Raw genomic sequence first — 55,550 nt, forward strand, 5'->3', positions numbered from 1 at the left:
CGTGCTCTGGAACCCCATGCTGGAGAAGCGCATCACCCGCCAGCTGGTGGAGGACTCGGTCACCTACTTCTACCTCATGTCCCGCATCGTGGCCTACTCGGTGGTGAACCGGGAGCACAACCCCCACTGGAAGAAGCTGGTGGACCAGAAGCTGTCGAACCTCAACCACAGCTTCACGGAGAACGCCTTCAAGGTGCTCTTCGGACGCGCGCCGGAGCCGCACGAGCTGCTGGAGTTCCAGACGCTCCTCGGGCTCACCATCACCAACGGCCCTGGAACCCTCTCGGCCAAAGGGGCCAAGGAGAGCGTCAGCGCCCGGAACGACATCTCCATGGCCTTCGTGGGCTTCCTGGCGAACACGGGCCGGGCCCACGGCGGCAACGGCTACGAGGCCATCAACTTCCTGGTCGAGCAGTTCGAGGGCGCCCCCCTGGCCGATCCCGGCGACCCCAACCATGGTCTGGATCTCAAGGCCATGGCGACCCGGACGGCCAAGGCCTACGGGGCCACCAAGAAACAGGCCCAGGAGGTGGAGGAGGGCGCCGTGAAGCCCATCCCCTGCATCAACCACCCGGTCTTCCGCGGCAACAAGATCAACGTGGATCCCCGGGAGCAGTTCGTGGGGGGGATGCTGGCGGAGCAGGGCGTCTACAACGCCTTCTGGGAGTTCTACCGCCACCTGGTGAAGGAGCTCTACGCCGAGGGCGTGACCCGGAACGTGTTCTGCGTGAACGTGGACGCGGTGCTGGCCGTGATCACGCTCAAACTGGCCTGGAAGGATCTGAAGGCCGGCCGCCTCACGCTCCGCCAGGTCCAGGAGCTGGCCTTCACCCTGTTCCTCTTCGGCCGCACCGTGGGCACCTCGGCCGAGATCGCCGACCACCGGGACCGGGGCCTGGACATGGACTGCCGGACCTCCGAGCGGGACCTGACCTACATCCTTTAGGTCCCCTCAGACGCAGAAAAGGGCGGGCCATCCGGCCCGCCCTTTTCTGCGCATGGAAAAGCTACTTGATGCCGCCCTTGGCGGCCCAGTCCTCGAGCATGGCGGTGGTGACGGACTTCGGACGCTCGAGGGCGTAGCCCAGGGCGCGGTCCCAGGTGATGTTGGCCAGCACGCCGATGGCGCGGCCCACGCCGAAGAGCACGGTGTAGAAATCGTACTCGGTGAGGCCGTAGTACCACTGGATCACGCCGCTCTGCGCGTCCACGTTGGGCCAGGGGTTCTTGGTCTTGCCCTGCTCGGTGAGCACGCCCGGGGCCACGTGGTAGATCATGTTGACCAGCTTGAAGAGCGGGTCGTTGGGCAGGTGCTTCTGGCAGAACTCCATCTGCGCGGTGTAGCGGGGGTCGGTCTTGCGCAGCACGGCGTGGCCGTAGCCGGGGATGACGTGGCCGCTGTTCAGCGTGTCCCACAGGGCCGCTTTCACGTTCTCCTCGGTGGGTTCGGCGCCGTTCAGCTTCTTCTGGAATTCCATGATCCACTGCAGCACTTCCTGGTTGGCCAGGCCGTGGAGGGGGCCCGCCAGGCCGTTGAGGCCGGCGCTGAAGGCGTAGTAGGCGTCGGACAGCGCGGAGGCCACGAGGTGGGTGGTGTGGGCGCTGACGTTGCCGCTCTCGTGGTCGCTGTGCAGGATGAAATACATGCGGGCTACGTCGTCATAGGGCTTGGCGATGCCCATCATGTGGGCGAAGTTGGCCCCCATGTCGAGGCTGTAGTCGGGGGCGATGATGTCGCCGTTCTTGTACTTGTAGCGGTAGATGAAGGCAGCGATCTCGGGCAGCTTGGCCAGCAGATCGCAGGCGTCCTCGTAGGTGGTGTCCCAGTAGTCGTTCTTCTTCAGGCTGTGGTAGGCCTTGTTGAACTTGCTCTCCTTCTGCATCGCCAGGACGGCGGTGGAGAGCATCACCATGGGGTGGCTGTCCTTGGGCAGGGCTTTCAGCACGTCGAAGACGTAGGCCGGCACCTTGGCGCGGGACTTGAAGTCCTCCTTGATCTCCTCGGCCTCGGCGGCCGTGGGGATGTCGCCCGTGAGCAGGTAGTACCAGAAGGATTCCACCGTCGGATATTCGGCGCCGGGCAGCTTGGGCAGGGCGGCGAAGGTTTCGGGAATGAGCTTGCCGCGGAAGCGGATGCCTTCCTGAGAGTCGAGGTAGCTGATGTCGGTGACGAGGCACTTGATGTCCCGGGCGCCGCCGATGCACTGGTCGATGGTCACCTCATCGATGACGACCTTCCCGAACTCCTTCAGGAGCCTGGTGGTGCGAGGACGGTGCTCCTCGATCTTCTCAAGAAGGTGGGATTTCAGGCGTGACATGGCTGGCTCCATGAAATGAGGGAGGGTGGATGGGGTGGCTTTGGAAGGAGCAGGGGTCCGATCATCATACGGGCATCATCTATCGATGCCATGGCCTTTCGATCTTTTGATGACCTGATGGGAATTAATCGAGGTGACCGTGACCCATAACCAGAGTATGTATGGAGTTCAGAGGAGATGCCGTGACCTGCGTCAATCTGAAAGTATTGGTGTTCGCAATGGTGGCGGGGACCCTCACGGCCCAGGAGACGCCCCGGCCCAATCGGGTGGCCTGGTTCGAGGGTTTCCCCGAGCCCCTGCCGGAAGGCGTGAATGAGCTGGCGCTGGAGGCGACCAGCCAGATGCTGCGGCCAGACCTGGAGCATAGCGCCGATGGGCGGACCTGGGCGCGTCTGGATGGCGAGGAGTGGCAGCTGACCTGGGACTGGGCCGTGAAGGCGGGGTCCTCCCGGATCAATGTCCGCACCCGCGTCGCCTCGCGATCCGGCGGCATCGCGGATCAGGCCATCGCGAACTGGCACAAGCTCCTCAACCTGCCCCAGGGCGGGCGGGAGGACGCGCCGAAGAACCGCCTGGTCTACCACCTGGAGAGGGATGGCCGCGTGATCGGCGACCTGAGCCGGCCGGGCGTGGCCCTGATGGATCTGGATGTGGCGTGGGTGCGGCCCTTCGGCACCGCGGACGCGGGCGGGCGCATCGGCGCGTCGCTCCAGCTGCCCACGGGCAGGCAATCCGACTTCTCCGGCAGCGGCGGCACCGATGGTCTCGTGGGGGCGGCGGCCTGGAAGCGCCTGGGCCGCATCAAGCTCTTCGGCCAGGCGGAGCGCGTGATGCTGGGGCTTCCCCAGCACAGCCCGCTGCGGGAGGTCATGGACCACACCTCCTTCAACCGGGCCTGGGCCACGGTGGCCTGGCTGGGGCAGGGCCCGGGCCTCATCGACGGCCTCGGCCTCGAGGTCAGCGTGGGCTACGCCGGCAGTCCCTACCGCACGGGCCTGGCGCGGCTTGACCGGGCGGGGTGGCAGCAGCACTGGACCCTCCGCCACACACGGCTGCCCCGCTGGCGCTTCGGATTCAGCGAAGAGGCCGGCACCTTCACGGCTCCGGACATCTCCGCCTACGTGGCCTACCGCTTCGACGGGAGCTGACCTGCCTGTAAACTAGATGATTCGTGCCGGAGCTCCCATGCAGCCCAACCAGTACCGCGACATCCGCCTTGAGAAGCTCGACAAGCTCAAGGCCCTGGGACTGGACGTCTGGCCGCGGAAGGCGAAGCGCACCCACGGGATCTCGGACCTGACCGCGACTTACGCAGATGCCGAGGCCTGGCCCAACGAGAAGCTCGAGGGCCTGGGGATGACCGTGTCGGTCATGGGCCGGGTGCTCACCATCCGGGAGATGGGCAAGAGCGTGTTCGCGCACCTCACCGAGAACGGCGAGAAGCTCCAGGCCTTCTTCCGCAAGGACGACGTGGCCGAGCCCGGCTGGGACGTGCTCAAGCTCCTGGACATGGGCGACTTCGTCAGCGTCACGGGCCCCCTCATGCGCACCAAGACCGGCGAGCTGAGCGTGCGGGTGAAGGCGGTGCAGTTCCTCAGCAAGGCCCTGCTGCCCCTGCCTGAGAAGTGGCACGGCCTCCAGGACAAGGAGCAGCGCTACCGCCAGCGGTACCTGGACCTCATCTCCAACGGCGAAGTGCTGAAGACCTTCCAGACCCGGTCGCGCATCGTGAGCGGCATCCGGCGCTTCATGGAGGACCAGGGCTACCTCGAGGTCGAGACGCCCATGATGCAGCCCATCCCCGGCGGCGCCACGGCCCGGCCCTTCATCACGCACCACAACGCCCTGGACATGTCCCTCTACCTCCGCATCGCGCCGGAGCTGTACCTCAAGCGGCTCATCGTGGGCGGCTTCGAGAAGGTCTTCGAGATCAACCGCAACTTCCGGAACGAGGGGTTGAGCGTCCGCCACAACCCCGAGTTCACCATGATGGAGTTCTACGCCGCGGGCCAGGATCTCCGCGACATGATGGCCCTCACCGAGGATCTGATCTCAGGCCTGGCGCGGGACGTCATGGGTTCCGAGACGCTTCCCTGGGGCGAGCAGCCCATCTCCTACGCCAAGCCCTTCCGGCGCCTGACCCTCAAGGACGCCATCGCCGAGTACGGCCACGTCGACCGGCACCTGCTGGAGGACGGCGACAGCGTCCGCGCCCTGGCCAAGGCCGTCCATATCGAGGACGCCGGCGCCAAGACCGTGGGCACCCTCCTCGGGGACCTCTTCGAGCACCATGCGGAGAAGCAGCTCATCCAGCCCACCTTCATCACGGATTACCCCATCGAGCTGTCGCCCCTCACGAAGACGCTCGAAGGCGACGACCGCTTCGTGGACCGCTTCGAGCTGTTCGTCGGCGGCATGGAGCTGGCCAACGCCTATTCCGAGCTGAACGACCCCGTCGACCAGATGGGCCGCTTCCAGGCCCAGATGGCGGAGCGGGATGCCGGCAACGACGAGGCCATGCTCCTGGACATGGACTTCGTCACCAGTCTGGAGCACGGCTTCCCCCCCTGCGGCGGCGAAGGCATCGGCATCGACCGCCTGGTCATGCTCCTCACCAACAGCGCCAGCATCCGCGACGTCATCCTCTTCCCCCTCATGCGCCCGACGAAGCCCAGCGAGACTGAAGAAAAGGAATGACTTTTAACCACGAAGACGGGAGGACCACGGAAACCAAATAAAGGCTTTTCTTCGTGGTCTTCCCGTCTTCGTGGTGAATCCGTTTTTGCCTTGGTTCCCTGCGAGTCGATGTGACGGAATCTGGCTTCACCCGCTGCCATACTTGAAAACCCTGATTGGAGGCTCCCATGGCCGTCCCGATGCTTGAGCTTGCCCCGCAGAATGCCGCCGTGAAGGCCAAGGTGCTGGAGGGGCTCTCGGGCCTCATCGACCGCTCCTCGTTCATCCTGGGCGAGAACGTGAAGGGCCTGGAGGCCGAGATCTCCGCCTATGCCGGCGCCGCCCATGCCGTCGCCATGTCCAGCGGCACGGACGCCCTGCTGGCGGCCCTCATGGCCCTGGGCATCGGCCACGGGGACGAGGTGATCGTCCCCAGCTTCACCTTCTTCGCCTCGGCGGGCGTGGTCTCGCGCCTGGGCGCCAAGCCCGTCTTCATCGACCTGGATCCGGCCACCTTCAACGCCACGGGCGCCCTGGTGGAAGCCGCCATCACGCCCCGCACCAAGGCCATCATGCCCGTGCACCTCTTCGGCCAGCTGGCGGAGATGCCCGCCATCATGGCCGTGGCGAAGAAGCACGGCATCCCGGTGCTGGAGGACGCCTGCCAGAGCCTGGGCGCCAAGGGCTGGGGCAAGTCCGCGGGCCAGTTCGGCGACATGACCGCCTACAGCTTCTACCCCACCAAGAACCTCGGCGCCTTCGGCGACGCGGGCATGACCGCCATCCGCGACGACGCCACCCTGGGCGCCCGGGTGCGCCGTATCCGCGTCCACGGCATGGAGCCCGTCTACATGCACCACGAGGTGGGCATGAACGGGCGCATGGACGAGTTCCAGGCCCTGGTCCTCCGCGCCAAGCTGCCTATGCTGGACGGCTGGCACGAGGGGCGCCGGAAGCACGCCGCCTGGTACCTGGAGCGCATGAAGGGCCTGACCGCCGACGAGGCCGTGCTGCCCCGCGAGGTGGTCCCCGACGGCCGCCACATCTACAACCAGTTCACCATTCGCGTGAAGGGCGGCAAGCGCGACGCGCTGCAGGCCCACCTCAAGGAGCGCGGCATCGGCAGCGCGATCTACTATCCCATCTGCCTCCACGAGCAGCCCTGCTTCAAGGATCTCGGGTACAAGACCGGCCAGCTGCCCGAGTCCGAGCTCGCCGCCAAGGAAGTGCTCAGCCTCCCGGTCTACCCCGAGATGACGGCGGCCATGCTCGAAGAGACGGCGGCGGCGATCCTGGCCTTCTTCGGCAGGAAGTAGCCTTCCAGAGGTTCAGGCCCCCGCTCCCCCGGCGGTCGTGACCGTCTCCACCCAGGCGGCCAGCGCCTCGCGGGTGGCGGGGGGCATGTCCTGGAACTGCAGGCCCATCCCCACCTGCTCCTCCGTCTGGCCGCTGGCGGAATACCCCAGCATGTAGGCCACGGTCGCCGTGATGGGGTGCTTGGGGAGGTCGGGATGGCCGAGCACCAGGTCGTCGAGGGTCGTTCCCGGCAGGAAGAAGCGGGCGGTCCGCCCCAGGACGAGGGCGAAACAGCCGCCCGCGCTCAGGTTCATGATGCGGACTTCCCGGAAGTCGTAGCCATTCAGGCTGAACGAGATGGTGAATTCAGGGCCGGTGACGATGCGGGTCTCGCGGCGGTGATCCTGGCTGTTCATGGACGGAGCCCCCTCGATCCGGAAATCCCTGGTTGGGTATCGGACGATCCGTGGATAAACTGGACTTTCTGATCGGCCTGAACCCACCGGGGGACAGGGCGGATTCCTGGGAATCCGGCCCTGACGGCGCAGGACGCCGTCTCACCCAAGCGGGGACAACGCGGGCAAGCAGCGCTGGCCGGACCCTCCATCCACCCATTCTATTCCTGGAGTTCCCATGGAAATCCTCCTCATCGAGAACGTGCCCAGCCTCGGCGCCCGCGGCGACGTCGTGAACGTCAAGGACGGCTACGCCCGCAACTTCCTGCTGCCGCGCAAGATGGCCCTGCCCGTCACCGCCGGCAACAAGCGCCAGATCGAGCTCGAGAAGATCCGCGCCGAGAAGCTCCGCGCCAAGGAACTGGCCGACGCCAAGAGCCTGGCCGAGAAGCTCGAGGCCGTGAGCCTCGCCGTGGCCAAGAAGGCCGGCGAGAACGGCCACCTCTTCGGTTCCGTCACCAACGCCGATGTCGCCGAGCTCTTCAAGGGCAAGGGCTTCACCCTGGATCGCCGCGACATCACCGTGCCCCACATCAAGGATGCCGGCACCTACACCGTGGATGTCCGCCTCTACAGCGGCGTGCACGCCAAGGTCAGCCTCGAAGTCACCGCCACCGCGGCCGAGTAGGCCCGCCCAGAACCCATCCCCCCACCCGGCCGGCTCCTCGCGGAGGCGCTGGTCCTGCCGGGATTCCGCGTCGCCGGATCCCGCCACACCCCATCCCAAGGAGTCCATCCATGGCGAAGACCACTGCCAAGCCTGAAACCCTCGGCATCGCCGAACTCGCCGCCACCCTGGCGGAGGCCCAGGACCTCTCCAAGGCCCGCGCCAAGGCGATTCTCGACGGCGTCCGCGACCACATCGTGGAGACCCTGCTCTCCGGCCAGCGCGTCAACCTCTTCGGCCTCGGCACCTTCGAAGTGCGCGCCACCAAGGAGAAGATGGGCCGCAACCCCAAGACCGGCGAGAGCATCCAGATCCCCGCCGGCCGCAAGGTCGTCTTCAAGACGGCGAAGGGGCTCAAGGATCAGATGTAATCACCGTCGGAGCACGGTGCAGAAGGCCGCCGCAAGGCGGCCTTCGTCGTTGTTGGAGAGGCGACCTTCCGACCATGGAAGGTCGTCTTCGCCATCCGACAGCAGCGAAGCGGATGGAGGATGGGGCCGCATCGGCGCAGCCGATGGCGGGGGCGAAGCCCCGAGGGCTGGAGGCCCGAGCCAGGACCGCCAAGGGACTCAAGGATCAGATGTAAGAATTGGCAGAGAACGCCACAGAAGGCCGCCGCAAGGCGGCCTTCTTCATTGAATAGATCTTCCTCTGCTGCCAGTTGCGCTGGCAGCCCTGCGCCATACCGCATCGCGGTTTGGCACCCTCCGGGCGCATGATCAATTCATGACCTTGATCTACCTCCACGGTTTCTCCTCCGCCCCCGGCGGGAACAAGGGGCGCGTCGCGCGCGCCTGGGCGGAGGCTCGCGGCGTGCCTTTCCATGCGCCGGACCTGAACCTGCCGACCTTCGAGGCTCTCACGGTCACCGCCCAGGTGGAGGCCGTGGAGGCGCTGGTGCGGAGTCTGCCCGAGCCGCCGGTGCTGGTGGGCAGCTCCCTGGGCGGCTTCGTGGCCACGGCGACGGCGCACCGGGGAAGCCCGCTGGCCTCGATGATCCTGCTGGCTCCGGCCATCCACTTCGCCGCGCGCCGCATGGCCCACCCGGCCTGGGCCGCCTACCGTGAGCGGGGCGAGATGGAGGTCTTCCACCACGGCGAGGGTCGGCCGCTGCGCCTGGGGCCAGAGCTGCTCCGGGACCTGCCGCGCTGGGCGGACGACGGCGGCTGGCGGATCCCCGTGCCGACGGTGATCCTCCACGGTCGGGTCGACGAGGCCGTGCCCCTGGCGGAAAGTGAGGCCTACGCCGCCCGCAATCCCGAGGCGATCCTGCAGGTCCTGGAGGACGACCACGGGCTGCTGGCGCCCCATTCGCTGGCGGCCTTCAGGTCGGCCCTGGACCAGGCCTTCGGGGCACCTCGGTCATGACCCGAACTCCGCGGGGCTCAGCGACTGGAGGTACCGCGTGAGCAGCCGCTGCTTCTCCTGGCTGGCCTTCACCTTTTTCTGGTAGACGGAGAAGCGGTCTTCGGCCGGACGGATGGCGGGGAAGAGGGCCACGAGGTCGCCGCGCTCCAGCTCCTCCAACACCGCGTAGCGCGGCGCCAGCAGGGCCCCCATGCCCTCGGCGGCGGCGTGGATCATGGCGCGGACGTGGTCGATGGCGACGAAGCGCTCTAGCGCCGGCCGGTCCCGCGCGGGAACGGCCATGAGGAAGCGGTTCCACCAGGCGCCGGACTTGTCGAGGGAGAGCACGGGGCACCGCCCGAGGTCGGCCGGGATCCTGAGCCGGTGAGCCTTCCGGAAGGACGGGGCGCAGGCCACCACGAAGGTCTCCCGGAAGAGGGGGGTCTTCTTCAGGGCGGGGAGCAGGTGCTCCTGGCAGTCGATGACGAGGTCGAGGTCGTCGCGCAGGAGGGGCGCCAGCAGGTCGTGGTTGAGGGTGAAGTCGATCTCCAGGTCGGGGTTCGCCGCCAGGAAGGGCTGCATGTGGCGCATGAGGATGCTGCTGCCGAACTCCACGGTGGCACCCACCCGCAGACGGCCCTTCGACAGGCTCTGGTGGCGGCGCAGGTCCTCGGCCGCGGCGTCCAGGGTGGCGAAGACCTGCTCGCAGGCCTGGTACAGGCGTCGTCCTTCATCCGTGAGGCCGGGGGCGCGGCCCCGGCGCTCCAAGAGGGGGACGCCGACCAGGTCCTCCAGCTTGGCCATGGCGTGGCTGACGGCGGACTGGGTGCGGTTCAGCCGGCGGGCGCAGGCCGTGAAGCTGCCCGTCTGGGCCAGGGTGAAGAAGGTCCGGAGCTGGGGGAGGTCGAGCAGGGCGTCCATACATGAATGGTACTCATGAATAGGTTGAATCGAATGAATCACATCATTGAAATAAAAAGCGATATGAATGAATGCAGAGGTGGACCATGCAGCAGACCCTGGCATCCCTGGGCCTTTCGAACCTGAATCCCGGCGGCTTCGCGGGTGAGTGGGCGGGAAGCGGGAAGACCCAGCCCGTGGTGTCTCCCGTCGATGGGACGAAGCTGGCCGAGGTGGCCAACGTGACGCCTGCGGAATTCGAAGCCATTCTGGCCCGCTGCCATGCGGCCTCCGCCTCCTGGAAGCTGGTGCCCGCGCCCAAGCGGGGCGAGGTGGTGCGGGCCCTGGGCGACGAGTTGCGCAGGCACAAGGAGGCCCTGGGCATGCTCGTGAGCCTCGAGATGGGCAAGGCCCTGCGCGAGGGCCTGGGCGAGGTCCAGGAGATGATCGACATCTGCGACTTCGCCGTGGGCCTCTCCCGCCAGCTCTACGGGCTCACCATGCCCAGCGAGCGCCGCCAGCACCGCCTGCAGGAGCAGTGGCATCCCCTGGGCGTGGTGGGCGTCATCACGGCCTTCAACTTCCCCGTGGCCGTCTGGAGCTGGAACACAGCGCTGGCCCTGGTCTGCGGCGACACCGTGCTGTGGAAGCCCTCCTCCAAGACGCCCCTCACCGCCATCGCCTGCACCCGGATCGCCGAGAAGGTGCTGCGCGACTTCGGCTACGACCCGGCCATCTGCAGCCTGGTGATCGGCAAGGGCAGCGAGATCGGCGACCTCATCAACACCGATCCGCGCGTGGCTCTGGTGTCCTACACGGGCTCCGTTCCTGGCGGTCGCCACGTGGGCAAGCTGGTGCAGGAGCGCTTCGGGCGCCACATCCTGGAGCTGGGGGGTAACGGCGCCGTGATCGTCAGCGAGAAGGGCGACCTTGAGATCGCGCTGCGCTCCATCTACTTCGGCGCCATCGGCACCTCCGGCCAGCGCTGCACCTCCACCCGCCGCGTCATCGTCCACGAGTCCGTCTACCCGGCCTTCCGCGACCGCCTGCTGGACCTCTACCGCAAGACGCCCATCGGTGATCCCCGCAAGGACGAGAACCTCATGGGTCCCCTGGTGGACCAGGGCGCCGTGGAGACCATGCTCGCGGCCATCGAGACCGTGAAGGTCCAGGGCGGGAAGGTGCTCTTCGGTGGCGAGAAGCTGCCGCCCACCTCGGGGTTGGCCGGCGGCTGCTACATCACGCCCTGCCTCGTCGAGGTGTCCGGCAACCTGCCCATCGTGAAGGAGGAGACCTTCGCGCCGGTGCTCTACCTCATGACCTACCGGACCATCGAGGAGGCCATCGCCCTCCAGAACGGCGTGTCCCAGGGCCTCTCCAGCGCCATCATCACCAACGACCAGCGCGAGAGCGAGCTGTTCCTCTCCGCGGCCGGCAGCGATTGCGGCCTGGCCAACGTGAATACGGGCACCAGCGGCGCGGAGATCGGCGGGGCCTTCGGCGGCGAGAAGGAGACCGGCGGCGGTCGCGAGAGCGGCTCGGATGCCTGGAAGGCCTACATGCGCCGCCAGACCAGCGCCATCAACTTCAGCGGCCAGGTGGAGCTGGCCCAGGGCATCACCCTGGAACTCTGAACCCGCCGGCCGGGTTTCGGCAGGGCCATCCCAGGAGCACTCGGGTAGACTCTAGGCAGAATTAACCGTGAGGCTGACCAGTGCCCGGGCCAACCCCCCGTCTCCATCCGTCTGACCCAGCGGCGGCTCCCGTCTCCACCGGGGGCCGCGGCGGCTTGGCCCGGGCGGCCCGGGGCGCGCTGGTCGCGACCTGGTTCGGCGTGACGCTGGCGCACTTGGCCCTTCCGGCGGCCCAGCGCATCCATGCGTGGCCCCTGGGCTACTTGCTCCTGGAGATCCTGGCCTTCCTGAGCCTGAGCCACCGGGCCTGGCGTGCCCCCTCGGGCGAGCGGATGGCCTGGCTGCTGCTGGCCGTGTCCGCCTTCTTCGAGGTGCCCAGCCTGCTCCTCACCTTCAGCAGCCACGGGCAGGCCCTGCCGGAGATCACCTTCCTGGTCAGCCTCCTGAGCCTGGCCACGGGCATCCTGGCCTTGGCGGGCGTCCTGTGCTTTCCGAAGGAGCCGGGGCCGGGCAGCCTGTTCCGCAGGCGGGCCCTGGACAGCCTCATCTTCGCCACGTCCCTCCTCTTCCTGCTCCTCGCGATGGGCGTGCAGGGCTCCCTGCGCGCCTCGAGCCAAGGCATGGGACTCCGGGTCCTGGCGGCCTACCTCAACGCGGCCCTCCTCGGGGGGGGCTTGGTCTTCATGACCTCCTATCACCCCGGCCTCATCCGTGGCCCCCTCGGATGGCTGTCCGCCTCGGCCCTGGCTTGGCTCTCGGCCCTATCCTGCTGGGCCCTGGCCGGCCTGCCTGCCGTCACCTCGCCCCACGCCTGGATCGCCCTGGCCGGAGGAATCCCCTTCTTCCAGGGCCTGGCGGCCTGGTCCCCGCAACCCAAGGTGTCGCGGGCCTCGCGGGCGACGGACGGGAAGCGGCTGGTGCGGCTGTTCCCCTACCTGCCGGTTCTCGCCGCCATCCTCGTCCTGGCCGCCCTCCTGCCGCGGGGGCCGCTCCAGCAGATGCGCGGCGCCATCGGCATCTTCCTGGTGATGGTGGCCCTGCTGCTCCTCCGTCAGTTCCTGGCCATCCTGGACCTCCGGGCCGCCCGGCGGACCCTTGAGGAGCGGGTCCAGCACCGGACCGAGGCCCTCGAGCATGCCCAGGAGGCCCTGCTGAGGACGGAGCGCATGAACACGCTGGCCCTCATGGGCGCCGGGCTGGCCCACGACCTGAACAACCTCCTGAGCGTCCTGAAGAGCTCCGCGGAGCTGGCCCTCATGAACCTCGACGAAGGTCGGCCGGCGGGCTCGGAGGATCTCCAGAGAATGACCTCCGCAGCCAGCCGCGCCGCCACCCTGACCGGCCGCCTCATGCGCTTCGTGAGCCGCGAGTCCGAGGACCTGGCGCCCGTGGATCTGGGCCAGGAGCTGCGGGACATGGAGGCGACGCTGCGCCTCCTCATTCCCCGGACGGTGGAGCTGTGCATCGAGGTGGCCCCTTCCGACGCCCTGGTCGTTCAGAGCTCCAGGCTTCGGCTGGAGCAGATGCTGGTGAACCTGGTGGCCAACGCCCGGGATGCCATGGTCGAGGGCGGAAAGCTCGCCATCCGGGCGGGAACCGACGGGCCCGAGGCGGCCATGGCGCGGATCGATGTGGTCGATTCCGGGATCGGGATGCCCCCGGAGATCCTCGACCGCATCTTCGATCCCTTCTTCACCACCAAGGCCCCCGGCAAAGGCACCGGGCTGGGCCTGCCCTCCCTCAAGGCGCTGGTGGAGGAAGGCGAGGGCCGCATGGAGGTGGCCAGCGAACCGGGGAAGGGCTCCCGGTTCACCATCTTCCTCCCGCGGTTGAACGCCCTCTGAATCAGCCCCCGCTGATGAGGTGGATGACCTTCACCACGGCCCCGTCCGGGACCGCGGTGGTGTCGTAGTCCGCCTTCGGAATCAGCGCGTCGTTCACGTGGATGACCAGCATGGGAAAGCGGTAGTTCCGGGCGCGGAGGATGTCCCGGACCGTCATGCCCGCGTGCCAAGCCAGTGGCTCTTCATTCACCAGGATCATGCGCGATGTTGCCTTTCACGAAGAGAATCGGGGGCGGGAGCGGCGGCATGTATGCGAGGGGGTGGTTTTTCAAGAGAACCCCAACCCCGGAGGCGTCGAGGCCCAGCTCTTTCAGCCGCTCCAGGGTGGGCACGCCATTGGACGTCCAGCCGCGACGGGCATAGACGCTGTCCATGAGCTTGGAGAAGCGTTCCGTGCGCCATGTCCGGTGCAGGGCCATCTTCTCCTCCGTGGACTTCCCTGCGGGATCCAGGCCCATCTCGGTGACGATCTGCTGGTCGTAGCGCTCGGCGCGGGACTCGTACTCCTCCTTCGTGACGGGGCCGAGGGAGCGGTAGGGGGCCGCGTCGTGGAGCCTCAGGCCCTTGCCCATGCGGATGTTGAACACGCGCTGGAAGTTGTAGACCTTGGCGGACTGGACGATCAGCTCCTCCTTGTCGATCTTCACGCCGGTGGTGGCGCTGAAGAGGTCCACGTAGTTCTGCACGTGCTCGGGCACCTTGTGGGCCTCGGGCTGCTCGGAGTTGTTGGCGGGCACGACATCATTCCAGGGCAGCTTGCAGAAGCCGTTGAGGCCGAACCAGGTGCGGAACAGGGGGAAGTAGTAGAGCGCCTCGGCCTTGTCCTCGAAGGTGGGGATCTGCTTGTTCACCATGTCCATGAAGATCAGCCAGGCCTCGTCGTGCTGGGGGCCCTTGTTGGTGAGCGCGTAGCCGCCCTGCTGGGCCAGGGACTCCTTGGACATGTACTGGGAGTACTCGAGGCCCTTGTTCTCCATGCCGATGTCGTTGATGAGCTGCGGATCGCCCCAGCCCTGCTTGATGAAGTACTCCTTCATCTTCTTCACGCCCATGCCGGCGATCTTGCCGAAGCCCTCGCCCCGCGCCATCTGGTGCATCATCTCGAGGTCGGCCTCGGCGTTGCCCCAGGTCATCTCCAGGCCGCCCGTGCGTTCCTTGTTGAGGATGCCGCGCTGGTAGCACTCCATGACGAAGGCCGTGAGCGTGCCCCAGGTGATGGTGCAGATGCCGTAGGTGTCGCAGTAGAAGTTCAGCTCCAGCAGGTAGTCGGGGTCGAACACGCCGCAGTTGGAGCCGAGGCCCGCCGCGTTCTCGTACTCGGGACCGTCCACGGTGACCATGTCGCCCTTATACGGGCCGGTCTTCAGCACCAGACCATCGGCGCCCTTGGCGCAGGCCATGGAACAGCCGTACCAGCAGCCGTCCACGGTGGCCTGGGTGCAGCGCTGCTGCCAGTAGGCGGAGTCGATCTTGTGCACATCCGGGTGCGAGCCGTACTGGAAGTTGTGGACGGGCAGCAGGTCGTAGGCGTCCATGATCTCGACGATGTGGGCCGTGCCGTTGCGGCGCATCATGCACTGGCCGCCGTCGTTCTCGCGGATCTCCTTGTGGTACTTGATGCCGGTCTTGGCGATGGTCTCGGGATCCACAGGATGGTTGAGGTCGCCGGCGACCTTGGGGCCGCGCACCACCAGGGCGCGGATGCGCTTGTCCCGGAACACGGTGCCGATGCCGCCCCGGCCCGCCTGCTTGAAGCGCACGCACTTGCGGCGGCGGTCGTAGAAGGAGAAGTTCAGCATGCCGATGAGGCTGTGGGCCGCGGCGGCGCCGCTGGAGACCACGGAGACGTTCGGCAGATCCTTCTCGTTCTCCGCGTACATGTGCGTGAGCAGCTCGGCCAGCACGTGGCTGTCCTCGGGGCCGCCCTCGACTTCCTCGATGCGGATGATCCCCTTCACGCCGTCCACGAAGAGGATGACGTCCTTGCTGGCCTTGCCCTGCAGCTCCAGGGCGTCGAAGCCCGAGAACTTCAGCAGGGGGCCGTAGAAGCCGCCCACGTTGGAGTCGATGGGGATGTCCGTCTGGGGCGAGAGGCTCACCACCAGGGACTTGCCTGTGCCCGCGTACTGGGTCATGCCGGCCACGGGGCCGGGGCTGATGACGATCTCGTTCTCGGGATCGTTCCAGCGGGTGGTGGGCTTCACGGCGTTCCACAGGTGGTAGAGGCCGAAGCCGCGGCCGCCGATGAAGACGTCCTTCATCTGCTGGGTGACGGGCTTCTCCGTGACCTCGAGGCTGCCCACGTTCACGTAGAGGGTGCGGTTGGTGTAGCCCTTCTCCGGCAGGCTGGGTTGGAAGGGCACCTCCTTGAGGGTGCGCATCCCGGCGCGGAGGGCCTCGAGCTGGTCGAGGTACTCCGTGCGCTTCGTGTAGTCGATGTCCATCACCTTGGAGGGGTCAAACACAAGCTGGCTCATGGGTCGCTCCTAAGGCTCAGATGATCCGGACGGCCGGCTCGGGGACGTCCACGATGGACAGGGCGCCGTGGGGGCAGACCTTCACGCAGACGCCGCAGGACGTGCACTTGTGGGGGACGATCCAGTCCGGGTTCCGCATGAAGGCGTCCTTCTCGCAGAAGCCGATGCACATGTAGCAGCCCACGCAGAGCTGCTTGTCGATCATCACCACGCCCAGCTTGTTGCGCTTGAGGGCCTCGGAGGGGCAGACCACCACGCAGTCGCCGCACTGGTCGCAGAGGACGGCCTTGCCACCACCGTCCTCGTAGGCCTTGATCTGGAGGGCGGCCTGGGCAGGGTCGTCCACCTTGAAGACCTTGATGGCGCACTCCATCTCGCACTCGTGGTTGCAGTTGCGCCCTGCGTCGCACTTCTGGAAATCGATCACCAGCTGTTTCATGGCTCGGAGGCCTCCGGGTACGGACCTTTGACGACACGCCAATCCGGAGCGGTCGAAACCACCCCAGATGCGAGGCTAGTCCGGGCTCGGACCCCCGGCAATGGACGCGGTCACACTTCGGAGTCGAGCCCCTCCCGCCGGATGAGGTGGGCGGCGGTGGCCTTGAAGGAGGCCACGATGGTGCCGCCCGGTACAAGTCCCAGTTCTGCCAGGGATTGCGCGGTCACGTAGGCCGCCAGGAAGAAGCCGCAATCCAGCTCCACCTTGAAGAAGGGGCCCCGGGGAACGACCTTCGTGACGGTGCCCGGGAAGGCGTTCCGGGCGCTGCTGGATTTGTCGGTTTGTAAAGAGATGGAGACATTTTCCGGGCGGATGCCCACCAGGACCGTCTGGCCGGGTCGAGCCTCGCCCACGGCCAGGACCTCGTGGCCGTCTCCGCCCCTGCCGAGGCGCAAGGTGAGCAGGCCGTCGCCGCTGGTGGCCACCTGGCCCTTGAGCAGGGTCTCCATGCCCACGAACGCGGCCACGAAGGGGTCCTCCGGGTGGTTCATGACCTCCCGCAGGCCCCCAGTCTGGAGGATGCGCCCATCCTTCATCACGGCCAGGCGGTGCCCGAGTCGCGCGGCCTCGCCCTGATCGTGGGTGGAGAGGACGGCGGTGCTGCCGGTTTCCGCCAGGATGCGGCCCAGGTCGTCGAGAAGGCCCTCCCGCGCGGGCGCGTCCAGGGAGGCGAAAGGCTCGTCCAGGAAGAGGATCTCCGGCCCCAGGGCGAAGGCCCTGGCCAGGGCCGTGCGCTGGGCCTCGCCGCCGGAGAGCTGCCGGGCCGGGCGGCTCAGCAGGTGCCCGATGCCCAGGTGCTGGGCCCAGGCGCGCACGGCGGGCTCGCGCAGGGAGGCGGGGACGCCGCGGAGCTTGAGGCCGGTGGCGATGTTCTGGGCCACGGTGGCGTCGAAGAGCAGGGGATCCTGGAACACCATGGTCATGCGGCGCCGGTAGGCCTCACGCTCCGGCCGCCCGGCCAGCTCCGTGCCCTTGAAGCGGAGGTTCCCCCCGGAGAGGGGCAGCAGGCCCGCCAGGGCCAGCATCAGCGTGCTCTTGCCGGCGCCGTTGGGGCCCATGAGGGCCAGCACCTCGCCCGTGCGCAGGTCCAGCGCCGGCACATCGAGGACCTGCGTCTGGCTCCGGTGGACCCTCAGGTTCCGCGCCTCCAGGACGGTCGGGCGGCTCATCGGGGATGGTTCCGCTGCTGCAGGTGCGTGAGCACGGCGTTCACCGTGAAGGCCAGCACGAGCAGGAGGATGCTGAGGGCGAAGGCCACCTCGAAGTTCCCCTTGCTGGTCTCCATGACCGTGGCCGTGGTGAGCACCCGCGTCTGGCCCTTGATGTTGCCGCCCACCATGATGGAGGCGCCCACCTCGGAGATGACGCCGCCGAAGCCCGCCATGACCGCCGCCAGCAGGGGCAGGCGGGCCTCCTTGAGCAGCAGCCAGACCATCTGGGGGCGCGAGGCGCCCAGGGCCAGGATCTGCAGCCGCAGGCCGGGCGGCAGGTGCTGGAGGGCCGAGAGGCTGATGCCGGCGATGATGGGCGAGGCGATGACGGCCTGGGCCAGGATCATGGCGGTGGGCGTGTAGAGGATCTCCAGGAAGCCGAGGGGCCCGTTGCGCCACAGCAGCACGGTGACGAAGAGGCCCACGACCACCGGCGGCAGGCCCATGCCCGTGTTGAGCAGGGCGATGACGAGCCGCTTGCCGGGGAATTCATTCAGGGCCACGGGGATGGCCACGCCCAGGCCGATCACCAGGCTGATCAGGGTGGCCAGGCCGGAGACCTCGAGGGAGAGCAGGGTAATCCGGAGGACCTCGGGATCCAGCGTGAGCAGCAGCTCCAGCGCCTTCCGAAGGCCCTCCCAGATCAGGTCCACAGCACTCCTTTATTCAGCTTCGAGGAAGGGGAACTTGAGGTCCCGGGGCGGCGTGAAGCTCTCCTTGATGGTGCGCGGAGAGGTCCAGCGGATCAGGTTGAGGAAGCTGCCGGCCTTGTCGTTGGTGCCCGAAGCCCGGGCCCCGCCGAAGGGCTGGTGGCCCACCACGGCGCCGGTGGGCTTGTCGTTGATGTAGAAGTTCCCGGCGGTGTTGGCCAGCACCTCGGTGAGGTGGTTGATCACGTAGCGGTCGCGGGCGAAGATGGCGCCGGTCAGCGCGTAGGGAGACGTCTCGTCCAGCACCTTCAGCGTCTCGTCCAGTTTGGTGTCGTCATAGACGTAGAGGGTGACGACCGGCGCGAAGATCTCCTCCTGCATGGTGACGAACTTGGGGTCCGTGGTGACGATGATGGTGGGCTCGACAAACCAGCCCTTGGACTTGTCGCCCTTGCCTCCCACGAGGATCTGGGCGTCCTTGGAGGCCTTCGCCAGCTCGATGTACTTCATGGCGTTGTCGAAGGAGGCCTCGTCGATGACCGCGTTGAAGAAGTTGCGGAAGTCGCGCACGTCGCCCATCCGGATCTCGCCCATCAGGTCCATCAGGCGCGCCTTCAGCTCCGTCCAGCGGGAAGCGGGGGCGTAGACGCGGGAGCAGGCCGAGCACTTCTGGCCCTGGTACTCGAAGCCCGCGCGCACGATGGCTGCCGCCGTCTCGTCCACGTCGCCGGAGGCGTGCATGAAGACGTAGTCCTTGCCGCCGGTCTCGCCCACCAGGCGGGGGTAGATGCGGTAGCGGTCGAGGTTCTGGCTGATGGTCTTCCACATGCCGTTGAAGACGCCCGTGGAGCCCGTGAAGTGCAGGCCCGCGAAGTTGGGATCCTCCAGCGCGATCTTGCCGATCATGGAGCCGCGGCCGGGGATGAAGTTGATGACGCCATCCGGGAGGCCGGCCTCCTTGTAGAGCTGCATGAGGTAGTAGTTCGACACCACCGAGGTGGAGGCGGGCTTCCACACCACGGTGTTGCCCATGATGGCGGGGGCCGTGGGCAGGTTCGCCGCGATGGCGGTGAAGTTGAAGGGGGTCACGGCGAAGACGAAGCCCTCCAGGGCCCGGTAGTGGACGCGGTTCCACACGTGGGGATCGGAGATCGGCTGCTGCTTGTAGATCTCCTCCATGAACTTCGCGTTGTAGCGGAAGAAGTCCGCGGTCTCGCAGGTGCTGTCGATCTCCGCCTGGTAGGCGCTCTTGGATTGGCCCAGCATCGTCGCGGCGTTCAGGATGTAGCGGTACTTCGATGAGATGAGGCTGGCCACCTTGTGGAAGATGGCGGCGCGGTCCTCCCAGGGCGTGGCTTCCCAGTCCTTCTTGGCCGCCAGGGCGGCGTCGATGGCCATGCGGACCTCGGCTTCCCCCGCCTCGTGGTAGGTGGCCAGCACATGCTGGTGGTCGTGGGGGCAGACGGCCTTCTGCGTCTTCCCGGTGCGCACTTCCTTCCCGCCGATGATGAGCGGGATGTCCAGCTGCTGCGCGTACTGGCGCTCCAGCTCGGTCTTCAGCAGGGCGCGTTCTTTGGATCCAGGCGCGTAGGGGAGGATGGGCTCATTGTGTGATTCGGGCAGGCTGAAGATGGCGTTGGACATGGGGTTCCCTCCGTCCGGCCCGCCTATTCCGGCTTGCCGGCATCAGGAAAGAATAACGGTGATCCAAAGGTGCCGATTCCGAATTCTTTGATGATGGTCTGCACATCTTTCGACACCAGGAAGTCAGCAAATGCGCGGGCTCCGGGGGTGTTCACCTTGGGATGCCGCGCCGGGTTGACTTCGATGACGTGGTAGACGTTGAGGAGCGCCGCATCGCCTTCGCTGAGGATCTCCAACCCGAGTTTCTTCCGCAGGGCCAGGTAGGTGCCCCGGTCTGACAATGTGTAAGCCCGCTTCTCGGAGGCCACGGCCAGGGTCTGGCCCATGCCGAGACCCGTCTGCTGATACCACGCGCCCTCAGGCTTGAGGCCTGCGGCGGCCCAGAGCTTCTTCTCCTGGGCGTGGGTGCCGGAGTTGTCGCCCCGGGAGATGAACAGGGCGTGGCCGGCGGCGATGGCCTGGAAGGCCGCCGCGGCGCCCTTCCCGCGCAGGTGGACAGGGTCGGTGGCGGGGCCGAGGAGGATGAAGTCGTTGTGCATGACGATGCGGCGGTTCACGCCCGAGCCTTCGGCCATGAGGGCTTTCTCAGCGTCTGGGGAATGCACGAGCAGCACGTCCGCCTCGCCCTTCTTCCCCATGGCGATGGCCTGCCCCGAGCCCACGGCGATGGTCTTCACCACGAAGCCCTTCTGCTTCTCGAAGCGGGGGATCAGCTCATCCAGCAGGCCGGAGTCCTGGGTGCTGGTGGTGGTGGCGAGGATGACCGCTTTCACGGCGGGCTGTCCCGCGCCCAGGCCCACGCAGGCGAGGGATGCGGCAAGCAGCCAGGTCCAGCCGGGGAATCTCTGGATCCGCATGGGGGCCTCCATTCAATGTGTCCGAAAGAATACAACGGAAGGTGAAGCTGGGCCGGGTCGGCCGGCGGGATTGTGATCTCAGTCCAGCAGCCGCTTCCGGAAGGCCCGCACGTCACCGGCGATGGCCTGGGCGGCCTTGGCCTGGATCTCGCGGAAGCGGGACAGGGCCTCCTGGCCGGTGGGGGTGAGGACCGCCCCGCCGCCCCGGTGGCCGCCCTTGGCCGCGGCCACCACGGGCGCATGGAAGCACTGGTTCATCTCGTCCACCAGCATCCAGGCCTTGCGGTAGCTCATCTCCAGGTGCCGGGCCGCCGCGGAGATGGAGCCCGTCTCTCCGATGGCCTCGAGCAGGTCAGCCTTGCCCTGGCCGATGGCGATGTCCGTGCCGTAGGCGATGCGGATGCGGATGGAGGCGGCGGGAGAGGCGGGCTTGGCCATGGGGACCTCGGGCGACCCCATTTCAGCACGGGCGGGAAGGAGAATCTGCTAGAAGGGAGGGATGGATGACAGGCGCGCGGACAAGCCGGCCCCTCGCACCCTCCGGGCGCGGCTCTTCCCGGAGCGGCCCCGGTTCTTCCCCTGGGCGCGGCCGGTCCAGCTGGTCCTGCGGAGCGTCCACATCGCGGCCATGGCCCTGGTGGTGGGGGCGCTGCCCTTCGGTGCCGGCCACGAGGCCCTGCGGACGCCCATCCTGCTCACGGTGGCCAGCGGCGCCCTCCTCTTCGCCATCGACCTGGCCCGGGACATGGGCATCCTCGTGCAGGGCAGCGGCGTGGCTGTGCTGCTGAAGCTGGCCCTGCTGGGCGCGGGCCTCCTCCAACCGGCCCACCGCCTGCCCTGGTACCTGGCCGCCACCCTGGTGGCCTCGGTGGGATCCCACATGACCGGGAGCTGGCGCCACTTCTCCTTCGTCCAGTGGAAGGTCCTGAGGTACCCCGACTGATGCCGACCCCCGCCGAAGCCCTGGTCCTGATCCTCGCGCGCGTGGCGCCCCTGCCGCCGCGGCCGGTGCCACTCCCCGAGGCCCTGGGCCTGGCCGCCGCCGAGGCGCTGGCTTCCGCAGAGCAGGTGCCCCCCTTCACCAACTCCGCCATGGACGGCTACGCCGTGCGGGCCGCGGACCTGGCCGAGGCCTCGGCGGAGCGACCGGTGCGCCTCCGCGTTCTGGGGGATCTGGCGGCCGGAGCCACGCCGGACCAACCCGTGGGGCCCGGCACGGCCTGGCGCATCATGACCGGGGCGCCCTTGCCCGAGGGCGCCGACACGGTGGTGCCCGTGGAGGACACCATGCGCGGCGCCGACTGGGTGGAGGTCCGCGCGCCCCTGCGGCGGGGGATCCACGTGCGCCACGCGGGCGAGGACATCCAGGTGGGCCGGCCCCTGCTGGTGCCGGGCCGCGCGCTGCGCCCCGGCGACCTGGGCGTGCTGGCCGCCGTGGGGATGCCCGCCGTGCCCGTCCATCCGCGAGCCCGGGTGGCCGTGCTCACCACGGGAGACGAGCTGGTGGACGCCTCGGAGCGGCCCGACCCGGGCCGGATCCGCGACGCGAACATCCACTCGATCTGCGCCCAGGTGGCGGCCTGCGGGGCGGTTCCCATGCCCTTCCCGCGGGTGCGGGACGACCGCGCCACGCTCACCGCTGCCTTGCGCGAGGCGCTGACGGCCGACGCTGTCCTCACCACCGGCGGCATCTCCGTGGGCGACTACGACTTCGTGAAGCCCATCCTGGAGGAGCTGGGCGCCGAGCGGGTCTTCTGGAAGGTGGCCCAGAAGCCCGGCGGTCCGCTGGGGTTCTGGATGCTGGGCGAGAAACCCATCTTCGGCATTCCGGGCAACCCCGTGGCCGCCATGCTCATGGTGGAGGAGTACGTGCGGCCCGCCCTGCGGCGGCTCATGGGCTTCTCGGCGCTCCACCGCCCCGTGGTGGAGGCCGTGCTGGAGGACGGCTGGCGCGGCAAGGCCGGCGACCGCCGCACCACCTTCCTGCGGGTGGTGGCCCGCCGCGAAGGCGACCAGCTCCTGGCGCGGCTCACGGGCCCCCAGGGCTCGGCCATCCTCTCGTCCATGCTCGAGGCCAACGCCCTGGCCGTCATCCCGCCCGGCGTGGACCGCGTGGAACCGGGTGGCGCCGTGACCCTGCACCTCACCGAGCTGGCGGAAGATCACTGAAGGAGGCAGCCATGGCCATCCGCGTGGTGCGACTGGGAACGCCGAGGGCGCCGGACGAGGGCCTGCGGATCGGCACGGTGCGCCGCCCGCCGCGGGGCGTGCCCAAGGCGGAGTTCGCCTCGCGCGACTTCTACGACGTGTGGATGCCCGAGGCCGCGCCCAGCGAGGCGCTGGTGAAGCAGGCCCAGGCCGCCGAAAGCGACAAGGACTGGGCCGCATTCAAGAAGAAGTACCGGGCGGAGATGGGTCATCCCGAGAAGACGCGGCTCCTGGACCTGCTGGCGGCCCTGTCGCACCGGACGGACCTGGCCGTGGGCTGCTACTGCGAGGACGAAGCACACTGCCACCGCGCCGTCCTGCGGGAGCTGCTGGCGGAGCGGGGCGCGATCATCCGCTGAGCATCGCGGGATCCCTCTGGAACACCACGGGCGGGAAGCGCCGGCTCGTGTGGGGGTCCCGCAGGGTGCGCTTGAGCACGAAGTCGAAGAGGAGCGGGTTGGCCCGCCAGATCTCGTTGAGGGCCCTCCGCTCGGCGGGGGTGATGAGCTTCATCTCCACGAGGCGGCGGGTCCAGATGACGAGGTTGACGCCGGGCAGGGGGTAGTCGCTGCCGTTCAGGAGGCTGTCGTCCAGGTCGCGGGCCAGCAGCGTGCGGAGGGGCCGCGGCAGGCGGTTGACCTGGGTGATGGCCGAGAGGTCGCCGTAGAGCCGACCACGGTACCTCGGCTCGTCCATCAGCCGCAGGAACAGGTCGAAGTTCGAGGCCGTCTTCCCAGGATGGTCCAGGTCCTCGTTGCGGCCCAGGCTGGCGCAGTGGGCCACGATCACCGTGACGCCCAGGTCCAGGGGGCGACGCAGGCGCAGCGGGTTGCCCAGGGCCTGGGCGCCCTTCACGGCCACGGCCTTCTCCTCGCCGGCATGGGTGAGCAGCACGACGCCCAGTTCCTTCATGCGGCGGTAGAAGGCGTCGTAGCGGGGATCGGCGGGATCGATGGCCTGGGCGTTGGGCAGCCACTTGAGCATCCGGACGCCCTTGGCCGCGCAGGCCTCCAGTTCCTGAATGGCGTCCTGCCGCGCGGGGTGGATGGAGGCCACGGGCACGAAGAGGTCCGGGTGCTTGGCGGCGGCCTCCAGCACGTAGGCGTTGGGCACGTGGAACTCCGTGCGGGCGGGGTCGGGCGTGCCGTCGGCGCGGTAGGCCCGGTCCATGGCCAGGAGGTGGACTTTCACGGGATGGGGGAAGGCCCGCGCCCGGGCGGCGAGAATGTCCAGGTAGTCGCGGTCGAAGTGATCGAGCCCCTTCACGCCGGTGGCCTTCAGGTAGAGGCCCGTCTCCAGGCGCTTCGCGGGATGCCGGAGGCTCAGCTTCTCGGGATTCACGAATGTGCCGTCGCCGTCCTGTCCCAGGCCGAGGGCGTGGACATGGACGTCCACCACGGGACGGGCGGGATCGAGATCCGCAAAGGCGCGGTCCACGAGGGCCTGGGCGGCGGGGGGCAGGGGCGGCGCGGCGCACAGAGAGGCCAGGCCCAGGGTCAGGGCGAGGATGGCGCGGGACCAGCAGGAGGGGCGGGGAGACATCCGCCAGAGATACCAGAATCCGGGGAGCGGAGACACCTCGCCATGCGAGACTATCCCGACCCCGAGGTATCCATGACCGCCGAGCCCTCCTTCCGCGAGAAGTACGCCTTCCCTGCCAGCTACTGGAACGCCAACCTCACCGAGCTCTTCGAGCGGGCGGCCTACTACTCCATGGCCAGCTTCATCGTCATCTACCTGGGGCGGCTGGGGCTGGGCGACTACTGGCCCAGCACGCTGAACGGCGTGCTGTGGTTCCTGGTCTACTTCCTGCCGGTCCTCAGCGGCACCATCGCGGATCAGATCGGTTTCCGGCGCAGCCTGCTGTTGGCCTGCGTGCTGCTGGTGGCGGGCTACTTCCTCATGGGCTATCCCGTGTGGTTCGGCGGGCATGTACTGGCCCTCCAGGCCGGCCGGGAGGTCACGGCGGGGGCCGGCGTGGTGGTGCCGGTCTCCCTGGCCATCCTCCTCGTGGGCATCGGCGGCTCCTTCGTGAAGCCCTGCATCGCCGGCACCGTGCAGCGCACGCACCTGGGCAAGGCCACGCTGGCCTTCGCCATCTTCTACATGGTCATCAACATCGGCAGCGTCTTCGGGCGCCTCACGGCCTTCTTCGTACGCACCAAGCTCGGCAAGCTCGACACCATCTTCCTGGTGGCCATGGGGGCCTCGGTGCTGGCCTTCCTCGTGGTGGCCCTGCTCTACCGGGATCCCGAATCCGCCGTGGATCCGGCCAAGCCCAAGCGCACGATCCCCGAGATCCTGCTGGGCATGGTGACGGTGTTGGGCAGCGGCCGCTTCGCGCTGTTCCTGCTGGTGAGCAGCGGCTTCTACTTCATCTACAACCAGGTCTACAACGTGCTGCCGCTTTACGTGAAGAAGACCGTGGAGCTGAGCCCGGCCATGGACCTCTACACCATGGCGAACCCCATCACCATCGTGCTGTTCCAGTTGCTCATCACCAAGCTCTTCGGCAAGCTGCCGCCCATCAAGTCCATCATCGTGGGCACGGTGATCATCGGCCTCTCCATGCTCATCAACGTGGCGCCCCTCTTCATGGCGGGCGGCGTGACCGCCAAGGTGCTGCTGCCCGTGGGCAGCCTCTTCATCGTGATGACCGTGGCCCTCATCGCCTTCGGCGAGCTCTTCGCCTCCAGCCGCCTCTACGAGTACATCGGCTCGCTCGCCCCCAAGGGCCAGGAGGGGCTATTCCTTGGTTACGCCAACCTGCCCATGGCCATCGGCAGCCTGGTGGGGGGTCCGGCGGGCGCCTGGCTCTTCAACCAGGTCATGTGCGCCGGCGCCGTGAAGCAGCCCGACGGCCTCCTGAAGCTGGACCCCAAGGCCGCCGCCACCGGCTGGATCATCCTCACCCTCTTCGGCCTGGGCAGCGCCCTCAGCCTCTGGATCTACAACCGCTGGCTGCAGAAGCAGGGCTGAAAGAACAAAGAACTGAAATAAGCGGAGGGACACGGAGGAGCAGAGGAAAGCGGAGAAAAGACCAGCGAGTCTTCCTCCGCTTTCCTCCACCCCTCTGCTCTCCTCCGCGTATTGAATTCTTTTTGAGAGATAATGGACCCTCGTCCCCGAGGTTCCCATGTCCAAGAAGGAAACGCCGCTCTTCCCCCTGCGCAAGGGGCTGCACACGCGCCAGGCGCATGTGGATCTGCCCGCGGGCACCTTCGAAGAGGAGCATGCGCGCAACGGGTTCTTCGGGCGCACTACCCACCTCTACCGTCTGCACCCGGTGACGGACTGGACGCGCATCGAAGGCCCCCTGCGGCCCCACAGCTATGACCTGAACGGGCTGAAACCCTCGGTGGATGAGGCGATCCAGGCTTCGATGTTCGGCTCCCGCGAGGCGTCCTTCGCGCCCATCTGCATCCTCCACAATGCCGATGTGGCCTTGCACTGGGTGGCGCCCTCCGCCATGGACTTCTTCTACCGCAACGCCGACGGCGACGATGTCTACTACATCCACGCCGGCGGCGGGAAGCTGGAAACCACCTTCGGTGCGATCCACTACGCCACCGGCGACTACCTGGTGATCCCGCGCGGCACCACGTACCGCTTCCTGCCCTCGGAAGGCGACCAGCGCTACCTGCTCATCGAGGGCTTCAGCGAGGTCACCATCCCCGACCGCAACCAGCTCGGGCCCAATGCGATCTTCGATCCCGCCATGGTGGACACGCCGGAGCTGGAGCCCTACGACGAGGGGAAGGGCCGCGAATGGGCCGTCCACATCAAGCGCGAGAACCAGATCACGAAGGTCTTCTACCCCTTCAATCCGCTGGACGTGGTGGGCTGGAAGGGCGACCTCACGGTCTGGCGCATCAATGTGAAGGACATCCGGCCCGTGCTGAGCGCCCGCTACCACCTGCCCCCCAGCGCCCACAGCACCTTCATCGCGAACAACTTCGTCATCTGCTCCTTCCTGCCCCGGCCCTTCGAAGAGGAGGAGGGCGCCATGCGCGTGCCCTTCTTCCACTCCAACATCGACTACGACGAGGTGCTGTTCTACTCCGCGGGGCACTTCTTCTCGAGGGACGGCATCGGGGCCGGCATGCTGACCTGGCATCCCCAGGGCATCCACCACGGGCCGCACCCCAAGGCCATTCCCCTCAGCCGCACCAAGGAGCGCACAGACGAGGTGGCGGTCATGGTGGACACCTTCCGGCCCCTGAAGGCCACGCCGGCGGCGGGGCTGGTGGAGAATCTCAACTACTGGGCGTCCTGGAAGTAGGGGGGTGCGTTCCCTCACAAGCGTGATTCGCGCCCTGTGGGGCCCCGCTCCAGGCGCCCCCCCGGAGCGCCTTCCGCGACCCACATGGTTGCGAGGAAGTAGACTGGTCGGGTGATGCTCCTGACCCTCCAGCCCCTCATCAAGACCGAAGTCCGGCGCTTCGACCATTTCATGGCGTGGATGGACCGGGTGGGCTGGTCGCGGCTGGAGCACCTTCTCATGGTCGGGGCGGCCTGCCTGGCCATCCTGTGGAGCGTGAAGCTGGTGTCCCGCGCCGTGCGTCGGGCCGTGGACGACGGGAACGAGGAGGTGACCTCGGACGCCGAGCGCCGGGCGGAGACCCTGGGCTCCGTACTCAACAACACGGCGCGAGTCCTGGCGGTGGTGTTCTTCCTCCTCATGTCGCTCCAGGAGTTCGGCGTCAACATCGGGCCCCTGGTGGCTGGCGCGGGCATTGCAGGCGTGGCCCTGGGCTTCGGCGCCCAGAGCCTGGTGAAGGACGTCATCAGCGGGTTCTTCCTCCTCATGGAGAACCAGTTCGGCGTGGGCGACATCATCAGCGTGGACGAGAAGCACACGGGCACCGTGGAGCGCATGACCCTGCGCGTGACCCAGATCCGCGATTCCGAGGGCAAGGCCCACTTCATCCCCAACGGCTCCGTGGTGCGCGTGGTGGTGCTCTCCAAGGAGTTCGCCCGGGCCAAGGTCGAGGTGGGCGTCGGCTACGACACGGACATCGATGCGGCCATCGCGCTGCTGACGCGCATCGGGAAGGAGCTGGCCGAGGCATGGCCCGACCGGGTGCTGGAGCCTACCCAGGTGCTGGGCGTGGAAGACCTGGGGGAGAGCGCCGTGACCCTGCGGACCCTCACCAAGACCGCCCCGGCCAAGCAGTGGGAGGTGGCGCGGGAGCTCCGCCGCCGCATCCTCATGGCCTTTCGGGAGGCCGGCATCGACATCCCCTATCCCCAGCGGGTGATCCACCACCGGGGCGTGGCAGGGACGGGCCTCGAAGGCTAGCCCCGCAGGCGGAGCCCCGCCAGGCGCCAGGCCTCGTCCAGATCGCCCCGGCCGAGGGCGTCCTGCAGGGCGCGTTCGAGGGCGTCCGGAGCCTCGGGGTCGCCGGGCCTCCGTGCCATGGCGGCCAGGTCCGGCAGGCCGGGGCTGTTGGCGAGCTGGCCCAGGTCGTTGGCTGTGAGGATGCGGCTCTGCTTGAGGGCTTCGGGCAGGGCGTCGTAGCCCAGGGGTCTCCCGGCGGGCTTGGGTACCTGGAAGACGGCGGCGCCGCTGGCCCGGGTGTAGAAGGCGCCGCCGTTGCGGCCGATGAGGTCCAGGGCGTCCGGGTGGAGGAGGCCCTCCACGAAGCAGTCCTCCCGTACGTGGAAGGCCACCACTTCGCCGAGGAGCATGAGGCCCGAGCCAGGACCCGTGCCCAGTTCCACCACCTGCTGCAGCCGGCACTCCATCTGGAAGGGGCTCTCGGCCACCAGGGCGGGCTTCACGAGCCGCGCGGGCAGGGGCGTGAGGCCGCTCTTGGGGAACTCGTCCACGCCGTCGGGCCACTCGGCGCTGGCCACGTTCATGGGGTGCAGCATGGCGTGGCTTACGGCGGCGATGACGAACTCCCCCGTGGCCACCGCGTTCAGGTAGGTGTGCTTCACCGTGCCGTCGCGGCCCCGGCGGTTGGGCGCGAAGGCCACCGTGGGCGGGTTGGAGCCGAAGGCGTTGAAGAAGCTGAAGGGCGACAGGTTCCGGATGCCCTCCTTGGAGACGGTGCTGGCCAGGGCGATGGGTCGGGGTGCCACGCCGCCGCAGAGCAGGGCGTTGGTCTCGATGGGCGTGAGGTCGCCCGGCAGGATCGTGCGCAGGCTCATGATTTCCCGAACCGCACGGTCTTCCGGCCCGCGTCCGTCTCCTTGAGGAAGCGGATGAGGCCCTCGCAGTAGGTGCGCTGGTCGTCCCACATGGACATGTGGCTGCCGTTCGGGCAGAGCAGGAAGCTGCCGTGCTGCACCTGGGTCGAGACCCACTTCATGTGGGCGGGGTCCATGGTGTCGTGGGTGCCGCCGATGACCAGGGTGGGCATGGCGAGCTTCGGCAGATCGGCCTTGCGGTCCCACTTCTCGAGGCGGCCCGAGGCGCCGAACTCGCTGGGGCCCTGCATGAGCACGTAGATGTCGTTGTTCGAGTGGGCGCTGGACCGCTTGAAGGCGTCCGGCCACTCCGGCAGGCGGCACAGGTGCTGGTTGTAGAAGCTCGGGATCAGCAGCTCCATGTAACGGGGATTCTCGTACTGGCCCTTGGCCTCGAGCTCCTTCACCTCCTTCACAACGGCGGGATCCATCTGCTTGGCGAGCACGTCGCTGGCGTAGCGGTTGTAGTCGGGGATGCTCATCATCATGTTCGAGATGATCAGGCCCTTGAGGTTCGTGCCGTACTTCAGCGCGTATTCCGCGGCCAGGATGCCACCCCAGGAGTGGCCCAGCAGGTAGAAGTTGTCCTGGTTCAGGCCCAGGGCCTTCCGCACCTGCTCGACCTCCTCCACGAAGCGCTCGGTGGTCCACAGGTCGCGGTCCTTGGGCTGGTCCGAGTAGGCCGAGCCCAGCTGATCGTAGTAGATGAACTCGATGCCCTCGGCGGGAAGATAGCCCTCCAGGGACTCGAAGTACTCGTGGGTGGAGCCGGGCCCGCCGTGGAGCAGCAGCAGCTTGATGCGCGGGTTGTTCCCGAAGCGCTTGGTCCACACCTTGAACGTGCCCTTGGGCGTCTGGATGGGGATGAGCTTCACGCCGCCCTCGCGGAGCGTGGCGCTGTCCGCGAAGTAGGTCGTCAGGGTGGGCTTCTGCGCGAGGACGGGGCTCGTGGCGGCCAGCAGGCCGAGAAGGAGGGCGAGGGCGCGGCGCATGGTGGCTCCAGGGAGGATGAACCAGTCTAGTCCCCGGCCTCGCCGGAGGGTGTGCCGGCATAGAGGTCCGGCAACGTTCCGCCCACCAGGTGCGCCGGCATATCCGCCAGCCGCTCGGGCACGTGGGTGATGGTGTTCACCAGCCGGCCCAGACCCTCGATCTCCAGCACCACCTCGTCGCCGGCCTTGAGCCAGAGATTGTCGGTGACCTTCGAGCCGTTCAGCTCCAGCAGGCAGCCGGTCCCCACGGTGCCGCTGCCGATGACCTCGCCGGGGTGCATCTGGATGCCGTAGCTGGTGCGCTGGAGGATCTGGGCGAAGGTCCAGTTCATGCTGTCGGCGTTGCCGTCGGACAGCCGGTGGCCGTTCACCTCGCAGGTCATGCGGGCATGGAGGAGCTCGCCCGTCGCAGTCCGCTCGAGGTTCAGCTCGTCCTTGGTGACGAGCCAGGGGCCCAGGCTGGTGGCGAAGTCCTTGCCCTTGCAAGGGCCCAGGGACAGCTTCATCTCCTCCATCTGGAGCATGCGGGCGCTCCAGTCGTTCATCACCATGTAGCCGAAGATGGCGTCGTCCGCCTCCTCCAGCGTGGCGTTCTTCAGGGGCCGGCCCGTGACGACGGCCACCTCCAGCTCGAAGTCCAGGCGCGTCAGGTGGTGGTCCTGCACCAGCACCTCGCCCGGACCCGTGACGGCCAGGTGGTTGGTGAAGTAGGTGACGGGGAAGAGGTCGAACTCGGGGATCATGTCGAGCCCGCGGTTGCGGCGCGCCGTGGCCACGTGCTGGCGGAAGGCGTAGCCGTCGCGCATGGAGACGGGCCGGGGCACCGGGGCCAGCAGGCGCACGGCACCGACATCGATCATGGCCTGGGCCGGCGGGGCCGCGGCCAGGGCCCGGGCCAGGGGCATGAGCTCGTCCTGGCGGCGGATGAGCGTGAGCATGTCCACGGCCAGGCGGGGCTCGGCGGCGACGAAGTCGAGGATGCGGCCGTCCGCCATGACGGCGCCGATCCTCTCCGCGTCGGCCTTCAGGAACGTCACCAGCTTCATCGGATTCTCCGCAAAACCTCAGTGTAATGCCGGAAAAACACGACTCCGGCATCGTCATTCAGGAGGGGAGGGACGGGATACACTCGGGTCATGCGTGCCCTCCTCCTCGCCACGATCCTTCTGCTGCCGGGTGCTGCCATGACGCCCTCCTCCCCCGTGAATGCCTCCCGCGTCGAGCCCCTGCGCGTGGGCCAGCTGCAGGTGTGGAAGCTGCAGGACGGGCGGATCTCCCTCGCCGCCTCGCTGCTCAAGGGCCTCGACGCCGCCGAGGCGCGGCGGATGCTGGGCGGGAAGGACGCGGCGGACACGCCGGTGAACGCTTTCCTCGTGCGGATGCCAGGCCACACCGTCCTGGTGGACACGGGTATCGGCAAGGATCCGGATGAGGACTCGGGCCACCTGGCGGAGCAGCTCGCCGCCGCGGGTGTGATGCCCGCCGACATCGACCTCGTCCTCATCACCCACGACCACTTCGACCACATCGGCGGCCTGCTGAAGGCCGATGGCACGCGGGCCTTCCCCAAGGCGGTCCTGCGGGTGGCCCGCCGGGAGCACGCCTTCTGGACGGAGGATCCCTCGCGCCTGCCCGAGCGCCTGCGGGACCGGGCCCCAAAGCTGAAGGTCCTTTTCGGGGTCTACGGGAAGGCCGGGGCCTTCCGTCCCTTCGAGGACGGCGAGGAACTCCTTCCGGGCCTCCGCGCCCTCCCGGCTTACGGCCATACCGGCGGCCATACGGTCTACGCCTTCACCTCCGAGGGCCGTGAGCTCTGGTGCATCGGCGACCTCATCCACTTCGGCGCGGTGCAGTTCCAGCATCCGGAAATCGGCGTCGCCTTCGACCTGGACGGGGACCGCGCCGTGAAGGTCCGCCAGGAGCTGTTCCGCGAGGCCGCCCGCCGGAAGGTGGTCCTGGCCGGGGCTCACCTGCCGCAGATCGTGCGGATCACGCCGAAGGGCGAGGGCTACGAGGCCGTGTCGCTGCCCTGAGGCCTCAGAGCAGCGCCAGCAGGGTTTCCGCGGCCTCGCGGATGCGCGCGGGGGGCGTGCTGAGGGGGGGCAGCAGGTAGAGGCAGTCGCCCATGGGCCGCACCAGCAGGCCGTGGTTCAGGGCCCGGCGGTGGAGGCGCCAGCCGAAGCGATCCTCGGTGTCGTGGGCCTCGCCGGTGGCGGGATCCACCAGGCGGCAGGCGCCGATGGTGCCCAGCACGCGAGCCTGGCGCACGGCGGGATGGGCGGCCAGGGCCGTGAAGGCTGCCTTCATCGCTTCATTCAGAGCGGCGGCGTTCGCCAGCACCGGCTCGTCGTCGAAGAGGGCCAGGCTGGCGCAGGCCACGGCGCAGGCGGCGGGGTTGCCGGTGTAGCTGTGGCCGTGGAGGAAGGCCCGGCCCGAGGCGGGTGTGCCCCAGAAGTGGCCGTAGAGCTCCTCCGTGGCCCAGGTCATGGAGAGGGGCAGGGTGCCGCCCGTGAGGCCCTTGGAGAGGCAGAGCAAGTCCGGCGCCACGCCGGCTTGTTCGCAGGCCAGGAAGGTGCCTGTGCGGCCGAACCCCGTGGCCACCTCGTCGAGGATGAGGTAGACGCCGTGGGCGTCGCACTGGGCCCGCAGCTCCCGCAGCAGCTCCGGCGGCCACATGCGCATGCCCCCGGCGCACTGGATCAGCGGCTCGGCGATGAAGGCGGCCAGCCGCTCGCCGTACGTGGCGAAGAAGGCCGCCATGGCCTGGCGGGCCGCCTCCAGGCGGTCCGGCCATCCATCCAGATCCGGGACGAGCTCGCAGCGGGGATCCTCGGGCACTTCCAGCCGCTCGCAGGCCAGGAGCAGAGGCCGGAAGAGCCCCGTCATGAAGTTGTCCAGCTCACCCACGCCCACGGCTCCGAGGGTGTCGCCGTGGTAGCCGCCGCGCAGGGCGCCGAAGCGGTCGCGGCCCTTCTCGCCTCGCTGGAGCTGGGCCTGGAAGGCCATCTTGAGGGCCACCTCCACGGCCGTGCTGCCGTCGTCGGAGAAGAAGGCCCGGGTGAGGTTCGGCGGCAGCTTCGGCCGCAGGCGCACCACCAGCTCCAGGGCGGGCTCGTGGGTGAAGCCCGCGAACATGACATGGTCGAGTTTCGCGGCCTGGCGCTCCAGGGCGCTCACCAACCGCGGGTGGCCGTGGCCGTGCAGGCAGGTCCACCAGCTGGAGACGCCGTCCAGCACCCGCTCGCCGTTGGCCAGCAGCAGGTCGCAGCCCTCGCCGCCGATGACCGGCACCGGCGGATCGGCCTCGTGCACCTGCATCTGCGTGAAGGGGTGCCACACATGGGCGCGGTCTAGGGCGAGGCGGTCGGTCCAGTCGGGCGGCAGGGGCGTCGGCATGGCTCCAGTCTAGGACAGGCTCGCTCAGGCCTTGGGATCGGCGCGGGGGACTTCGGGGTAGAGCTTCCGGGCGCATTCGGGGCAGATGCCGTGGCTGAAGTCGGCCTCGGTGTGCTCGGAGATGTAGGTCTCCAGCTGGTTCCAGGAGCCCTTGTCATCGCGGATCTTCTTGCATGAGGCGCAGATGGGGATGATCCCGTGGAGCGTCTTGATGGTGTCCAGGGCGGTCTGGAGTTCCTGGGTGCGAAGGGTGACGCGCTGCTCCAGCGTATCCTTCAGATCGTTCAGTTCGCGGAAGGAGACTCGGAGCGCATCGGTCATCTGCTGGAAGCGGTCGTTGAGGTGCTGGGTCTCTTTGATGCGGCTGGGGGGCAGGGCCAGGTCGGTGCCCGGATCCTCGCCGAGGCGCCCGGGGAAGGCGCGGGTGGCTTCCTCCAGGCGGGCGATGGCCGCGGTGAACCCCCGGCTGAGCAGGTGGGCCAGGGCGATGGTCAGGAGGATGAGGAGCAGGAGCGTGCCGAGGCCCCGGATGGTGATTCGGCTCAGGCTTGAGATCACCGGGGCCTGGGGGGATTCCACCACCAGCTTCCAGGGGAGGTGCTGGCTCAGAAGGCCTTCCTGGACGAGGAAGGACTCGCTCCACCGCTGCATGGTGCTGTGCCCCGGCTGGGCCGGGGGAATGACGTGCCAGACGCCCTCACCGAGTGGGCGGCGCTCGCCGGGCGGCGGCGCGAAGGGGGACATCATGGCCAGGTCCTTCCGGGTGCTGGCGACCACCCGCCCGGACCGGTCGAGCAGGGTCAGCCGGGCGTCGGCGGAGCCGGCGATGATGGCGAGGACCTCCTGGATCTGCGTGGCATCCACGATGCCGATGCAGTAGCCGTCGTACCGCCCATCCCTGACCACGGGGACCACGAGGGAGATGACCGGCTCCGGCCTGCCGACGCGGCCCATGACGATGTCGGCCACCCAGGGCTTGAGGGACTGGCGCAGGGTCGGGATGTAGGGCCGATCGGAGAAGTTCCGTCCGAGGGTGGAGCGGCCCAGGTCATCGACCAGCGGGCTGAAGACGATGACGTCCGCATGGACATCCAGCACGCCTGCCCGCTTGAAGGCCGGCATGGCCGTCCGGATGGCTTCCACGGTTCGCTGCAGGTCCTCCCGCCGCTGGTTCGGCTGGGAGGCCAGGCTCGCCAGCGTGGCGATGCTCTGATGGCGGTCCTCGATCCAGGTCTGGAGCATCTGGCGGCCCACCAGGTCCAGTGCGGCGCTCTGGCGGATCATGTCCTGCTGGCCCCGGCGGACCTCCTGGCGGACGAAGACCGTCAGGAAGAGCAGGGCCGGGAAGGTCACGAGGGACACAGTCGTAACGAAGACCACGGAGCGGAAGGCCGGTCGGACAGCCCCGCTTCCATGGGATCGCGCCCGCCAGGCCAGGTGGAGGATGCAGGCCAGCAGGGCGTTGATGATGCCGTTGATGGCCTGCTTCAGGAAGACCAGCGCCGTCGTCTGGACCGGGGTCCGCAGCAGGAGGTGGTAGAACCCCCAGATCAGGGGGATCCCGAGGGCGCCCCAGAAGAGGAGGTCCGCCAGGAGGAGATCCCACGAGCGGCGCCGCACGAGCCAACCCACGAAGAGGGCCTCGCCCGCGAGGATCACCACGGCCCAGGGGTGGTTCCAGAGGATCCAGGTGGCGCTGCCCGCGATGAGGGCCGCCACCACGCCGGGTCCTTCGCCGGCGTGGAGGATCACGAGCATCACGAAGACCGATCCGAAGATGAGGTCCACGTTGAAGAAGATCTCGTAGCGCAGCAGGTTGACCAGCAGCCCGGCGACTCCGAACAGGAGCGGGAGCACCAACCGGCGTCGCAGAGGCGTGGGGGCTGACATCGAATCCTTTCCGAGGGGAAAGGGATAAGGCTGAAGGAGTGCCGAACGGCTTTTCAGCCGGGCGCGAGGTATCCGCAAGCGATGGCATCAGGTGGTGCGAGTCGCCTGAAGATAGCGTATGGATCGGCTTGATGGGCTCTGGAAGTTATTTCAGGACATGGACAGGGATGGGAAGAAATCCTTGAAGAACGGTCGCATTCTCGTCTGCGGCTTCCTGGGTCGCGCCATCGGCTCCGGGATTGAGCAGCACGGCCTCGATCCGCCAGCCGCGAAGCATGAGGGCCTCGGCGCTGAGCAGGGTGTGGTTCAAGGTGCCGAGGCCGCCCAGGGCCACCAGCACGCAGGGGATCTTCAGGTCCGTGGCCCAGGCCAGGAAGTGGGTGTTCGGCGCCAGGGGCACCATGAGGCCGCCCACGCCCTCCAGCAGGATGCGGCCTTCGCCGGGTTGGGGGGCCGGGCGGCGGCACCAGGCGGCGGCGGCGTCCAGGTCCAGCGTGCGGTCTTCCCGCTGGGCGGCGGCCAGGGGTGAGAGCGGCGCGCGCAGCAGGACATGGCTTTCGGCTGCGATGCCCGGGCCAGCCACCGCGCTGGCGTCGGCCTCGGGGTGATCCGCCCGGTCCACGCCGGTCTGGAAGGGCTTGCGGTAGCTGACCGGACCCCGCTCCGCCCAGGTGCGCGCGATGCGGGAGGCCACGAAAGTCTTCCCCACGCCCGTTCCGGTTCCGAGGACCCAGAGCGGGCTGGGGAGGGCGTCGAGGTTCAGCATGGATTCAGCAGGGCGGATCAGCGCCGCGGATCAGCGGGGCATGCCGCCCTTGTTGAGCTGGGCCAGCAGCTGACGGGCCTGGGCGGCCTGCTCGCTGTTCGGGGCCATGACCAGCACCTTGTTGAAGGCCTTGGCCGCTTCGTCGGGCTTGTTGAGGTCGCCGGCGTACACGATGCCGAGGTTGAAGACGCTCGGCACGTGGGAGGGATTGATCTTGCCGGCCTTCTGGAAGTTGGCGATGGCCTTGTCGAACTGGTTGAGCTGGCGGTACATCACGCCCTGGTCCGTGAGGATGTCGGGATCGTCGGGCTTCAGAGCCAGGGCCTTGGCATAGGCATCCACGGCCTTCTGAGGCTGGTGGCTGTCGAAGTAGTCGTTCCCGAGGCCCACCCAGGCGTCGTGGTTCTTGGGCTCGGCCTTCACGACGGCCTCCAGCTTGATGATGCGGGCCTGCATCTCCGCGTTGGGGAGGCCCATGCCCGGCGGGATCTGGCCCGGCGCCGGGGCTCCCGCGGCCATGCCGCCGCCCAGGGAGGGCGCCGGCATCACCACGCCCCCGGCGGGGGTGGCGGCGGTGGGGGTGGCGGCATCCCTGTCGCCGCTGCCGCCGACGACGTAGCCCGCGAGGAATCCCACGGCAAGGCCTCCGATCAGGGCGAACACGATGTTCCGATTCAAAAGCCACCTCCTGAAGACCTTCCGGTCCCCTAGAATTCTCCCACAGGTCGCGCCCGGGACCCGGGGCTGATGGGAAAGACATGGACCTCCCGCAACGGGGCGCGCCATGCCAGGATAATTCCGATCCCAAACTGCCCGAATGAGGTGCCCGTGGCCGACCCCATGCCCAGTCCAGCCGCCCCGGGTCGAGTCCGCACCGGGCTGGTGCTGGCGGTCGGGGTGGTGCTCAGCCTGGTGGGGTTCTTCGTGGCCCGGGACGCCAACTGCCGCCAAGTGGAGGCACAGTTCCACGAAGCGGCCCGCGACCGCGCGGAGAGCGTGGCCGAGGGGCTCCGGCACAGCTTCGAGGATGTCGGCGTGCTGCGGAGCTACTTCGAAGCCAGCGATGACGTGAGCCGGGAGGATTTCGATGCCTTCACGGCGCCCACCCTCGCCATGCATCCCTACATCCAGGCCTTCCAGTGGCTGCCGGAGGTGGGTCCTGAAAACCGGGGCGCCTTGGAGGCCGAGGGCAGGCGCTTCCAGCCGCGATTCCACTTCTTCGGGAAGGACGAGGGGGGGCGGAATGTGCCCTTGCGTCAGGACCACCGCTTCTTCGCGATCCAGTTCGTGGCGCCCTACCGGGGCAACGAGGTGACCCTGGGCTATTCGGCGGAGCAGCTGGCCACCCGCCGGGAGACGCTGGACCGCGCGTTGCGCACGGGAGAGGTCTCCGCCAGCGGCCGGATTCGCCTGCTCCAGGAGACGGCTGCCCAGGCAGGGATCCTCGTCATGGCCGCGGTGCGGAACCGGCAGGGCCGGCCCGTGGGCGTGGTTCAGGGGGTCTTCCGCGCCGGCGACCTGGTCCAGAAGTCCATCGCCATCCTGGAACCCCGCGGCGTGGAGCTGCGGCTGCTGGACGCCAGCGCGCCGCCGTCGGAGGCCCTCCTGCACCTGGAATCGTCGCCGCTGCCTCCGGCCGGCCCGCCAGGACCCTCCAGGCTCCAGCATGTCCTGGGCTACGAGCTGGCCGGGCGGCGCTGGCAGGTGGTGGTGACGCCGGCCCCGGGGTACTACGGCCTCACGGCCGGTTGGCGGGCCTGGGGCATCCTGGCCGGGGGTCTCGCCTTCAGCCTGGTGCTTTCGGGCTACGTGCGCGCCCTGCTGGCGGGGCAGGCGGAGATCCGAACCCAGGTGGAGGCCCGGACGCGCGAGCTGGCACAGGAGACGGAGAGCCATCGGCGGGACGCAGAGGCGCTGAGGGAGAGCGAGGCGCGATTCCGCCACCTGGTGGAGGTGATGGGGGAGGGCATGTGGGTGCTGGATCCGGAGGGGAGGACCACCTTCGTCAACCGGCGCATGGCCCAGATCCTGGGCTACGCCCCGGAGGAGATGATCGGCCGCCCCCTGTCCGACTTCATGTTCGAAGAGGACCGCGAAACCTCAGACCGCAACATGGCGCAGCGGAGGAACGGGATCAGCGCCCAGCATGATTTCCGCTTCCGGAAGAAGGATGGCGAGGAGGTCTGGACCATCGTCACCGGCAACCCCGTGATGGACGAGGCCAAGCGGGTGGTGAGCGTGCTGGGCATCATCACGGACATCACGGAGCGTCGCCGGGCCGAGCAGGCGCAGCTCCAGAGCCAGAAGCTGGAGAGCCTCGGTGTGCTGGCGGGCGGCATCGCCCACGACTTCAACAACCTGCTCACCGCCATCCTGGGAAACATCAGCCTCGCCCAGATGTGCACGCCACCCCTGTCGCCGGCGCGGCCCTACCTGGAGAACCTGGAGAAGTCCGTCCATCGCGCCACCGGCCTGACGCGGCAGATGCTGGCCTACTCCGGCCGGGGCCGTTTCCTCGTCGAGCCCTTGGACCTGAACCAGGCCGTGGAGGAGATGTCCCACCTGCTGGGAGTCTCCATCTCCAAGAAGGTGGCGCTGCGGTTCCAGCTCCAGCCGGCCCTGCCGGCCCTCATGGCCGAGGCCTCCCAGATCCAGCAGGTGGTCATGAACCTCGTCACCAACGCCTCTGAGGCCATCGGCGACGGGGAGGGCATCGTCTCGATCCGCACGGGCCTGCAGGCCTACTCGGAGGAGGACCTGGTCCGGGACTTCCCCGGGCAGGCCATCGCGCCCGGCACCTTCATCACCCTGGAAGTATCGGACACGGGACAGGGGATGAGCCCGGACGTGCAGGCCCGCATCTTCGAGCCCTTCTTCACCACCAAGTTCACGGGCCGGGGCCTGGGGCTGTCCGCCATGCAGGGCATCGTCCGCGGCCACAAGGGCGGCATCCGCGTCTACAGCGAGGTCGGGAAGGGGACCACGTTCAAGCTGATCTTCCCGGCCGGGCTGGAGACGGAACCGGGCTCGTCCGCAGAGGATGCCTCCGCGAGCTGGAGCGGATCCGGGACCATCCTGGTGGTGGATGACGAGGAGAGCGTGCGGGGGGTGGCCGGCGCCCTCCTGCGCTCCATGGGATTCGACGTCCTCGAGGCCAGGGACGGCCAGGAGGGCCTGGAACGGTTCAAGGGTGAGGGCGGCCGGATCAAGGCCGTGCTCCTGGACCTCACCATGCCGCACATGGACGGAGTCGAGGCCTTCCGCAAGCTGAGGGCCCTCGATCCCGCCTGCCGGGTGGTGCTGATGAGCGGCTACAACGAGCAGGAGGCCGTCCAGGAGTTCCTGGGCAAGGGTCTCGTCGCCTTCGTCCAGAAGCCCTTCCGGCGCGCGGGCCTGATGCAGGCCATGCAGAAGGCGCTGGAAGGCTGATCTCCGTCCGGCCGATCAGGCGTCCGGAGCCTCCAGGGCCAGGGCCTCCACGAGGGCCAGGATCTGCGCGTCCTCCAGGTGGGCGCCGGTGGTGATCCGCAGGCGCGCCGAGCCCTCCGGCACCGTGGGGGGACGCACGGCCCGCACATCGAAGCCCCGGGCCTGGAGGCGATCGGCCAGGCGCACCGCCTCGGCATCCGGCCCCACGGGCACCGGCACGATGGCCGAAGGGGCCTGGGCCTGGCCCAGGGCCCGCCGGAGGTGCGCGGCGTGGGCCATGGCCCGCTCGCGCCGCCAGGGCTCCGACCGGGCGAGGCGCACGCCCGCCAGGGCCGCACCGACGACGGGCGGCGGCAGGGCCGTGGAGAAGATGAAGCCCCGGACCGTGTTCATCATGTGCTCGCGCAGCAGGCCGTCGCAGCAGACGAAGGCGCCGAAGGCGCCCAGGGCCTTCCCGAGGGTGCCCATGACCAGTGGCACGCGGCCATGGACGCCCTGGTGCTGGGCCAGGCCGGCGCCGTCCGCGCCGAGGAGGCCCGTGGCGTGGGCTTCGTCGACCAGGAGCAGGGCGCCGTGGCGGTCGCAGAGGGCCAGCAGGGCCGGCAGGTCCGCCGCGTCGCCGTCCATGCTGAACACGGCATCCGTCGCCACCAGGGCCAGGGCGCCTTCCGGAGCCGAGGCCCGCCAGAGCTCGAGCTGCTGCGCGAGATCCGCCAGATCGAGATGCCGGAAGATGCCCAGGTGGGCGCCTCCGGCCCGGGCCATGCGGCAGCCGTCCACCAGGGAGGCGTGGTTGAGGGCGTCAGAGAAGACGGCGTCGCCGGCGCCGGCCAGGGCGGGGATGAGGGTGGCGTTGGCCTGGAAGCCGGTGTTGAAGAGAAGGCAGGCCTCCGTGCCCTTCCAGGCGGCGAGGGCCGCTTCCAGCTCGTCGTGGAGGGGCGTGGTGCCCCGGAGGAGGCGCGCCCCTCCCGCGCCGGCCCCGTACTCGCGGGCGGCCGCCGCGGCGGCCTCCGCCAACCGCGGGTCCCGCCGCAGCCCCAGGTAGTCGTTGGAGCAGAAGTCCACCCCCGCAGCCGGGTGGATGGCCCGGTCCCGGCCCAAGGCACGACGGCGATCCGCCTGATGCCGGAGGCGTTGCAGCCAGGGTGGGGGGATCACGGAACCTCGGGGTCCTTGGAGGCAGGGTAAGGGTGGGGGGAATGTTAGGATCTGAGGGGGATCCGCGCGGATCCCCCTTGGAGCGTGGCATGGATTATCAGCAGTCGTGGCAGGGGGCTTCCACCGGAGCGCAGTCCCGCGTCGATTTTGTCCGAAGCGTCTACCTGTGGCTCATGGGTGGTTTCGCCGTGGCCGCCCTCGGCGCCTTCAGCGCCCCCCTGGTGGGGACCGCGCTGATCTCCGTGGCGGGCCGCTTCTGGTTCTGGGTGCTGTTCGGCATCCAGTTCGGGTCGCTGATGTTCGCCTCCCGGGTGAGCCGCCGGAAGCCCCTCAACCGGGTGGCCTACGTCCTGTTCACCTTCATCTCGGGCGTCATCGCGGGCATCGTGGCCCTGGCGCTGGCCCAGGGCGCAGGGTTCATGCCCGTCTTCATGGCCTTCGGCCTCACGGGGGTTGTGTTCCTCACCCTGACGGTCACGGCCTTCGTGTCCAAGAAGGACTTCAGCTTCCTGCGGAACTTCGTCATCGTCGGCATCGCCGTGATGTTCTTCGGCAGCCTGGCGGCGGCCATCTTCCACCTGGAGACCTTCAGCCTGATCATCTCCGGCGTGGCGGTCATCGCCTGCTCGGCCAAGCTGCTCTGGGACACCTCCGCCATGCTCCGGACCAGCGATTTCGGCGACCCCGCCGGCTTCGCCCTGGCCCTGTTCGTGAGCCTCTACAACATCCTGATCTCCCTGATGAACCTTCTCGGCGGACGTCGCCGCTAGCGCCTATCCGGCACCCAAGGAATCCCATGCTCCGTGCTTCCCTGATCTCCATGATCGCCCTCGGTGTCGTCGCACAGGAGCCCGCCAAGGCTCCCGCGCCGGCCCAGGCCCCGGTTCAAGCCCAGGCCCAGGCCGCGCTAGCGCCGACCCAGGCCGCGGCCCCGAAGCTCCAGGCTCCCGCGCCCAAGCCCGAAGAGGTGGTGCTGGCCAAGGTGGGCGGCGAGCCCATCACCGAGGCCGATTTCCAGGCCGCCTTCCGCCTGCTGAACCAGCAGGAGCAGATGCAGATCCTCATGATCCAGGGCGGCAAGGAGGAGTTCGTCAAGCGCATGGCCGAGAGCAAGCTCCTGGCCGTGAAGGCCAAGCGCATGGGGCTGGACCAGACGCCCGCCTTCCGGCAGGCCGTGGAACGGACCAAGGACGACCTGCTCGCCCGCGAGTACCTGGCCAAGGAGAGCGAATCCCTCCAGAAGAAGCTCGCGGTTTCCGACGATGACGTGAAGGCGTTCTACGAGAAGCACAAGGACCGCTTCAAGCAGCCCGAGCTGGCCAGCGTGCGCCACATCCTGGTGTCCGTGAAGCGCGAGGGCGAGGAGAAGGGCCTGAGCGAGGCCGAGGCCAAGGCCAAGATCGCCAAGATCCAGGCCGAGCTGAAGAAGGGCGCCAAGTTCGACGCCCTGGCGAAGAAGTACAGCGACGACCCGGGCAGCAAGGAGAACGGCGGTCTCTACGAGGATGCCGACCCCTCCACCTGGGTGCCCGAGTTCGGCGCCGCCGCGCGCACCCAGCCCATCGGCAAGGTGGGGGCCCCCGTGAAGACCCAGTTCGGCTACCACCTGATGAAGGTGGAGAGCCGCAAGGCCGCGCGGCAGGTGCCTTTCGAGGAGGCCAAGCAGGTGGCCGAGCAGGGTGCGCAGCGGGAGCGGCAGGCCGCGATCTGGAACGAGCTGATGGACAGCCTCCGCAAGGAGATCCCCTTCGAGCTGGCCAAGCCCTCGCCCTCGGAGGCCCCCGCGTCCAAGGCGCCGGCGGCGCCAAAGGCCGAGGATCCTAATGTCGCCCCCAAGGTCGCCCCCCAGGCCGCTCCCAAGGAAGGCGAAGCGCCCAAGGGAGGTGCCCGTTGAAGGCGCTGAACCCCGTGCTCGCCCTGGCGCTCCTGGCGCCGGCGGGGCTGTCCGCCGAGGTGCGCGAGGAGATCCTCGTCATCGTGAACAGCCACATCATCACCCGCCGCGACCTGACGCAGGCCGTGGAGCAGCAGAACGCGGCCCTCTACCGCCAGTTCTCCGGCAAGGAGCTGGATGAGAAGCTGCAGACGGCCCGGGAGAAGACCCTGCAGGGGATGATCGACGCCTACCTGCTGGAGGACAAGGGCGACGAGCTGAGCTCGCCCATCACGGACGACTACGTCCGCGCCAGCATCGACGGCATCAAGAAGGAGAACAACTTCGCCACGGACGCCGACCTGGAGCGGGCCCTGAAGACCAGCCTCGGCATCGGCCTCCCGGAGTTCATGAAGCGCCAGAAGCAGCAGGCCACCCAGCAGTACGTCCTGCAGCGGGAGGTGTTCTCCAAGGTGGCCGTGGAGGACAACGAGCTGCGGGCCTACTACGAGGACCACAAGGACGAGTACCGCCTCCCCAGCCGCTTCCGCATCCGGGAGCTGGTGCTGGCCAAGGGGGCCACGCCCGAGGAGCAGGCGGCGACCCGCGCGAAGCTGGCGGAGATCCAGGCCGCGCTCAAGGCCGGGAAGTCCTTCGAAGAACTGGCCCGCCAGAACTCCGTGAGCCCCAGCAAGGCCACCGGCGGCGACCTGGGCTGGATGAACAAGGGCTTCCTCCGCGCCAGCATCGAGGACGCCGCGGTGAAGCTCAAGCCCGAGCAGGTCTCGGCTCCCATCGAGACGGACAAGGACATCTACCTCATCCAGCTCATCGCCCTGGAGGACGCGCCGGTCAAGGACTTCGCGGAAGTGAAGGCCAAGATCCTGGAGAAGCTCCAGGAGCCCAAGGCCCAGAACGCCATCGAGCAGTACCTCGCCAACCTGCGGATGCGCGCGAACATCCGCTACCTGGTGCCCAAGGAACAGATCCTGAAAGGCTGATGCCGTGCGCCTCGACGCCTTCCTCAAGAAGAGCCTGCTCATCAAGCGGCGCGAGCTGGCCAACCAGCTCTGCGACGAGGGCATGGTGCGCGTGAACAACGTGCCCCGGAAGGCCAGCCACGAGGTCAAGGTCCAGGACGAGTTGGAGTTCCCCCTGTACAACCGCGTGCTGAAGGTCCGGGTGCTCTCGCTGCCCGAGGGCAACGTGAAGAAGGCCGACCAGTGGTCGCTCTTCGAGGTGCTGGAGGACAAGCGGCTGCCCCTGGACCTGGGCTACGGCGACGAGGATCCCTTTTCGTCCCCATCCAAGCCGCCGCGCAGTCATTGACAGCCGCTGTCGCATCGGCCGCCCGAGCCTGATGGGACAGAAGGAGAACCGATGTCCGACCAGCCGATCCTCCGGAGCCTGAAAGAAGGCGGGGTCTTCCAGGGGTTCCTCCTGGCCCAGGAGACCGCCTACAAGGTGAGCGCCAAGGGCAGCGAGTACCTGGAGCTCAAGCTTTCGGACGCCTCTGGCGACCTCAAGGCCTTCCTCTGGGACGTGCGGGCCATCGAAGGCGACATGGACGCGGTGCAACCCGACGCCTTCCTCTGGGTGAAGGGCACCGTGACCAGCTACAACGGGCGCCTCCAGATGAAGCTGGACAAGGTGCGCTTCGCCGCGGACGCCGAGGTGGGCGACTTCTCCCGCTTCTTCCCCGTCAGCGCCCGCCCCGTGCCGGAGATGCTGGCCGAGCTGGATGCCCTTATCGCGTCCGTGGAGGATCCCTGGATCCGCCGCCTGCTGGAGGCGCTGTTCGTGGCCGACGCCGACCTGCGGGCGGCCTTCGCCCAGGCCCCGGCCGCCAAGTCCATGCACCATGTGTTCCTGGGCGGTCTCCTGGAGCACACCCTGTCCGTGGCGGGCATGGCCGACCGGGCCTGTGGCCACTACCGGGCCTTGAACCGGGACCTGGTGCAGGCGGGGGTCCTGCTCCACGACGTGGGCAAGACGGCGGAGTTGAGCTACCAGCGCAGCTTCGGCTATACGGACGCGGGCAACCTCCTGGGCCACATCGCTCTGGAAACCGACTGGATCAACCGGGCGGTGGGCAAGATCCCCGGATTTCCCGAGGACCTCCGCCTGCAGATCCTGCACATCGTCCTCTCCCACCATGGCCGGCTGGAATTCGGCTCTCCCGTGCTGCCCAAGACCCCGGAGGCCCTGCTGGTCCACTACCTGGACGATCTGGACGGCAAGCTGGAAGTGATGCTCCGGGCCACCCAGGACGAGTCGGACAGCGGGTCCTGGAGTCCCTACCACCGGGCCCTGGACCGCATGGTCTATCGGCGGCGGTGGCCCAAGGCTGGCCTTGTCGAAAAGTGATCAATATGGTGAGTTGACCGGCCACTTCTGGACATATTTGAATGGATCTGCTGCCTTGTGGGCAGGTCTGGCTCGGCAGAAGGTGAAAGGAAGTCCTGCCTATTCAGATGATGTGCTAAACCTGCCCTGATCGCGGCGCTCTGGCACGCCTCTGGCCCTATCGGAAGATCCCACCCTTCCGAGGTGCGCCATGAAGCTGTCCCGCAAGGCCAAACGCTACGACGAATCCGTGCTGCCCGGCGAGTTCCAGGGCTTCGTGCCCTTCCGCCAGGCCGACGCGGAGATGGACAGCACCCTGGAGGGGTTCCTCCGTCGGGACGACGGCGGCGTGCAGCTGGGCGAAATGGTCCTGGAGTGCCACGCGCCCAAGCGCCTCAGCTTCGCCAAACTGAAGACGAAGGCCGAGATGCTCTCCGAGAAGGTGGACTATCTGAAGGAGCGCCTGGAGATCGTGGACCACGACCGACGGGGGATGTACATCCAGCTCCGCAGCCTGCCGCCCTACAAGGACGACACCCAGATCCAGTTCAACGAGATCAGCCTCGGCAAGAACAAGGTGGTGGTGAAGCGCATCGCCTTCTTCCGCAAGGAGGAGGTGAAGCAGCAGGTGCCCCTCAACCTCTCCGAGCTGGAGCTGAAGCGCCTCCTGTTCGATATTCGACAGGCCATTGCCTAGGGAGCTATCAGCTGTCGGCTCTCAGCTTTCAGTGAACGGGGCGCCCAAGGACGCCCCGTTTTATTGGCTGATAGCCGTACGAAACAGTGGCCAACCTTTGTGTGATGCTCTGCTGGACGGGTGCCCGGCTCGGAACGCGGCACTGCCGCGCCCCTCGCCACCCGTCACAGCATCGCCATCCAACTGCCGCTTTCCCCCCGGACCGGGTTCTCGGGCAGGTCGCTCTCCTTGAACAGGAAGTGGCTGCTGTTCCAGCTCCCGCAGCTGTCGCAGCGGTCCACGTAGTCCTGGGTCTTGTGGCCGCAGACGGCGCACTCGAAGCGGAACTTGAGGACGCCCAGGTTCCGCAGCAGCTGGCGGTACTCGTTGAGGGCGGCATCCAGGCGCGCGCGCCGGCTGTGGATCTTGGCCATGAAGAAGAACAGGATCGGGCTGTAGACCACCTGGCTGCGCACCTCCTGGAACAGGTCCAGGGCCTCGTCGAGGATCTCCAGGCGGTAGAGCATCTTGCCCAGGAAGAACTTGGCGGTGGTGGCGTGCTTGGAGGTGGCGGCCACCTTGCGCATGAGGGCAAGGCCATCCTCGGGGCGGCCCAGCTGGATGAAGTAGTCCTCGATCTCCTGCAGGAAGGTGCCTTCGCCGGTCTTGCGGAAGCCCTCCAGCCAGATCTCCAGACCCTGGGCCTCCTGGTCCTGGAGGATCATGCAGCGGCCGAGGCTGAGGTAGGCGGGCACGAAGTCCGGCTCGTCTTTGATGACCTGCTGGAAGATCTGGGCGGCATCCTTGAACTGGTCCGCCTCGACCTTGGCCAGGCCGGCCTGGTAGGCCAGGGCCGCGCCCTGGGCCTTCTCGCCCTGGGTGAGCTCGGCGGGGAAGTTCGCCTGCAGCTTCTTGTGGGTCTCCACCGCCTCGTCCCAGCGCTGGGCGTCCATGTGGATGGCCCGCATGCGCCGCAGCGCGCGCAGGGCCTTCTTGGGATCGTCGGAGGCCAGCTTCTTGAGGACGCCCAGGGCGGCCTCGGGATTCCGCACGGCCATCAGGGCCTCCGCCAGCTGGTAGCGGGCCTCCACCAGATCGTGATCCTCCTCGCAGAGGGCCCGGAAGAGCGTCACCGCCTCTTCGGGGTGGCCCGTCTTCAGGAGCACCTCGCCCATCAGCATGCGGGCCGGCACGTGTTCCTTGCGCTGCTCCAGGATGCCCTCGAGGATCGTCTTCGCCTCGCGCGGCAGGCCGTGGGCCACGAGATCGCGGGCATCCTGCACGCGCTCCGAGATCCGCTTCACCAGGCGGGTGTCGGCGGATTCGCTCAGGCCGCGGATCAGGCGCACCAGCTCCATGATGCCGGTGTAGAGCACGTTCAGCAGGAACCCCAGCAGGAAGGCCAGGAGGATCACGCTCTGGATCTTGATGTCCTCGCCGAAGATGACGACTTCGCGCACCAGCAGGTCGTGGTTCGTGAGGTACAGGTTGCCCAGCACGAAGAGCACAAAGGCCAGGAGCACGAAGAAGAACACGTTCACAAGACGCATGGGCCGACCTCGAAAGCTGGGCCTAGCATGACACAGGTGGGGATGGGCTCTCAGCTGAGAGCTGTCAGCTATCAGCTGTCGGCTGTCGGCGGTCGGCGGTCGGCTGTCAGCCTTGTCCACCCACTCCTTCGCGGCTTTCTTCGCCCTTCGGGCTCAGACCTCTCCTCCGGTCGGGCCGGAGAGTGGATGGTTACGCGCCTGCGGCCTTGTCCACCCACTCCTTCGCCGCTTTGAGGTCCTCCCACACGGCGCGGCGGACATCCTGGGTGTACTGACGCAACACGTAGGCGGGGTGGAAGGTGGGCATGACGGGGATCTCTCGGTCGCCCACCCGCACGCGCTTCCACTGGCCGCGCACGCGGGTGATGCCCTCGCTGACGCCCACCAGCTCACGCAGGGGCGTGGCGCCCAGGGTGACGATCACGGCGGGCCGGATCAGCTCGATCTGGCGGTGCAGGTAGCCCAGGCAGGCTCGGGCCTCGTCGGGGGCGGGCGTGCGGTTGTCCGGGGGGCGGCACTTCACCACGTTGGCGATGTAGGTGTCCTCGCGCTTCAATCCGATGGCACCGATCATCTTGTCCAGCAGCTCGCCGGCCTTGCCCACGAAGGGGCGGCCCTGCAGGTCTTCGTCCCGGCCGGGGCCCTCGCCCACGAACATGAGCCGGGCCTTGGGGTCCCCCTCGCCGAACACGAACTTCAGGCGCCCCGGGCCCAGGGGACAGGCCAGGCAGCCCTGGACGGCCCGCTCCAGGTCCGCCAGGGAGGCTGCGGCGGCCACGGCCTCTGGGGGTGGGCAGCCGATGGGGTCCGTGGGGCGGACATAGGCCGTGGGTGGGGCGGACGAGGGGCGCGACGGGATCGACCGCTGGGCCGCCGGGTTCGAGGCCGGTCTCGGGGCCGAGCGCGGGTCTGCCGGACGGGGGCCGGGGGCTGCGGGGGCCGGTTCCGGGACGGCCAACGGCTCGCGGACGAGGCCCATCACCCCCAGGTCCTCCAGGGTGTCGCGCCAAGCTTGCAACGGATGATCCATCCCCTCCAGCCTAGCCCGGAACCTCGCCTCCGGTTCGGGCATCCTAGGGTGTCGGAGCCCCGCATGGAGCAGTCCCCCCAGGAAACCCCGTTCGGCAGCGAGGAGGCCTTTCATGGCGCCTTCGCGGAGCTCTATCCCCGGCTGGTGAGCTACGCCCGCCGCTACGGGGCGGTCTTTCCCGAGGACATCGCCCAGGAGGCCTTCGTCATCCTCATGCAGCGGGAGGAGCGCGTGGAGCACCCCACCGCCTTCCTGTATGGCACCGTCCGCACCCTGTCCCTCACCGAGCGCCGCCCCATGAAGAATCAGAACCTCAGCCTGGAGGCTGTATCCGAGCCCGGCCTGGCCGGCGGCGCGGACGACCTGGTGCTGAACCAGGAAGTCCGGGAGCGGATGCGCCTGCTATCCCCCACCTTCCGCGAGGCCCTGTGGCTCTTCGTGGTCGAGGGGCTGTCCATCCGGGAGATCGCGGACATCCTCGGCATTCCCGAGGCCACCGTGAAGACCCGCATCCACCGGGCCAAGGCCCAGCTCAAAGATCAGCTCAACCCCTCTGGAGGCGTGCATGTCCTGGTCTGATCCCGCCCGGCGTTTCGAACCCGCCGAGGATGTCCAGTTGCGGGCGGAACTCCGCGACCTTCTGGGCCTTGGGCCCGTCGTGGCCAGCGCCCCCGCGGCCCCCACGGCCGAGCTGGCCGCCCTGGCCAGCGACCTGCGCCGGGAGGCCCAGCGCCGCCGCCGCACCGAACGCAAGCGACCCACCTGGGGCCTGCTGGCCGCCGCGGCCCTGCCCCTGTTGGCCGTCCTGACTGGCCTGGGCGCCTGGGGCTTCCAGCAGAAGCAACGGGCCGACGGGCTTGCGCTCCAGGCCCAGCGCCAGGAGCAGGAGATGGCCCGCATGGCCGCCACCCACGCCGCCGAAGTGGCCCGGGAGCGGCAGGCCAAAGAGGAAGTCCAGCAGCAGCTTCAGTTGGCCTCGAAGCAGGGGGGCCGGAAGACCGAGCCCTACCTGGTCATTCCTGTGGAGAAGCCCCTGAGGTTCCAGGCCGACGACTACCAGCGGGTGAAGGGCAAGCCCTAGCCGGAGCCGCAGTACCGAGTCGATGGGAATGGGGAAAGAGAAGAGCCGGCTTTGCCGGCTCTTCTCTTGGGAGTCCGGGGGTGTTCGCGAAGCGCCCTCCGCCTGACGTGGCCTCCTCAGGAGGCCACTCCCGCTCCTGCGTCGCGGAGTCGGAGCCTCCCCCCGGGGGGCATTACCCTGCCTGGCTGTGGTTCGCCGGGGTCCAGCCCCGTTCGTTCAGGAGCTTCACGCCCTGGATGCGGGTGAGTCGGAAGGCCATCTCCTCCTGGTGGAGGTGGCAGAAAGCCAGCAGGTGGTCCTCCTGGATGGTGCGGGGCGAGACCCGCCGCAGCTGCGTGCGGTGGGCCGCCGGGGGCAGGTAGGTGAGCTCCACCATGAGCGTGTGGCCCGCGGCGTACTCGAGAATGCGCTGCACCTCCTCGGCCAGCTGGTCCTCGCCGCCCAGGTGCAGCATGGGGATGCGCCGCTGTACTTCCTGGTAGAGGGCCGGGTCCTCGTCGTGGAGCTTCTGGAGGGCCGAGCGCACCATCTGCTGCACGGGCTCCAGGTGGTGGTTCATGCCCTTCTCGTCCACGAAGGCCAGGGCCGCCAGGGCCCAGAGGTAGAACTTCTCGTCCCCGTCCACGCTCAGGGCCAGGAAGCGGCCGGGTTTGGGCATGAAGCCCGCCTGCTTGAGCAGGGCATGGGCGTTGCCGTCGCCGCGCACCTCGAGCACCGTGTCGGACAGCGAGGCCAGCTTGAGCGGGGCCAGCTCGGGGCGCAGCTTCAGCTCGTCCGCCAGGTGGGCCGTGCGGGCCCGCACCAGGCGCACGCCCTGGTGCACCTCCACCTCGCCCACGCGGCGGGAGAGGTCCTCCAGAAGCTGGAGCAGGGGCTGGGGCAGGGTCTGGGTGGAGGCCCCCAGGCGGCGGCCCAGCTCCTCCAGCGGCACGCCGGCATCCAGGGCGCGCACCAGGGTGGCGTGGGCCACGCGGAAGGTGCCCATGGCGTCCAGGGCCTCCACGTCCGCCAGCTGGGCCAGCTGGAGCAGGCGGTGGGGATTCTGGAGCAGGGGCGTCAGCAGCTCCAAGGTGGGCTGGAGGATCATGGGCTGATCGAGCTCCAGCGGCTGCCAGTGGGCGGCGGTGCCCTTGAGGTCGCGCAGCAGGTATTCGTGGGCGAGGGCCTCGCCGTGCTCCGTGAGCTTCAGGTGCGCGAAGCCCTCGTCGCCCTGGATGATGCCCATGCGGCCCAGGAAGGGCAGGAACACCGCGCGAGTGCGCTCCTCGTCCAGGGGATGGAGGGTCTTGAGGAAGGCGAGGAAGGGCTGGACGGCCAGGGCCTGGCCCCGACGCTCCAGCAGGTGCTGCATGAGGAAGTGGCGGTCCTCCGCCGGGGGCATGCCCCAGGCCTTGAGGTCGTGCTCCAGGAGGCTGGCGAAGGCGCGCTCGGCCACCCAGCGGGGCGGGTGGCTGGTGACCGCAGGCAGCAGCGTCTCCACGCGGCCCTCGCGGCTCCACAGCAGGCCCAGGCGATGCAGCAGGGTGAAGAGCAGCGTGGCGTCCTGCTCCTCGTGCAGCATGGCGTTGCGCTGCATGAGCTGGCCCAGCTCCTTCTTGGCGGGGAGCCCGCCCTTCAGCACGCGCAGGCCCGCCACGCAGCGCAGCAGCACGCTGGTGAGGGCAAGGGAGAACCGGAACGGCTCCGCGGGCCGCAGCTTCACGCCCTCCGGGGCCTGGAAGTTCAGGGCGCCATCGTCGAAGTCGTCGAGGGCATCGGCCACGCGCTCGGCCACGGCCCAGTCCTCGCCATCGGGAAGGATCAGCCCGAGGGCGTGGAGGGACTCGACCACGGGCGGGGCCGGCATGACCCCCTCGCCGGCCAGGTGCTTGAGGGCCACCAGGGACCCGCTGTCCAGGTCCGCGAGGGTGTCCGCCAGGCGCTTGTGATCCTCCAGATGGAACACCATGGTCTTGAGCAGCCGCACGCGGCCCTCGGCCTCATCCTCCCAGCGGAGGGGGATGGGGAGGCGGCGTCGCTCACAGATGGTCCTGAGCTGCTCATCCGAGCAGTTCGAGAGGAGCTGGTAGTGGGTAAGCGCCATGGACACCTGAATACAGATGATCCTCCAGTGTCCCACGGAACCCTTGCGCGCTCACGCGGAAAAAATGTCCGCCACGCTGGATGGTTTTCCCGCGGGAGCGCAGATGCCCTATTCGGGAGCCTTGAGGTGGAGCGTCCGCCCCGCCACGCCATCGCTGAGGACCAGGTCGAACCGCTTCGACCGGGTCGCGAACGTCTGGCGACCTCCCGAGAGGATGGCGACGACTTCGCCGGAATCCGCGTCCCGGACCAGGAGGGCCGGATGGACCGACACATCCCAGGTGACCTGCACCTTCCCGTCCTGCAGGCGCTGGAACTCAGGTGCCGGCGCCTCGGCGGAGGTGGCGCGGAGGCTTGCGAGGGTCTTGCCCTCCTTCACCATCCGCAACCCGGTGATGGCGTCCAGGGTGGCCGCTTCGAGCGGCAACGCCATGACGAAGTGCCGCTCCCGGCCCTTGGGCCAGCAGCCGAGGTCCGCCAGTTCCACGGGCGTGGTGAAGACCGTCTGGTTCTTCCGGTCCACGCATTCCAGCGCGTAGTCCCCCGAGCGGGGCGCGGCGGTGGGAAGCGACCGGGTGCGGAAGGCCGGGAGGAGATCGACCTGCCCGTCCGCGTGGACGATCCCCCGGACGATCAGGCACTCGCGGGCCGTGGACTGAGCCTGGGGAAGCGGGGCGTCCTCGTCGGTGCTCCTGATGAGACCGCCGGTGCCGCTCCTGAAATCGAGGATCTTCTTGTAGACGTAGTCGCTGACCCAGTTCGGTGAGCAGTAGCCCATGATGTCCTTGTAGGTCGTTGGGGACTTCAGCAGGCCCGCCGTGGTGTCGTAGCCCCAGACGCCGATGGCCCCGCCCGCATAGGGGTAGTCCGGATCGGCGTCGGCGGCACTGCCGCAGGGGCTGTGGTGGCGGCCCATGTTGTGGCCGGTCTCGTGGGCGAACACCTCGGGGAAGTTGCCTCCGTCCTGGTAGCCGGTCTTGTCCCACCCGATGGCGGTGCGGTACTGGAAGGGGCTGCCCGCATAGGGCACCCACCCGACGCCGGCCGTGCCGGACCCGTAGGTGACGTCCAGGGCGCCGAAGTAGTAGCGGCCGCTGACGGTGGGGTCGATCGCGGCATCGGCCAGGTGCTTGGCCGTGAGATCGCTGAGCAGCGTATCCCAGCCCGTTCCGTCCTCCTTGAGGGTCACCGAGGACGTGAAGGTTGCGCCCACGGCGACGTCCACGCCGGCCACGGGATACATCTTGGCCAGCCGGGCGACCCACGTGGCCTTGTTGGCTTCGGTGATGTTCCCGGTGCCGGTGGAAAGCGCGACCGGGAAGATGGTGGTCCGGAAGATGGGAACGGCGATCCCGCTGAAGCTGCGCACCTGCGCGTTGTTGGATTCGTCAGCTTCGGGGATGGCCCCGGCCGGATCCACCTCGGCGCTGATCAGGTAGACACCGTTGGGTCCCGTGGTGGTGAGGTCCGTACCGGGAACGACCAGGTTCCAGCTGGAGGTGAGGCTGGATTCGTCCAGCGTGGTGGGGACGCTGGTTCGGGCAGGTGCGACGACTTTCGGATAGCCCGGGACGGCCACCCCGTTGTTGTCCATGATCGAGATCTTCACGGAGGGGGCCGCGGTGTTGGCCTGGTTGGCCAGCACGAAGACCCGGATGAGGGCATCCTTCCCGGCCACGACGGGGACGGATCCGTTCAGGTCCTGCGTGCTCTGGGTGAGCTGCACGTTCTCCACGTGGAGGTCGAGGGTGGTGCTGGCGGTGTTGACCGCGAAGGACCGCGTGACCGTCCCGCCCGGGGTGCTGATGACGAGGTTGCCGCTCGTGGCGCCGGCAGGCACCGTGAACGTGATCTGGGCGGGACTGAGGCTGGTGGGCTGGATGGCCTGGCCGCTCAAGGTCAGCGTGGTGCCCGGATAGCCCAGGTAGCTGCCCGTGATGACCACCGGCGTCCCGACCGGGCCTTGGGTCGGGTTCATGCCGATGACGGTCGGCGCGCCATAGACCACCGAGAACGGCTGGGCGGAGGCGCCCGTGCCCTGGGCATTGGTAATGAGGATGGGCGCGCTTCCGACGGCGGCATTGGTCGGCACCCCGGCGGCCAGGCTCGTCCCGTCCGTGAGCGTCGGGACCACGCTGGCGCCCCCGATGGACACGCCCGTCACGCCGAAGAAGTTCATGCCCGAGATCTGGACCGTCGCTTCTCCGGGGACGCCGGAGGTGGGCGTGAAGCTGGAGATGATGGGAGCGAGATCCGCGCCCGGCGCCTCGATATCGGCCACGACGTCGTCCAGGAGGAAGCTGGTGGCCCGCTGGGAATCCTCCTGGCTCTTGAAGGACAGGCGGAGGACCCGGCCCCTGTAGGGGAGCAGGTCCACGGTGTAGGCCTTGTAATCGGACGCGTCCAGGTTCGACTTGCTGAGCAGGGTTCCCAGGTAGCTGCCCGAGGCATCCAGCGCCTCCACGAAGACATAGTCCTTGGCCCCGCCCGCAATCGGTTCGGCCGTGACGATCTTCAGGTAGAAGGTGGCGGTGGCGCTCAGGGCCGTCGCCGGGACATAGAGATCCTGGGTGATCCGATCCGATTGCACGGACCCGTATCCGCCCAGCCAGGAGAACTGGGTGCCGCCGTGGGGCACCACCTCGGGCTGGCTGCTCGATGCGCCCTGGATGGTGCCGGTGTCACCTTTCCAGATGATGGGGGAGGCCTGCTCGAAGCCCGTGTTCATGAACACCTGGGCCTTGCTGCTCAGCGTGTAGGAAGTGGCGGAGGTGGCCGTGCCGCCGGGGGTGGTCACCGTCAGGAAGCCCGCGGACAGGCCGGAGGGCGCGGTGGCCCAGATGCGGCTATCGCTGCTGACGGTGAAGGCGGCCGCGTCCAGGCCGTTGAACTGGACTCGGGAGGCACCCACGAAGTGCGCGCCTGTCAGTGTCACCACGGTGCCCGCCTGGAAGCCGGAGGGCGTGAACGAGGTGATGGCGGGGGCCTGGAACGCGTCGACCGTGAAGGCCGGCGAGGTGGCCGAGCCGTTGGCCGTGGTGACCTTGATGGTTCCGGTCGTCGCGTCGCCGGGCACCACCGCATCGATCTCGGCGGCGCTCACCACCTGGTAGGAAAACGCCGGGCGGCCGTTGAAGGAGACGGCCGTGGCGCCCAGGAGGTTGGCTCCGGAGAGGACCACCGTGGTTCCGGGGCTGCCATGGCTGGGCGTGACGCCGCTGATGGACGGTCCCGGCGGCAGCGGGGTGGAGGAGCCGCCCCCGCCTCCGCAGGCCAGGAAGATGGCCAGGGCCAGGAAGCAGGTGCATCGGGCGAGCAGATCCATGGCGGCTCCGGAACCAGGGCTTCACGGACCCAGGGTGGCTGAGTCCGGGAGAACCGTGGGGCGATTCGATTACTGCGTAAGTTGATGCATGAGGCACCTAATGATACACGCAGGCCGAATCGCGGGCCTCAGGCCCGTCTACTGGGCGGCGAGGGCTCCCACGGTCACGGCGATGGGGGCCACGATGGTTCCGGTCCCGTCGATCACTTGGCACTTGGAGCTGTCGGTGCCGAGGGAGACGGCTCCCGGGGGCTGGGAGGCCCGGAGGTCCAGGGCCACCCGCAGCAGGGGGGCGTTCAGGGAGGCGGGGCTGGCGAGGCCCTTCTGCGCCACGGTGACCTGGAGGGTCCCGCCGGAGGCTTTGCCCTTGAGGATCTGGGGGGAGGCTCCGAGGTTGAAGGCCGTCCCGTTCTGGACGAAGGTGTTGGCGGGGTCGCCGGCGGCGACATTGGCCCAGGCCACCCGGGTGGCGTCCGCGGTGAACGTGGCCGTGACGCCGGTGCCCGTGGTGGACGCGGGTCCCACCAGGTCGAGCACGAGGTGGGTGGCGGTGGAGAGGGCCGCGTTCTTCTTGAGCAGGTAGGTGCCGGTGGTCGGATCCGTGTAGGCCAGGCTGGTGGCCGTGGTCGGTGCGGAGGATCCACCGCCCCCGCCGCCGCAGGCGAGCAGGGCCATCAACGCCAAGGCGGCGGAACCGGAGAGGAGCGTGGTCATCGGGATCATGGGCTTCTCCATCACAGACCGCCGAGGAGGATCGCGAGGTCCTTGTCATCCACCGTCCCGTCACCGTTCAGGTCGCAGGCGGAGCTGGTGGTGCCATAGAACTTGGCGAAGAAGAGCAGGTCCCGCAGATCCACCACGCCGTCGCCGTTCAGATCGAGAGTCTTCACCGTGACGGATGCGGTCCCGGACGTGGTGCTCGGCCAGATGCTGGTGGCGGTGATGGTGTAGGTCCCGGCGGAGGCGGGAGCCGTGTAGACGCCGCCGGCCGTGATGGTCCCTCCGCTGGCGGACCAGCTGACTCCCTGGCTCGGGGCGTTCGTCACCGTGGCCGAGAAGGTGGCCGTGCCGCCCGCCA

At 68.4% G+C, this 55,550-nt stretch carries 51 protein-coding genes (2 of these 51 only partly in view); 25 read left to right on the forward strand and 26 right to left on the reverse strand.

Going from position 1 to position 55,550, the window contains the following annotated elements; all coding sequences use genetic code 11:
• Window positions 1-946, forward strand: the final stretch of a protein-coding gene (locus MLG87_RS08170; protein WP_243294704.1) for a citrate/2-methylcitrate synthase. It extends 1,781 nt beyond the left edge of the window; the window shows 946 of its 2,727 coding nt (coding positions 1,782-2,727); its start codon lies beyond the left edge, outside the window; it ends in the stop codon at window positions 944-946.
• A 61-nt stretch (window positions 947-1,007) separates the two neighbouring features.
• Here the strand turns inward: MLG87_RS08170 and MLG87_RS08175 are convergent, their stop codons facing one another.
• A complete protein-coding gene (locus tag MLG87_RS08175) occupies window positions 1,008-2,318 on the reverse strand; it encodes a citrate (Si)-synthase (protein ID WP_243294705.1) in 1,311 nt (436 codons plus the stop codon).
• Window positions 2,319-2,500: 182 nt separating this feature from the next.
• Between MLG87_RS08175 and MLG87_RS08180 the strand changes: the two genes are divergently transcribed.
• The 3 genes from MLG87_RS08180 (at window position 2,501) to MLG87_RS08190 (ending at window position 6,310) form a co-directional block, all read left to right on the forward strand.
• Window positions 2,501-3,466 carry a DUF3187 family protein gene (locus MLG87_RS08180; RefSeq protein WP_243294706.1) on the forward strand — a complete coding sequence of 322 codons (966 nt, stop codon included), beginning with the start codon at window positions 2,501-2,503 and terminating at the stop codon, window positions 3,464-3,466.
• Between the two features lie 37 nt (window positions 3,467-3,503).
• Window positions 3,504-5,015 carry a lysine--tRNA ligase gene (lysS, locus tag MLG87_RS08185; protein WP_243294707.1) on the forward strand — a complete coding sequence of 504 codons (1,512 nt, stop codon included), beginning with the start codon at window positions 3,504-3,506 and terminating at the stop codon, window positions 5,013-5,015.
• 167 nt (window positions 5,016-5,182) lie between these two features.
• Window positions 5,183-6,310, forward strand: a complete 1,128-nt coding sequence (locus tag MLG87_RS08190) for a DegT/DnrJ/EryC1/StrS family aminotransferase (protein WP_243294708.1) — start codon at window positions 5,183-5,185, stop codon at window positions 6,308-6,310.
• Between the two features lie 12 nt (window positions 6,311-6,322).
• Here MLG87_RS08190 and MLG87_RS08195 read toward each other — a convergent pair whose 3' ends face one another.
• Window positions 6,323-6,706, reverse strand: coding sequence for a PilZ domain-containing protein (locus MLG87_RS08195; RefSeq protein WP_243294709.1), 384 nt, complete (start codon window positions 6,704-6,706; stop codon window positions 6,323-6,325).
• Between the two features lie 217 nt (window positions 6,707-6,923).
• Between MLG87_RS08195 and rplI the strand changes: the two genes are divergently transcribed.
• The 3 genes from rplI to MLG87_RS08210 all read left to right on the forward strand — a co-directional run bounded on the left by rplI (window position 6,924) and on the right by MLG87_RS08210 (window position 8,780).
• Window positions 6,924-7,373 carry a 50S ribosomal protein L9 gene (gene rplI, locus MLG87_RS08200; RefSeq protein WP_243287079.1) on the forward strand — a complete coding sequence of 150 codons (450 nt, stop codon included), beginning with the start codon at window positions 6,924-6,926 and terminating at the stop codon, window positions 7,371-7,373.
• Window positions 7,374-7,483: 110 nt separating this feature from the next.
• Window positions 7,484-7,783: an HU family DNA-binding protein gene (locus MLG87_RS08205; RefSeq protein ID WP_026853313.1), complete on the forward strand. Its 300-nt coding sequence runs from the start codon at window positions 7,484-7,486 to the stop codon at window positions 7,781-7,783.
• Window positions 7,784-8,138: 355 nt separating this feature from the next.
• Window positions 8,139-8,780 (forward strand): YqiA/YcfP family alpha/beta fold hydrolase, encoded by a 642-nt coding sequence (locus MLG87_RS08210; protein WP_243294710.1) that lies wholly within the window; start codon window positions 8,139-8,141, stop codon window positions 8,778-8,780.
• On the opposite strand, the gene MLG87_RS08215 is transcribed toward MLG87_RS08210, so the two are convergent.
• On the reverse strand, window positions 8,775-9,680 hold the full coding sequence (locus MLG87_RS08215) for a LysR family transcriptional regulator (protein ID WP_243294711.1): 906 nt from the start codon (window positions 9,678-9,680) through the stop codon (window positions 8,775-8,777). The genes MLG87_RS08210 and MLG87_RS08215 overlap by 6 nt on opposite strands.
• Window positions 9,681-9,766: 86 nt before the next feature.
• Here MLG87_RS08215 and amaB point away from each other — a divergent pair, with 86 nt between their 5' ends.
• Together amaB and MLG87_RS08225 are read left to right on the forward strand one after the other, a co-directional pair.
• Complete coding sequence (gene amaB / locus MLG87_RS08220) at window positions 9,767-11,293, forward strand: L-piperidine-6-carboxylate dehydrogenase (RefSeq protein ID WP_243294712.1); 1,527 nt, start codon at window positions 9,767-9,769, stop codon at window positions 11,291-11,293.
• Between the two features lie 155 nt (window positions 11,294-11,448).
• A complete protein-coding gene (locus tag MLG87_RS08225; protein ID WP_243294713.1) occupies window positions 11,449-13,137 on the forward strand; it encodes a sensor histidine kinase in 1,689 nt (562 codons plus the stop codon).
• 1 nt (window position 13,138) lies between these two features.
• Here MLG87_RS08225 and thiS read toward each other — a convergent pair whose 3' ends face one another.
• The 8 genes from thiS to MLG87_RS08265 all read right to left on the reverse strand — a co-directional run bounded on the left by thiS (window position 13,139) and on the right by MLG87_RS08265 (window position 20,913).
• Window positions 13,139-13,327: a sulfur carrier protein ThiS gene (gene thiS / locus MLG87_RS08230; RefSeq protein ID WP_243294714.1), complete on the reverse strand. Its 189-nt coding sequence runs from the start codon at window positions 13,325-13,327 to the stop codon at window positions 13,139-13,141.
• Window positions 13,320-15,518: an aldehyde ferredoxin oxidoreductase family protein gene (locus tag MLG87_RS08235; protein ID WP_425250885.1), complete on the reverse strand. Its 2,199-nt coding sequence runs from the start codon at window positions 15,516-15,518 to the stop codon at window positions 13,320-13,322. Before MLG87_RS08235 ends, thiS begins: the two co-directional genes overlap by 8 nt.
• Window positions 15,519-15,630: 112 nt before the next feature.
• The gene (locus MLG87_RS08240) at window positions 15,631-16,053 is read right to left on the reverse strand and encodes a 4Fe-4S binding protein (protein WP_243294716.1); all 423 of its coding nucleotides are present in this window, start codon (window positions 16,051-16,053) and stop codon (window positions 15,631-15,633) included.
• 110 nt (window positions 16,054-16,163) lie between these two features.
• Complete coding sequence (locus MLG87_RS08245; RefSeq protein ID WP_243294717.1) at window positions 16,164-17,282, reverse strand: ABC transporter ATP-binding protein; 1,119 nt, start codon at window positions 17,280-17,282, stop codon at window positions 16,164-16,166.
• A complete protein-coding gene (locus MLG87_RS08250; RefSeq protein WP_243294718.1) occupies window positions 17,279-17,977 on the reverse strand; it encodes an ABC transporter permease in 699 nt (232 codons plus the stop codon). The genes MLG87_RS08245 and MLG87_RS08250 overlap by 4 nt, the downstream gene beginning before the upstream one ends.
• Window positions 17,978-17,986: 9 nt before the next feature.
• Complete coding sequence (gene pruA, locus MLG87_RS08255) at window positions 17,987-19,618, reverse strand: L-glutamate gamma-semialdehyde dehydrogenase (protein WP_243294719.1); 1,632 nt, start codon at window positions 19,616-19,618, stop codon at window positions 17,987-17,989.
• Window positions 19,619-19,641: 23 nt separating this feature from the next.
• The gene (locus tag MLG87_RS08260) at window positions 19,642-20,469 is read right to left on the reverse strand and encodes an ABC transporter substrate-binding protein (RefSeq protein WP_425250886.1); all 828 of its coding nucleotides are present in this window, start codon (window positions 20,467-20,469) and stop codon (window positions 19,642-19,644) included.
• 84 nt (window positions 20,470-20,553) lie between these two features.
• Window positions 20,554-20,913 (reverse strand): winged helix-turn-helix domain-containing protein, encoded by a 360-nt coding sequence (locus tag MLG87_RS08265; RefSeq protein WP_243294721.1) that lies wholly within the window; start codon window positions 20,911-20,913, stop codon window positions 20,554-20,556.
• Between the two features lie 61 nt (window positions 20,914-20,974).
• Between MLG87_RS08265 and MLG87_RS08270 the strand changes: the two genes are divergently transcribed.
• Genes MLG87_RS08270 through MLG87_RS08280 form a run of 3 tightly spaced genes read left to right on the forward strand, consistent with a single transcriptional unit; the run spans window position 20,975 to window position 23,042 of the window.
• Entirely contained in the window at window positions 20,975-21,418 is a 444-nt protein-coding gene (locus tag MLG87_RS08270) for a hypothetical protein (RefSeq protein ID WP_243294722.1), read from the forward strand.
• Complete coding sequence (locus MLG87_RS08275; protein ID WP_243294723.1) at window positions 21,418-22,644, forward strand: molybdopterin molybdotransferase MoeA; 1,227 nt, start codon at window positions 21,418-21,420, stop codon at window positions 22,642-22,644. The genes MLG87_RS08270 and MLG87_RS08275 overlap by 1 nt, the downstream gene beginning before the upstream one ends.
• 11 nt (window positions 22,645-22,655) lie before the next feature.
• The gene (locus MLG87_RS08280; protein WP_243294724.1) at window positions 22,656-23,042 is read left to right on the forward strand and encodes a DUF488 domain-containing protein; all 387 of its coding nucleotides are present in this window, start codon (window positions 22,656-22,658) and stop codon (window positions 23,040-23,042) included.
• Here MLG87_RS08280 and MLG87_RS08285 read toward each other — a convergent pair.
• Window positions 23,032-24,225 carry an amidohydrolase family protein gene (locus tag MLG87_RS08285; protein WP_243294725.1) on the reverse strand — a complete coding sequence of 398 codons (1,194 nt, stop codon included), beginning with the start codon at window positions 24,223-24,225 and terminating at the stop codon, window positions 23,032-23,034. The genes MLG87_RS08280 and MLG87_RS08285 overlap by 11 nt on opposite strands.
• Before the next feature lie 42 nt (window positions 24,226-24,267).
• On the opposite strand from MLG87_RS08285, the gene MLG87_RS08290 reads away from it, so the two are divergent.
• The 3 genes from MLG87_RS08290 (at window position 24,268) to MLG87_RS08300 (ending at window position 27,985) form a co-directional block, all read left to right on the forward strand.
• Window positions 24,268-25,662 carry an MFS transporter gene (locus MLG87_RS08290; RefSeq protein ID WP_243294726.1) on the forward strand — a complete coding sequence of 465 codons (1,395 nt, stop codon included), beginning with the start codon at window positions 24,268-24,270 and terminating at the stop codon, window positions 25,660-25,662.
• Between the two features lie 157 nt (window positions 25,663-25,819).
• On the forward strand, window positions 25,820-26,965 hold the full coding sequence (locus MLG87_RS08295) for a homogentisate 1,2-dioxygenase (protein WP_243294727.1): 1,146 nt from the start codon (window positions 25,820-25,822) through the stop codon (window positions 26,963-26,965).
• Between the two features lie 114 nt (window positions 26,966-27,079).
• Entirely contained in the window at window positions 27,080-27,985 is a 906-nt protein-coding gene (locus MLG87_RS08300; RefSeq protein WP_243294728.1) for a mechanosensitive ion channel family protein, read from the forward strand.
• On the opposite strand, the gene MLG87_RS08305 is transcribed toward MLG87_RS08300, so the two are convergent.
• The 3 genes from MLG87_RS08305 to MLG87_RS08315 are packed head-to-tail and all read right to left on the reverse strand — an operon-like array spanning window position 27,982 to window position 30,916.
• Window positions 27,982-28,839 carry a flavin reductase family protein gene (locus MLG87_RS08305; protein ID WP_243294729.1) on the reverse strand — a complete coding sequence of 286 codons (858 nt, stop codon included), beginning with the start codon at window positions 28,837-28,839 and terminating at the stop codon, window positions 27,982-27,984. The genes MLG87_RS08300 and MLG87_RS08305 overlap by 4 nt on opposite strands.
• A complete protein-coding gene (locus tag MLG87_RS08310) occupies window positions 28,836-29,870 on the reverse strand; it encodes a proline iminopeptidase-family hydrolase (RefSeq protein ID WP_243294730.1) in 1,035 nt (344 codons plus the stop codon). The genes MLG87_RS08305 and MLG87_RS08310 overlap by 4 nt, the downstream gene beginning before the upstream one ends.
• A gap of 26 nt (window positions 29,871-29,896) precedes the next feature.
• Complete coding sequence (locus MLG87_RS08315; protein WP_243294731.1) at window positions 29,897-30,916, reverse strand: fumarylacetoacetate hydrolase family protein; 1,020 nt, start codon at window positions 30,914-30,916, stop codon at window positions 29,897-29,899.
• Between the two features lie 90 nt (window positions 30,917-31,006).
• Here MLG87_RS08315 and MLG87_RS08320 point away from each other — a divergent pair, with 90 nt between their 5' ends.
• On the forward strand, window positions 31,007-31,903 hold the full coding sequence (locus MLG87_RS08320; protein ID WP_243294732.1) for an MBL fold metallo-hydrolase: 897 nt from the start codon (window positions 31,007-31,009) through the stop codon (window positions 31,901-31,903).
• Window positions 31,904-31,907: 4 nt separating this feature from the next.
• Here the strand turns inward: MLG87_RS08320 and bioA are convergent, their stop codons facing one another.
• The 4 genes from bioA to MLG87_RS08340 form a co-directional block, all read right to left on the reverse strand.
• Window positions 31,908-33,266, reverse strand: coding sequence for an adenosylmethionine--8-amino-7-oxononanoate transaminase (gene bioA, locus MLG87_RS08325; protein WP_243294733.1), 1,359 nt, complete (start codon window positions 33,264-33,266; stop codon window positions 31,908-31,910).
• A 24-nt stretch (window positions 33,267-33,290) separates the two neighbouring features.
• Window positions 33,291-35,156, reverse strand: a complete 1,866-nt coding sequence (locus tag MLG87_RS08330; protein ID WP_243294734.1) for a cache domain-containing protein — start codon at window positions 35,154-35,156, stop codon at window positions 33,291-33,293.
• Window positions 35,157-35,301: 145 nt separating this feature from the next.
• On the reverse strand, window positions 35,302-35,922 hold the full coding sequence (bioD, locus tag MLG87_RS08335) for a dethiobiotin synthase (RefSeq protein ID WP_243294735.1): 621 nt from the start codon (window positions 35,920-35,922) through the stop codon (window positions 35,302-35,304).
• 30 nt (window positions 35,923-35,952) lie between these two features.
• Entirely contained in the window at window positions 35,953-36,600 is a 648-nt protein-coding gene (locus MLG87_RS08340; RefSeq protein WP_243294736.1) for a tetratricopeptide repeat protein, read from the reverse strand.
• 150 nt (window positions 36,601-36,750) lie between these two features.
• Between MLG87_RS08340 and MLG87_RS08345 the strand changes: the two genes are divergently transcribed.
• Window positions 36,751-39,351 (forward strand): PAS domain S-box protein, encoded by a 2,601-nt coding sequence (locus MLG87_RS08345; RefSeq protein WP_243294737.1) that lies wholly within the window; start codon window positions 36,751-36,753, stop codon window positions 39,349-39,351.
• Window positions 39,352-39,366: 15 nt separating this feature from the next.
• On the opposite strand, the gene MLG87_RS08350 is transcribed toward MLG87_RS08345, so the two are convergent.
• Window positions 39,367-40,509: an aminotransferase class I/II-fold pyridoxal phosphate-dependent enzyme gene (locus MLG87_RS08350; protein ID WP_243294738.1), complete on the reverse strand. Its 1,143-nt coding sequence runs from the start codon at window positions 40,507-40,509 to the stop codon at window positions 39,367-39,369.
• 89 nt (window positions 40,510-40,598) lie between these two features.
• Here MLG87_RS08350 and MLG87_RS08355 point away from each other — a divergent pair, with 89 nt between their 5' ends.
• The 6 genes from MLG87_RS08355 to MLG87_RS08380 all read left to right on the forward strand — a co-directional run bounded on the left by MLG87_RS08355 (window position 40,599) and on the right by MLG87_RS08380 (window position 45,425).
• Entirely contained in the window at window positions 40,599-41,279 is a 681-nt protein-coding gene (locus tag MLG87_RS08355) for a Bax inhibitor-1/YccA family protein (RefSeq protein WP_243294739.1), read from the forward strand.
• A 26-nt stretch (window positions 41,280-41,305) separates the two neighbouring features.
• Window positions 41,306-42,403: a peptidylprolyl isomerase gene (locus MLG87_RS08360; protein ID WP_243294740.1), complete on the forward strand. Its 1,098-nt coding sequence runs from the start codon at window positions 41,306-41,308 to the stop codon at window positions 42,401-42,403.
• On the forward strand, window positions 42,400-43,383 hold the full coding sequence (locus MLG87_RS08365; RefSeq protein WP_243294741.1) for a peptidylprolyl isomerase: 984 nt from the start codon (window positions 42,400-42,402) through the stop codon (window positions 43,381-43,383). The genes MLG87_RS08360 and MLG87_RS08365 overlap by 4 nt, the downstream gene beginning before the upstream one ends.
• Before the next feature lie 4 nt (window positions 43,384-43,387).
• Entirely contained in the window at window positions 43,388-43,711 is a 324-nt protein-coding gene (locus MLG87_RS08370) for an RNA-binding S4 domain-containing protein (protein ID WP_243294742.1), read from the forward strand.
• A 51-nt stretch (window positions 43,712-43,762) separates the two neighbouring features.
• Window positions 43,763-44,749, forward strand: coding sequence for a 3'-5' exoribonuclease YhaM family protein (locus tag MLG87_RS08375; protein ID WP_243294743.1), 987 nt, complete (start codon window positions 43,763-43,765; stop codon window positions 44,747-44,749).
• Window positions 44,750-44,939: 190 nt separating this feature from the next.
• Window positions 44,940-45,425, forward strand: a complete 486-nt coding sequence (locus MLG87_RS08380; protein ID WP_243294744.1) for a hypothetical protein — start codon at window positions 44,940-44,942, stop codon at window positions 45,423-45,425.
• Window positions 45,426-45,589: 164 nt separating this feature from the next.
• Here the strand turns inward: MLG87_RS08380 and MLG87_RS08385 are convergent, their stop codons facing one another.
• Together MLG87_RS08385 and MLG87_RS08390 are read right to left on the reverse strand one after the other, a co-directional pair.
• Window positions 45,590-46,954 carry a tetratricopeptide repeat protein gene (locus tag MLG87_RS08385; protein WP_243294745.1) on the reverse strand — a complete coding sequence of 455 codons (1,365 nt, stop codon included), beginning with the start codon at window positions 46,952-46,954 and terminating at the stop codon, window positions 45,590-45,592.
• Window positions 46,955-47,144: 190 nt separating this feature from the next.
• Window positions 47,145-47,984, reverse strand: a complete 840-nt coding sequence (locus tag MLG87_RS08390; protein WP_243294746.1) for a uracil-DNA glycosylase — start codon at window positions 47,982-47,984, stop codon at window positions 47,145-47,147.
• A gap of 63 nt (window positions 47,985-48,047) precedes the next feature.
• On the opposite strand from MLG87_RS08390, the gene MLG87_RS08395 reads away from it, so the two are divergent.
• A complete protein-coding gene (locus tag MLG87_RS08395) occupies window positions 48,048-48,563 on the forward strand; it encodes an RNA polymerase sigma factor (protein WP_243287041.1) in 516 nt (171 codons plus the stop codon).
• Complete coding sequence (locus tag MLG87_RS08400; RefSeq protein WP_243294747.1) at window positions 48,550-49,065, forward strand: hypothetical protein; 516 nt, start codon at window positions 48,550-48,552, stop codon at window positions 49,063-49,065. The genes MLG87_RS08395 and MLG87_RS08400 overlap by 14 nt, the downstream gene beginning before the upstream one ends.
• Before the next feature lie 172 nt (window positions 49,066-49,237).
• Here MLG87_RS08400 and MLG87_RS08405 read toward each other — a convergent pair whose 3' ends face one another.
• The 4 genes from MLG87_RS08405 to MLG87_RS08420 all read right to left on the reverse strand — a co-directional run.
• The gene (locus MLG87_RS08405) at window positions 49,238-51,148 is read right to left on the reverse strand and encodes a helicase-associated domain-containing protein (protein WP_243295025.1); all 1,911 of its coding nucleotides are present in this window, start codon (window positions 51,146-51,148) and stop codon (window positions 49,238-49,240) included.
• Between the two features lie 108 nt (window positions 51,149-51,256).
• Window positions 51,257-54,472: an IPT/TIG domain-containing protein gene (locus MLG87_RS08410; RefSeq protein ID WP_243294748.1), complete on the reverse strand. Its 3,216-nt coding sequence runs from the start codon at window positions 54,470-54,472 to the stop codon at window positions 51,257-51,259.
• A gap of 138 nt (window positions 54,473-54,610) precedes the next feature.
• Complete coding sequence (locus tag MLG87_RS08415; protein ID WP_243294749.1) at window positions 54,611-55,195, reverse strand: hypothetical protein; 585 nt, start codon at window positions 55,193-55,195, stop codon at window positions 54,611-54,613.
• Between the two features lie 11 nt (window positions 55,196-55,206).
• Window positions 55,207-55,550, reverse strand: the 3' end of a protein-coding gene (locus tag MLG87_RS08420; RefSeq protein ID WP_243294750.1) for a dockerin type I domain-containing protein. The gene runs 2,887 nt beyond the window's last position; only the last 344 of its 3,231 coding nucleotides appear in the window; its start codon lies off the right edge, out of view — the gene reads right to left on this strand; it ends in the stop codon at window positions 55,207-55,209.

Source organism: Geothrix mesophila (genome assembly GCF_022808835.1).
In the GTDB taxonomy this organism is placed as follows: domain Bacteria; phylum Acidobacteriota; class Holophagae; order Holophagales; family Holophagaceae; genus Geothrix; species Geothrix paludis.

What these genes read in the sequence shown, in the direction of transcription:
- MLG87_RS08175 (WP_243294705.1), bottom strand. Translation starts at nt 2,318, where the DNA reads ATGTCACGCCTGAAATCCCACCTTCTTGAGAAGATCGAGGAGCACCGT.
- lysS (WP_243294707.1), top strand. Translation starts at nt 3,504, where the DNA reads ATGCAGCCCAACCAGTACCGCGACATCCGCCTTGAGAAGCTCGACAAG.
- MLG87_RS08190 (WP_243294708.1), top strand. Translation starts at nt 5,183, where the DNA reads ATGGCCGTCCCGATGCTTGAGCTTGCCCCGCAGAATGCCGCCGTGAAG.
- MLG87_RS08195 (WP_243294709.1), bottom strand. Translation starts at nt 6,706, where the DNA reads ATGAACAGCCAGGATCACCGCCGCGAGACCCGCATCGTCACCGGCCCT.
- rplI (WP_243287079.1), top strand. Translation starts at nt 6,924, where the DNA reads ATGGAAATCCTCCTCATCGAGAACGTGCCCAGCCTCGGCGCCCGCGGC.
- MLG87_RS08205 (WP_026853313.1), top strand. Translation starts at nt 7,484, where the DNA reads ATGGCGAAGACCACTGCCAAGCCTGAAACCCTCGGCATCGCCGAACTC.
- MLG87_RS08210 (WP_243294710.1), top strand. Translation starts at nt 8,139, where the DNA reads ATGACCTTGATCTACCTCCACGGTTTCTCCTCCGCCCCCGGCGGGAAC.
- MLG87_RS08215 (WP_243294711.1), bottom strand. Translation starts at nt 9,680, where the DNA reads ATGGACGCCCTGCTCGACCTCCCCCAGCTCCGGACCTTCTTCACCCTG.
- amaB (WP_243294712.1), top strand. Translation starts at nt 9,767, where the DNA reads ATGCAGCAGACCCTGGCATCCCTGGGCCTTTCGAACCTGAATCCCGGC.
- MLG87_RS08235 (WP_425250885.1), bottom strand. Translation starts at nt 15,518, where the DNA reads ATGCGCACCCTCAAGGAGGTGCCCTTCCAACCCAGCCTGCCGGAGAAG.
- MLG87_RS08240 (WP_243294716.1), bottom strand. Translation starts at nt 16,053, where the DNA reads ATGAAACAGCTGGTGATCGATTTCCAGAAGTGCGACGCAGGGCGCAAC.
- MLG87_RS08245 (WP_243294717.1), bottom strand. Translation starts at nt 17,282, where the DNA reads ATGAGCCGCCCGACCGTCCTGGAGGCGCGGAACCTGAGGGTCCACCGG.
- pruA (WP_243294719.1), bottom strand. Translation starts at nt 19,618, where the DNA reads ATGTCCAACGCCATCTTCAGCCTGCCCGAATCACACAATGAGCCCATC.
- MLG87_RS08265 (WP_243294721.1), bottom strand. Translation starts at nt 20,913, where the DNA reads ATGGCCAAGCCCGCCTCTCCCGCCGCCTCCATCCGCATCCGCATCGCC.
- MLG87_RS08270 (WP_243294722.1), top strand. Translation starts at nt 20,975, where the DNA reads ATGGATGACAGGCGCGCGGACAAGCCGGCCCCTCGCACCCTCCGGGCG.
- MLG87_RS08275 (WP_243294723.1), top strand. Translation starts at nt 21,418, where the DNA reads ATGCCGACCCCCGCCGAAGCCCTGGTCCTGATCCTCGCGCGCGTGGCG.
- MLG87_RS08280 (WP_243294724.1), top strand. Translation starts at nt 22,656, where the DNA reads ATGGCCATCCGCGTGGTGCGACTGGGAACGCCGAGGGCGCCGGACGAG.
- MLG87_RS08285 (WP_243294725.1), bottom strand. Translation starts at nt 24,225, where the DNA reads ATGTCTCCCCGCCCCTCCTGCTGGTCCCGCGCCATCCTCGCCCTGACC.
- MLG87_RS08290 (WP_243294726.1), top strand. Translation starts at nt 24,268, where the DNA reads ATGCGAGACTATCCCGACCCCGAGGTATCCATGACCGCCGAGCCCTCC.
- MLG87_RS08295 (WP_243294727.1), top strand. Translation starts at nt 25,820, where the DNA reads ATGTCCAAGAAGGAAACGCCGCTCTTCCCCCTGCGCAAGGGGCTGCAC.
- MLG87_RS08300 (WP_243294728.1), top strand. Translation starts at nt 27,080, where the DNA reads ATGCTCCTGACCCTCCAGCCCCTCATCAAGACCGAAGTCCGGCGCTTC.
- MLG87_RS08305 (WP_243294729.1), bottom strand. Translation starts at nt 28,839, where the DNA reads ATGAGCCTGCGCACGATCCTGCCGGGCGACCTCACGCCCATCGAGACC.
- MLG87_RS08310 (WP_243294730.1), bottom strand. Translation starts at nt 29,870, where the DNA reads ATGCGCCGCGCCCTCGCCCTCCTTCTCGGCCTGCTGGCCGCCACGAGC.
- MLG87_RS08315 (WP_243294731.1), bottom strand. Translation starts at nt 30,916, where the DNA reads ATGAAGCTGGTGACGTTCCTGAAGGCCGACGCGGAGAGGATCGGCGCC.
- MLG87_RS08320 (WP_243294732.1), top strand. Translation starts at nt 31,007, where the DNA reads ATGCGTGCCCTCCTCCTCGCCACGATCCTTCTGCTGCCGGGTGCTGCC.
- bioA (WP_243294733.1), bottom strand. Translation starts at nt 33,266, where the DNA reads ATGCCGACGCCCCTGCCGCCCGACTGGACCGACCGCCTCGCCCTAGAC.
- MLG87_RS08330 (WP_243294734.1), bottom strand. Translation starts at nt 35,156, where the DNA reads ATGTCAGCCCCCACGCCTCTGCGACGCCGGTTGGTGCTCCCGCTCCTG.
- bioD (WP_243294735.1), bottom strand. Translation starts at nt 35,922, where the DNA reads ATGCTGAACCTCGACGCCCTCCCCAGCCCGCTCTGGGTCCTCGGAACC.
- MLG87_RS08355 (WP_243294739.1), top strand. Translation starts at nt 40,599, where the DNA reads ATGGATTATCAGCAGTCGTGGCAGGGGGCTTCCACCGGAGCGCAGTCC.
- MLG87_RS08360 (WP_243294740.1), top strand. Translation starts at nt 41,306, where the DNA reads ATGCTCCGTGCTTCCCTGATCTCCATGATCGCCCTCGGTGTCGTCGCA.
- MLG87_RS08375 (WP_243294743.1), top strand. Translation starts at nt 43,763, where the DNA reads ATGTCCGACCAGCCGATCCTCCGGAGCCTGAAAGAAGGCGGGGTCTTC.
- MLG87_RS08380 (WP_243294744.1), top strand. Translation starts at nt 44,940, where the DNA reads ATGAAGCTGTCCCGCAAGGCCAAACGCTACGACGAATCCGTGCTGCCC.
- MLG87_RS08385 (WP_243294745.1), bottom strand. Translation starts at nt 46,954, where the DNA reads ATGCGTCTTGTGAACGTGTTCTTCTTCGTGCTCCTGGCCTTTGTGCTC.
- MLG87_RS08390 (WP_243294746.1), bottom strand. Translation starts at nt 47,984, where the DNA reads ATGGATCATCCGTTGCAAGCTTGGCGCGACACCCTGGAGGACCTGGGG.
- MLG87_RS08395 (WP_243287041.1), top strand. Translation starts at nt 48,048, where the DNA reads ATGGAGCAGTCCCCCCAGGAAACCCCGTTCGGCAGCGAGGAGGCCTTT.
- MLG87_RS08400 (WP_243294747.1), top strand. Translation starts at nt 48,550, where the DNA reads ATGTCCTGGTCTGATCCCGCCCGGCGTTTCGAACCCGCCGAGGATGTC.
- MLG87_RS08405 (WP_243295025.1), bottom strand. Translation starts at nt 51,148, where the DNA reads ATGGCGCTTACCCACTACCAGCTCCTCTCGAACTGCTCGGATGAGCAG.
- MLG87_RS08410 (WP_243294748.1), bottom strand. Translation starts at nt 54,472, where the DNA reads ATGGATCTGCTCGCCCGATGCACCTGCTTCCTGGCCCTGGCCATCTTC.
- MLG87_RS08415 (WP_243294749.1), bottom strand. Translation starts at nt 55,195, where the DNA reads ATGATCCCGATGACCACGCTCCTCTCCGGTTCCGCCGCCTTGGCGTTG.